At 58.1% G+C, this 45,017-nt stretch carries 37 protein-coding genes; 16 read left to right on the top strand and 21 right to left on the bottom strand.

Features of this window, described 5'->3' with window-relative positions; translation table 11 throughout:
- Positions 1 to 35: 35 nt before the first annotated feature.
- Positions 36 to 1,529 (bottom strand): cardiolipin synthase, encoded by a 1,494-nt coding sequence (gene cls, locus HMPREF2681_RS10855; RefSeq protein ID WP_070547124.1) that lies wholly within the window; start codon positions 1,527 to 1,529, stop codon positions 36 to 38.
- Between the two features lie 186 nt (positions 1,530 to 1,715).
- Here cls and HMPREF2681_RS10850 point away from each other — a divergent pair, with 186 nt between their 5' ends.
- The gene (locus HMPREF2681_RS10850) at positions 1,716 to 2,048 is read left to right on the top strand and encodes an ArsR/SmtB family transcription factor (RefSeq protein ID WP_048734120.1); all 333 of its coding nucleotides are present in this window, start codon (positions 1,716 to 1,718) and stop codon (positions 2,046 to 2,048) included.
- Positions 2,049 to 2,099: 51 nt separating this feature from the next.
- On the opposite strand, the gene meaB is transcribed toward HMPREF2681_RS10850, so the two are convergent.
- The 3 genes from meaB to HMPREF2681_RS10835 form a co-directional block, all read right to left on the bottom strand.
- The gene (gene meaB, locus HMPREF2681_RS10845; RefSeq protein ID WP_070547122.1) at positions 2,100 to 3,212 is read right to left on the bottom strand and encodes a methylmalonyl Co-A mutase-associated GTPase MeaB; all 1,113 of its coding nucleotides are present in this window, start codon (positions 3,210 to 3,212) and stop codon (positions 2,100 to 2,102) included.
- 66 nt (positions 3,213 to 3,278) lie between these two features.
- Positions 3,279 to 5,498: a methylmalonyl-CoA mutase gene (scpA, locus tag HMPREF2681_RS10840; protein ID WP_005510731.1), complete on the bottom strand. Its 2,220-nt coding sequence runs from the start codon at positions 5,496 to 5,498 to the stop codon at positions 3,279 to 3,281.
- Positions 5,499 to 5,506: 8 nt separating this feature from the next.
- Positions 5,507 to 7,399, bottom strand: a complete 1,893-nt coding sequence (locus HMPREF2681_RS10835) for a methylmalonyl-CoA mutase family protein (RefSeq protein WP_070547120.1) — start codon at positions 7,397 to 7,399, stop codon at positions 5,507 to 5,509.
- Between the two features lie 385 nt (positions 7,400 to 7,784).
- Here HMPREF2681_RS10835 and HMPREF2681_RS10830 point away from each other — a divergent pair, with 385 nt between their 5' ends.
- On the top strand, positions 7,785 to 8,456 hold the full coding sequence (locus HMPREF2681_RS10830) for a TVP38/TMEM64 family protein (protein WP_052317814.1): 672 nt from the start codon (positions 7,785 to 7,787) through the stop codon (positions 8,454 to 8,456).
- A 129-nt stretch (positions 8,457 to 8,585) separates the two neighbouring features.
- The gene (locus HMPREF2681_RS10825) at positions 8,586 to 9,158 is read left to right on the top strand and encodes a DNA-binding protein (RefSeq protein ID WP_070547119.1); all 573 of its coding nucleotides are present in this window, start codon (positions 8,586 to 8,588) and stop codon (positions 9,156 to 9,158) included.
- Positions 9,159 to 9,162: 4 nt separating this feature from the next.
- Here the strand turns inward: HMPREF2681_RS10825 and HMPREF2681_RS10820 are convergent, their stop codons facing one another.
- The 3 genes from HMPREF2681_RS10820 to HMPREF2681_RS10810 all read right to left on the bottom strand — a co-directional run bounded on the left by HMPREF2681_RS10820 (position 9,163) and on the right by HMPREF2681_RS10810 (position 12,007).
- Positions 9,163 to 10,563, bottom strand: a complete 1,401-nt coding sequence (locus HMPREF2681_RS10820; protein ID WP_070547117.1) for an SPFH domain-containing protein — start codon at positions 10,561 to 10,563, stop codon at positions 9,163 to 9,165.
- Between the two features lie 91 nt (positions 10,564 to 10,654).
- A complete protein-coding gene (locus tag HMPREF2681_RS10815) occupies positions 10,655 to 11,092 on the bottom strand; it encodes an NfeD family protein (RefSeq protein WP_042388696.1) in 438 nt (145 codons plus the stop codon).
- A 60-nt stretch (positions 11,093 to 11,152) separates the two neighbouring features.
- Entirely contained in the window at positions 11,153 to 12,007 is an 855-nt protein-coding gene (locus HMPREF2681_RS10810; RefSeq protein WP_048734135.1) for a DUF3097 domain-containing protein, read from the bottom strand.
- Between the two features lie 65 nt (positions 12,008 to 12,072).
- On the opposite strand from HMPREF2681_RS10810, the gene HMPREF2681_RS10805 reads away from it, so the two are divergent.
- The gene (locus tag HMPREF2681_RS10805; RefSeq protein WP_016422771.1) at positions 12,073 to 12,930 is read left to right on the top strand and encodes a hypothetical protein; all 858 of its coding nucleotides are present in this window, start codon (positions 12,073 to 12,075) and stop codon (positions 12,928 to 12,930) included.
- Positions 12,931 to 12,970: 40 nt separating this feature from the next.
- On the opposite strand, the gene HMPREF2681_RS10800 is transcribed toward HMPREF2681_RS10805, so the two are convergent.
- The 6 genes from HMPREF2681_RS10800 to HMPREF2681_RS10775 all read right to left on the bottom strand — a co-directional run bounded on the left by HMPREF2681_RS10800 (position 12,971) and on the right by HMPREF2681_RS10775 (position 19,921).
- The gene (locus HMPREF2681_RS10800) at positions 12,971 to 14,029 is read right to left on the bottom strand and encodes a ferrochelatase (protein WP_069359553.1); all 1,059 of its coding nucleotides are present in this window, start codon (positions 14,027 to 14,029) and stop codon (positions 12,971 to 12,973) included.
- Between the two features lie 120 nt (positions 14,030 to 14,149).
- Positions 14,150 to 15,142, bottom strand: coding sequence for a VWA domain-containing protein (locus HMPREF2681_RS10795; RefSeq protein WP_070547115.1), 993 nt, complete (start codon positions 15,140 to 15,142; stop codon positions 14,150 to 14,152).
- A gap of 112 nt (positions 15,143 to 15,254) precedes the next feature.
- Positions 15,255 to 16,103 carry a DUF58 domain-containing protein gene (locus HMPREF2681_RS10790; protein ID WP_016422768.1) on the bottom strand — a complete coding sequence of 283 codons (849 nt, stop codon included), beginning with the start codon at positions 16,101 to 16,103 and terminating at the stop codon, positions 15,255 to 15,257.
- Positions 16,103 to 17,107, bottom strand: a complete 1,005-nt coding sequence (locus tag HMPREF2681_RS10785; protein WP_016422767.1) for an AAA family ATPase — start codon at positions 17,105 to 17,107, stop codon at positions 16,103 to 16,105. The genes HMPREF2681_RS10790 and HMPREF2681_RS10785 overlap by 1 nt, the downstream gene beginning before the upstream one ends.
- A gap of 54 nt (positions 17,108 to 17,161) precedes the next feature.
- Positions 17,162 to 18,781: a DIP1281 family NlpC/P60 protein gene (locus HMPREF2681_RS10780; RefSeq protein WP_070547113.1), complete on the bottom strand. Its 1,620-nt coding sequence runs from the start codon at positions 18,779 to 18,781 to the stop codon at positions 17,162 to 17,164.
- Between the two features lie 630 nt (positions 18,782 to 19,411).
- Positions 19,412 to 19,921 carry an Rv1476 family membrane protein gene (locus tag HMPREF2681_RS10775; protein WP_049193487.1) on the bottom strand — a complete coding sequence of 170 codons (510 nt, stop codon included), beginning with the start codon at positions 19,919 to 19,921 and terminating at the stop codon, positions 19,412 to 19,414.
- A 367-nt stretch (positions 19,922 to 20,288) separates the two neighbouring features.
- Between HMPREF2681_RS10775 and acnA the strand changes: the two genes are divergently transcribed.
- From acnA to HMPREF2681_RS10745, 6 genes are all read left to right on the top strand, one after another.
- Complete coding sequence (gene acnA / locus HMPREF2681_RS10770) at positions 20,289 to 23,075, top strand: aconitate hydratase AcnA (RefSeq protein ID WP_080971469.1); 2,787 nt, start codon at positions 20,289 to 20,291, stop codon at positions 23,073 to 23,075.
- Positions 23,076 to 23,297: 222 nt separating this feature from the next.
- Positions 23,298 to 23,864 (top strand): TetR/AcrR family transcriptional regulator, encoded by a 567-nt coding sequence (locus tag HMPREF2681_RS10765; RefSeq protein ID WP_016422763.1) that lies wholly within the window; start codon positions 23,298 to 23,300, stop codon positions 23,862 to 23,864.
- Positions 23,865 to 24,006: 142 nt separating this feature from the next.
- Positions 24,007 to 24,756 carry a glutamine amidotransferase-related protein gene (locus HMPREF2681_RS10760; RefSeq protein ID WP_016422762.1) on the top strand — a complete coding sequence of 250 codons (750 nt, stop codon included), beginning with the start codon at positions 24,007 to 24,009 and terminating at the stop codon, positions 24,754 to 24,756.
- A 47-nt stretch (positions 24,757 to 24,803) separates the two neighbouring features.
- Positions 24,804 to 25,550: a glutamine amidotransferase gene (locus HMPREF2681_RS10755; RefSeq protein WP_080969614.1), complete on the top strand. Its 747-nt coding sequence runs from the start codon at positions 24,804 to 24,806 to the stop codon at positions 25,548 to 25,550.
- 45 nt (positions 25,551 to 25,595) lie between these two features.
- Positions 25,596 to 27,872: a sensor histidine kinase gene (locus HMPREF2681_RS10750; RefSeq protein WP_070547111.1), complete on the top strand. Its 2,277-nt coding sequence runs from the start codon at positions 25,596 to 25,598 to the stop codon at positions 27,870 to 27,872.
- Positions 27,865 to 28,623: a response regulator transcription factor gene (locus HMPREF2681_RS10745; protein WP_224433497.1), complete on the top strand. Its 759-nt coding sequence runs from the start codon at positions 27,865 to 27,867 to the stop codon at positions 28,621 to 28,623. Before HMPREF2681_RS10750 ends, HMPREF2681_RS10745 begins: the two co-directional genes overlap by 8 nt.
- On the opposite strand, the gene HMPREF2681_RS10740 is transcribed toward HMPREF2681_RS10745, so the two are convergent.
- A complete protein-coding gene (locus HMPREF2681_RS10740; protein ID WP_038625400.1) occupies positions 28,620 to 30,251 on the bottom strand; it encodes an ABC-F family ATP-binding cassette domain-containing protein in 1,632 nt (543 codons plus the stop codon). The two genes, HMPREF2681_RS10745 and HMPREF2681_RS10740, sit on opposite strands and share 4 nt — an antisense overlap.
- A 20-nt stretch (positions 30,252 to 30,271) precedes the next feature.
- On the opposite strand from HMPREF2681_RS10740, the gene HMPREF2681_RS10735 reads away from it, so the two are divergent.
- Together HMPREF2681_RS10735 and HMPREF2681_RS10730 are read left to right on the top strand one after the other, a co-directional pair.
- Positions 30,272 to 31,480: a lycopene cyclase family protein gene (locus HMPREF2681_RS10735; RefSeq protein ID WP_049190721.1), complete on the top strand. Its 1,209-nt coding sequence runs from the start codon at positions 30,272 to 30,274 to the stop codon at positions 31,478 to 31,480.
- 98 nt (positions 31,481 to 31,578) lie between these two features.
- On the top strand, positions 31,579 to 33,042 hold the full coding sequence (locus HMPREF2681_RS10730) for an amino acid permease (protein WP_070547109.1): 1,464 nt from the start codon (positions 31,579 to 31,581) through the stop codon (positions 33,040 to 33,042).
- Between the two features lie 404 nt (positions 33,043 to 33,446).
- On the opposite strand, the gene HMPREF2681_RS10725 is transcribed toward HMPREF2681_RS10730, so the two are convergent.
- The 7 genes from HMPREF2681_RS10725 to HMPREF2681_RS10695 form a co-directional block, all read right to left on the bottom strand.
- Positions 33,447 to 33,911 carry a metal-sulfur cluster assembly factor gene (locus HMPREF2681_RS10725; protein ID WP_016422755.1) on the bottom strand — a complete coding sequence of 155 codons (465 nt, stop codon included), beginning with the start codon at positions 33,909 to 33,911 and terminating at the stop codon, positions 33,447 to 33,449.
- Positions 33,904 to 34,419, bottom strand: coding sequence for a Fe-S cluster assembly sulfur transfer protein SufU (gene sufU / locus HMPREF2681_RS10720; protein WP_016422754.1), 516 nt, complete (start codon positions 34,417 to 34,419; stop codon positions 33,904 to 33,906). Before sufU ends, HMPREF2681_RS10725 begins: the two co-directional genes overlap by 8 nt.
- 20 nt (positions 34,420 to 34,439) lie before the next feature.
- The gene (locus tag HMPREF2681_RS10715) at positions 34,440 to 35,693 is read right to left on the bottom strand and encodes a cysteine desulfurase (RefSeq protein ID WP_016422753.1); all 1,254 of its coding nucleotides are present in this window, start codon (positions 35,691 to 35,693) and stop codon (positions 34,440 to 34,442) included.
- Complete coding sequence (gene sufC / locus HMPREF2681_RS10710) at positions 35,686 to 36,447, bottom strand: Fe-S cluster assembly ATPase SufC (protein WP_016422752.1); 762 nt, start codon at positions 36,445 to 36,447, stop codon at positions 35,686 to 35,688. Before sufC ends, HMPREF2681_RS10715 begins: the two co-directional genes overlap by 8 nt.
- 92 nt (positions 36,448 to 36,539) lie before the next feature.
- Positions 36,540 to 37,730 (bottom strand): Fe-S cluster assembly protein SufD, encoded by a 1,191-nt coding sequence (sufD, locus tag HMPREF2681_RS10705; protein ID WP_070438417.1) that lies wholly within the window; start codon positions 37,728 to 37,730, stop codon positions 36,540 to 36,542.
- A 5-nt stretch (positions 37,731 to 37,735) separates the two neighbouring features.
- Complete coding sequence (gene sufB / locus HMPREF2681_RS10700) at positions 37,736 to 39,202, bottom strand: Fe-S cluster assembly protein SufB (protein ID WP_016422750.1); 1,467 nt, start codon at positions 39,200 to 39,202, stop codon at positions 37,736 to 37,738.
- Positions 39,199 to 39,897: a helix-turn-helix transcriptional regulator gene (locus tag HMPREF2681_RS10695; RefSeq protein ID WP_048734176.1), complete on the bottom strand. Its 699-nt coding sequence runs from the start codon at positions 39,895 to 39,897 to the stop codon at positions 39,199 to 39,201. Before HMPREF2681_RS10695 ends, sufB begins: the two co-directional genes overlap by 4 nt.
- Positions 39,898 to 40,082: 185 nt before the next feature.
- Here HMPREF2681_RS10695 and mptB point away from each other — a divergent pair, with 185 nt between their 5' ends.
- The 4 genes from mptB (at position 40,083) to HMPREF2681_RS10675 (ending at position 44,726) form a co-directional block, all read left to right on the top strand.
- Positions 40,083 to 41,822: a polyprenol phosphomannose-dependent alpha 1,6 mannosyltransferase MptB gene (gene mptB, locus HMPREF2681_RS10690; RefSeq protein WP_049193480.1), complete on the top strand. Its 1,740-nt coding sequence runs from the start codon at positions 40,083 to 40,085 to the stop codon at positions 41,820 to 41,822.
- Positions 41,823 to 41,847: 25 nt separating this feature from the next.
- A complete protein-coding gene (locus tag HMPREF2681_RS10685) occupies positions 41,848 to 42,816 on the top strand; it encodes an ABC transporter ATP-binding protein (protein WP_070547106.1) in 969 nt (322 codons plus the stop codon).
- Positions 42,816 to 43,619: an ABC transporter permease gene (locus HMPREF2681_RS10680; protein ID WP_070547104.1), complete on the top strand. Its 804-nt coding sequence runs from the start codon at positions 42,816 to 42,818 to the stop codon at positions 43,617 to 43,619. Before HMPREF2681_RS10685 ends, HMPREF2681_RS10680 begins: the two co-directional genes overlap by 1 nt.
- Positions 43,620 to 43,712: 93 nt before the next feature.
- Positions 43,713 to 44,726, top strand: coding sequence for a COX15/CtaA family protein (locus tag HMPREF2681_RS10675; protein WP_070547102.1), 1,014 nt, complete (start codon positions 43,713 to 43,715; stop codon positions 44,724 to 44,726).
- Positions 44,727 to 45,017 lie beyond the last annotated feature (291 nt).

The raw sequence follows: 45,017 nt of genomic DNA, 5'->3' as shown, positions 1-45,017 counted from the left end.
GTGGCATGCGGACACACTTTTCTTTACTTAACCCCCTATTGCAGCGCCGAGGTCAAGCGGAAAACAGAGTCCAGGTAGCGCTGACGAAGGGGCCGGTCATTCCATTCCTCCTGGGTGAGCAGGAAAGATTTGTCGCGGTACTCGTCGGCAAGCATGATCAGTTTGTCCACGATGGAACCGGCGGCGGAAAGAAGCGTGATCTCGTAGTTGAGGCCGAACGAGCGCATATCCAGATTGGAGGAGCCGAACATGGCCATGCGGTCGTCGATAACCATGAACTTGGAGTGCAGGACCGCAGGCGCCGGATAGCGGTAGATCTTCACGCCAGCGGTTAGCAGTGCCTGGTAGTAGGACTGCTGCGCGTGGCCGACCATGAACTGATCGGACTCTTCGTTGACGTAGAGCTGGACGTCGATGCCTCCATATGCGGCAGAGGTCAGCGCCATGAGCATGGATTCGTCGGGGACGAAGTACGGGCTGACGGCGATAATCCGCTCGTGTGCCTGGTAGATCATGTTATTGAAGACGCGCAGGTTCGGCTCCGTGCTGAAGCCCGGACCCGACGGCAGCACCTGGACAACGTTGTAGTTGTCGTTGACTTCGGTGTTGTGGAGTGAATAGTCCCTGGTGGCGTCTGGGGTCTTGTATAGCTCGCTGGTCCAATCAACCGCGAAAATTGCGTCGAAGGCCAGCGCAATATCGCCCTCGAGCTCAATCCACGTGTCCACCCAGCGACGGCCGATCTTATGGTTCTTTTTCTTCTGATATTCGGGCTCAATCAAATTCTGCGAGCCCATGAATACAATGTCGCCGTCAACAACTACGAGCTTGCGGTGATTACGCAGATCCAGGCGGCGCCAGGTGAGCTTCAGCAAGCTCACGGGCAGCATCGGGTGCCAGGAGATTTTAGCCTGGTCCAGGCGCTTTTTCAGCTTGTAGTAGCCGGGGTACTTCCACGAACCAATTGGATCGACCAGTACCTTGACCTCTAGTCCCCTGTCGTGCGCGCGTTCAAGAGCCTGTATGAAAGGCTCCGTGCTGGAATCCAGTGCAAAGATGTAGGACTGCACGTGGATTGATTTCTGGGCCGCATCGATGGTCTCAATCATGCGGTCAATGGAGGCGTCGAATTCGGTGAAAAGTCCCTTTTCTGCGCTGGCAATTGCCGGCATTCCCGTGAGCTGGCGCGAGAGCTTGAATACGTTGACAACGTCATCTTCTATCTCGGCATCGTCCGGTACGTCGGGCAGATGCTCGGTACGTTCCGCAATGAGCTCCTGTGCCAGTGCCTGTACCTCATGCCGACGGCCCGTAATCTGCTGCGAGCCCAGGAAGAGGAACAGAGGTAGGCCGATAAATGGAATCAGCAGAATCAGCAGCAGCCACGCCGTCGAAGCCGATGGGCTTCGGTTTTCCGGCACCCATCCAATCGCGATGAACTTAATCGTGTAGTCGAGTGCGAAAAAAAGTACTTGCCACCACGTTAAGTCCTCCACCAGCCACGGGAAGGTACCCATCAACCAATCCATGCAGATGATATTACTGAAGGAATTTTCAGTACCTTTGGTCGCGGCCCCTTAGGTGCACTCTCCCCTTTTCGTGACAGCCTATTGTGACATCTGAAATTGAATACTGGTATCAATACGTAGTAAGGTTCAACTCATTGAACATCGCAAGCGTTTGGCATGTCGACTTCGAAAGGACTACCCCTCCAAATGACTGAGAAGGCTCCTACGAGCACCGAGTTCGACGTTGCCACTAACGTACTGAAGTTGATGGCCGACAAGACGCGTCTCTCGATCCTGTCGCTCCTCCGTGACGGGGAGATGACCGTCACCGCCATCGCTAGCGCGCTCGATCGCCCCGTCCCCGCGATTTCTCAGCACCTGGCGAAGTTGCGCATGGCCAATATGGTGCAGACCCGCAAGGAGGGCACGTCTAGCTTCTACTCTCAGCCCGACGAGCACCTCACCAACCTGGTGGTCAACGCTCTCCACTTCGCCGAACACACGCTCTACAGCGATCCGCCCCATCACCGCGGTCAGTAGGCGCACACGGATACGCTCGCTTTACGACGAAAATCCCGCACCCTTCGGAACCTAGTTGGCGAGCCCGGCGTTCGATGCCCTTCCCTGGTCAAATGCCTCCATGATGCGCTGGGCGGCGAGCGTCGGTGTCAGCTGCCCCGAGCGGAGTTGTTTTTCCACCAGGGTGCTCTCTGTCTGCACAGCCTCGTTGGTGTTGAGTCGCTGCAAAAGCGTCTCGTGCACCATGGACCACATCCACTTAATCTGCTGGTTAGCGCGGTTTTCATCAAAGAGATGATTCTCATGCATAGCCTCGACATGGTCTTCGATGGCCTGCCAGAACTTGTCGATGCCGTCGTCTTCCAGTGCCGACATAGTCAGTACCGGTGGCGTCCAGACTTGGTCTGAGGAGCGAACCATCTTCATGGCCGTCATCAGATCACGCGCAGCGCGCTTTGCCGGGCGCAAGTTCTTACCATCCGCCTTGTTGATAGAAATCACGTCGGCCATCTCCAGCACACCCTTCTTGATGCCCTGGAGTTGGTCACCAGCGCCGGCGAGTGCCAGAAACGCAAACGTATCCACCATCTGGGCCACCGCGACCTCGGACTGACCGACGCCGACAGTTTCGACGATGACAATGTCGTAGCCTGCGGCCTCGAGCACCACCATGGCCTCACGCGTTGCCTTGGCGACACCACCGAGCGTGCCCGCAGAGGGCGACGGACGGATGAAGGCCTCATCCGCGGCCGAGAGCCGGGACATACGGGTCTTGTCGCCCAGAATCGAGCCACCGGACTTCGTCGACGACGGGTCGATGGCCAGCACCGCAACGCGGTGGCCTTCCTCGATCAGCTTTAGCCCGAGGGTTTCAATCGTGGTTGATTTACCGACGCCGGGGACGCCGGTAAGTCCGACGCGCATGGCCTTGCCGGAAAATGGCAGCAACTTCACCAGTAGCTCTTGAGCCAGCACCTTATGCGCCGGAGCAGTCGACTCCAGCAGCGTGATTGCCCGAGCCAACTTAGTGCGGTTTCCAGCCCGCACGCCCTCAAAGAGGTCGTCGACATCTATCCGTCGTCGCGCACGACGGACGACTTCGGGGGCTACAGCGGTCTTTCCCTCAACGACCGTGCCAGCGGTAGTGACGAGGGTGCCCAGGTTTTCTTCAAGATACTCGTTCATCGCTAGTTCTCAATTCCGACAACGCGCTGAGCTGAACAGTCAGCCCAGCGCGGATGCGGTAGTTATTTAGGACTCTTCGTCAACGGCAAGGTCGAGGCCCAGCTCGTTAGAGAGCTTGGTCATCATGTCGATTGCCGAATCAGCGATGACAGTGCCCGGCGGGTAAATAGCCGCGGCGCCGGCATCGTAGAGCTCCTGGAAGTCGCCCGGTGGGATAACACCACCGACAACAATCATGATGTCCTCGCGCCCCAGCTTTGCCAGCTCATCGCGCAGGGCAGGAACGAGCGTCAGGTGTCCGGCGGCTAGTGAAGAAACACCGACGACGTGGACATCCGAGTCGACTGCCGATTTGGCGGCCTCCTCCGGAGTCTGGAACAGCGGTCCCACGTCAACGTCCATGCCGAGGTCCGCGTAGGCGGACGCGATGACCTTCTGGCCACGGTCGTGACCATCCTGGCCCATCTTGGCCAGGAAGATACGGGGACGGCGACCTTCCTGCTCTTCGAACTTATCGGCCATGGCGATGGCCTTGGAGACGTTGGACACGGCTCCCTCCTTGCCAACTTCGTCCTTGTAGACGCCGGAGAGAGTACGGATCTCGGCCTGGTGGCGGCCAAAGACCTCTTCCATGGCGTCGGAGATTTCACCGATGGAGGCCATGGCGCGAGCACAGTCGACAGCGAGCTTCAACAGGTTCTTGTCCAGGTCCCCCGGTTCACCCGGGTTACGGCAAGCGTCGGTCAGAGCGGCCAGTGCCTTCTGAACCTCTTCCTCGTCGCGCTCGGCGCGCAGGCGAGCCAGCTTGTCAATCTGCTCTTGGCGTACGCGGGAGTTCTCAACCTTGAGAACCTCGATGGCCTCGTCCTCTTCGACCTGGTACTTATTCACGCCGATGAGAGCCTGACGACCCGAGTCAATACGGGCCTGCGTACGAGCTGCGGCCTCTTCAATACGCAGCTTCGGAATGCCTTCGATGGTGGCCTGTGCCATACCGCCGGCCTCTTCGACCTCGTCGATGTGCTGGCGTGCACGCTTGACCAGCTCATTAGTCAGCCACTCGATGTAGTAGGAACCAGCCCACGGATCAACCGGACGCGTGGTGTTGGACTCCTGCTGAAGCAGCAGCTGAGTGTTACGAGCAATACGGGCTGAGAAGTCAGTCGGCAGTGCCAGGGCCTCGTCCAGTGCGTTGGTGTGCAGCGACTGGGTGTGGCCCTGTGTTGCGGCCATAGCCTCAACAGCAGTACGCGCGACGTTGTTGTAGACATCCTGAGCGGTCAGCGACCAACCGGAGGTCTGCGAGTGAGTACGCAGGGACTGCGACTTCGGGTTCTTCGGGCCAAACTTGCCAACTAGCTCAGACCAGAGGATACGGCCTGCACGCAGCTTGGCGATCTCGGTGAAGGTGTTCATCGAGATGCCCCAGAAGAAGGACAGACGCGGAGCGAACTTATCAACTTCAAGGCCAGCGTCAATACCGGCCCGCAGGTACTCGATGCCGTCGGCAAGCGTGTAAGCGAGCTCAAGGTCGGCCGTCGCGCCGGCTTCCTGAATGTGGTAGCCGGAAATCGAAATCGAGTTGAACTTCGGCATCTTTGCCGAGGTGTACTCGAAGATTGAGGAGATGATTCGCATCGAAGGCTTCGGCGGGTAGATGTACGTGTTACGAACCATGAACTCCTTGAGAATGTCGTTCTGGATCGTACCGCGCAGCTGCTCGGTCGAAACGCCCTGCTCTTCAGCGGTGACAATGTAGAAGGCCAGAATCGGCAGCACAGCGCCGTTCATGGTCATAGACACCGAGACGCCGCCCAGGTCAATGCCCTGGAAGAGCTCACGCATGTCGTAAATCGAGTCAATTGCCACGCCGGCCATACCGACGTCGCCGGACACACGCGGGTTGTCCGAGTCGTAGCCACGGTGGGTAGCCAGGTCGAAAGCGACCGAAAGGCCCTTCTGGCCGGCCGCGAGGTTGCGGCGGTAGAAGGCATTGGACTCAGCTGCGGTGGAGAAGCCAGCGTACTGGCGAATAGTCCACGGCTGGTTGGTGTACATGGTCGGGTACGGCCCGCGCATGAATGGGGCGATACCCGGGAAAGAATCTACCGGGTGGCCCTCGGCAGCAGCGGCGTCGCGGTCAGCGCGATCGTAGACGCGCTTGACATCGATGCCCTCTGGAATGGTCCACACTTCACCAGCTTCCGCGGCAGCTGCCTTGTTAGTGGCAGCGGCTGCGTCGTCGGTGTTGCGGGAGATGTCAGCGAAATTTGGGATGGTGGTCATTACTTCCTTCACGCTCCCAGTTCGTTCAGCAGTCGGGACAGCTCCGCGACAGCATCGATGGTCATGTTCAGGTATCCGTCGGGGCGAGCGTCCTCAGCGGCATTGGCGAAGCTCTTCTCGGAGCCGGCCACCAAGACCTCCTTAGCGCCGGCGGTGCGGGCGGCCTTGACAGCGTCCTGGCCCGAGGCCTCGTACTCGCTGTCGGCTGCGCACAGCACGACAATCGGAGAGGCCTTCACTGCCTCTTCGAAACCGGCCTCGCCCGGCACAACCTGGCCGGGGTTCGCGACGGCGATACCGCCGGAAGCCAGCAGGTTGGAGGTAAAACCAGTGCGGATGTTGTGCTTGGCCAGCGGACCCAGCGGCAGCATGGCAATCAGCGGACGGTTGCCCTTTTCAGCCAGGAAGTCATCGGAGCGGTTGCGCAGCGCCTCGAAGTCGCTGGCCCAACGGCGAATCGGGTCGCCCTCCGGGCGGGCCTCAGGAGCCAGTGGGGCCTCAGCCAGGTTCGGGAACTCGTTGATAGCGGTGACCTTGGTGCGGCGGTGTGCGATGTCGGCGCGGCGCTTTTCCCAGGTAGCGTCCAGGGCGGCGCGAATATCGGCCTCCGCGGAGGCGAAACCGCCGCCGGCCTCAGTGGCAGTGAAGATCTCCCACGCCTTGTCGGCCATTTCCTCGGTCAGGTCTTCGACGAAGTAGGAGCCACCTGCTGGGTCGGCGACGTAACCAAGGTGAGACTCTTCCAGCAGCAACAGGTTGGTGTTGCGAGCGATGCGAGCCTTGAAAGCCTTGGAGACGTTCGGCATGCCGCCGACAACTGCGTAATCAAACGGCAGAACCTCAACTGAGGAGGCACCGCCGACGCCTGCGGCGAAGGACGCGACAGTTACACGCAGCATGTTGACCCACGGGTCGCGCTGGCTGAACATGACCGGGGCGGTCACGGCGTGCATCGGAGCGCGGCCAGCTTCAGGGGCGCCGATAACCTCAGCAACGCGGGCCCACAGAACGCGAGCGGCGCGGAACTTCGCAATGGTGTCGAATTGGTCGTCGGTAGCGGCAAAGCGGAAAGCGATCTGGCCGAGGGCTTCTTCAGCGCTCAAGCCCGCGTCGGTCAGCGCACGCAAGTAGGCGACACCAACGGCGAGACTGTAGCCAATCTCCTGGATGTTGTTTGCACCCAGGTTGGAGAAAACAACACCGTCGACAAGCAGGGCGCGGACGTCGCCCGGCTGCTTAGCCGCCTTGACGGCCAGCTGAGTGGCCTCGTCGAGAGAAATATCGTCAATACCGGCAAAAGCAGAGGTCAGCGGAGCTGCGGAAAGCTCGACTGCGACGTTGTCCGGATTAGTCGGGTTTGCCTGCTCGATGTAGGACGTCAGTGCTTCCGCAACCTGCGCAGTCTTCTTACCGGCATGCACGGCAATCGGAGCAAGGTCGACGTAGACGTTGTTGAGCAGAGCCGGCACATCAGCGGCTTCGAGGGAGCCGGTGAAGTCCAGGCAGATGTCCGTGGTGCCGTTTTCCAGGGCAGTCAGCAGAGTCTCGTTGACCGCCTTTGGGTCAAGGGCATCCTCACCTGGGTACTGGCGACCGAAGGTTTCCCGAACGCCCCAACCGTTGGTGTTGTCCGAAGTGACCTTTGCGCCACGGACGAATGGGAACTGGCCCGGAGCTGGGCTTTCCGCGAGCTCGTCCGCGCGGGTGTAGAGCGGGCGGACATCGACACCGTCATAGGTGGTCTGGATCAGTCGTTTCCAAATATCGAGCGGTACATTTGCAACGTCTTGCTTGTGCACCCGCGCGAATACCTTGGCCACGCCCTGATACCAGGAATTCTGCAATTCCTCGAAGTTTGGTGGCAGCGTGGAAGGTGATTCGGGGGTCGTTCGGTCAGTCACGACAGACCTTCTCCCTTACATGTTCTAAGCAACGCCCCCATCAATCCACGGCCGAGGAAATTGGGCTGCGACAATTTCCGAATTCTCCGCGACGGAAAGGGATCTAAAGGCGTTGGCTTCCTCCAATAGTCAATAAGAGCCACTAGTCAGACGCTAAGACTCACCCGAGTGTCCGTGCACTGAACTTTTCAGCTACTTGTGCAATACCCTTACGTTCGGTTTGTGCTGACGGGCACGTCAAGTGCTCGAGCCAAGGCATAGTGACCTTGATTCCCATCCTAGTGAAATAATGGGCAAACGCCTTTAGCCGCTGACTACCCCTCCTTGCAGAGCCTCCAACGCGCAGGTCACACGCTTCCCCGCAATCCCCGGTAACCTCAAATGGGTGAACGTATCCGATGTGCGAATTACCCCTACACTCAAAAAGGTTCTGCTGGTGCTAGCCGTAGGTGTGGGGGTCGTCGTCACGCTGTACGTCGATGTTCCCACCGTCGCTACCATCCGGCAGTGGTCCATCGATGCCGGTGACTGGTTCCCGCTCCTCTACTTCCTCGCATACGTTGCACTGACTCAGTTCCCAATCCCCCGCACCGTATTCACTTTGGCTTCCGGAATCCTCTTCGGGCCAGTGCTCGGTTTCCTGCTCGCAATTACTGCGACGACGGTTTCTGCCCTTCTCTCCCTATGCATTGTGCGGTTTTTGGGACGCGATTGGTTTCGCACGCACCTGACCAACCGCCGTCTTCTCAGTCTCGACCATCGGTTGGAGCAACGCGGCTGGCTCACAGTGCTCAGCTTGCGCATGATTGCTGGCGTGCCATTTTCGTTTCTCAACTACGCCTGTGGGTTGTCGTCGATACGCATCGTGCCGTATATCATCGCCACCGCCCTAGGTTCGGCGCCGAACACACTCGCCGTCGTTCTGCTTGGCGACGCGCTGTTGGTCGGCTTCGACGTGCGCTTTGCGGTGGCCACGGGAATTCTGCTCGTGCTTGGCTTGCTGGGACTTCTTGCGGACGCCAAGTTCCCTGTCGTAACCGGTTCTTCGAAACGTTAAAACACCGCTTGGCGCTCTTGAGCTAGACGTGAGTTTTCGGCGAGTTGGTGTGGGGGGCGCCCGTGAGTGTGCGGAGGGAAGGAAAGTGTCTTAGCCCAACTGTCAAGGGGTGGGGCTAGACTAGAGCGTATGTACTCAGTCTTTGCCAGGTATCGCGGTCGATCTACTCGCAGGGCAGATCACGTTCAGGCCTCTGCGCAGGCACTTTCCGGCCTGGAAGGAGTAGGAACTGTCGAGGTTGCAGGTATCGAAGAGCTTCGCGCAGCTCCTGAAAATGCTGTGGGAGTCACCACGCTTGTGCTGGCGCTATTGGCCGCAGGTGACTGGGCGATAGGTATCGGTGTTTGTCCTCAGGACGACATTGAGCAAGCGCATCTGGCATCGAGCTCAGTCATTGGTAAGGGAGGCAGGGCCGGCACGGTAAAAACCCGCATTCGGACTAACAATCCGCGTGGTAAGGATTACTCGGAGGATATTGGTGCAGCATTCACATTGTTGCACCACGTTATCTCTCGCAGGTCCCCCGAAGGGCGCGAGGCAACTGGTTTGGTTCGCGCTGGTTTTTCACAGGTAGAGGCCGCGGAAGAATTGGGAGTTTCTAAGCAGGCCGTCAATCAGCGCCTCGCTGCAGCTGGTTGGCAGGCGGAGCTGGCCGGATGGAACCTGGCCGTCCACCTGCTTCAGCGAGCTGATGAGTTATAAAAACTTACTGCCCATTTTCCGGGGCGTAAGGGTCACGTGACCATCCAGAAAAATCTGGACGATCGGTGGAGTGCGCACCGCTGCCTGCATTGGTATTACTGGTGCCAGGAGCCGAGGGCAGGTCACGTTTGCCGGAAGGAACCGACGGCGCAGCCGGTGTGGCCGGCGCAGCGGGCGCAGCCGGTGTCGCAGGTTCAACCGCTGCCGGGCCGTTCTGGCCACCCAACTGTTCAGGCTGAGCGGGCTGAGCCGAATCAGCGCGGCGATTCTTCTTCCTCTCAGGGGTATTACCAGCTGCTGCAGCCACCGGATCATCAACCGGGCGGTTAGCGACCTCGTTCGCCGCGGCAACTGCACGAGCCAACTCCGGGTTAGTCGACATGTCGAACCAGTTCTCGTCGCGGCCCTGCTCAGCCTCTTCCTTGGTCTCTCGGCTCACGGCCGGAGGCTCGTAGCGGAAGACACCGTCGGCATCCTTCTTGCCGAAAGCCCTAGCGAAGCTCTCGAGACTGTCGCCGAACTGCGACGGAATCATCCAAACAGTATTGCCGTCCTTATTTGCCAGCTCAGGCAACTTCTCCAGGTACTGCCAGGCAAGAATCTCAGGTGTCAACTGTGAAGCCTTAACAGCTGCGTTGACCTTCTGGATAGCGCGAGCATTACCCTGTGCCTCAAGGTAGGTAGCGGCGCGAGTACCCTCAGCGCGCAGAATGGTTGCCTGACGCTCAGCTTCAGCAGCCAGAATTGCTGCGTGCTTGTTACCTTCGGCGGCCAGAATCTGTGCCTGCTTACGGCCCTCAGCAGTTTTAATATCGGCTTCGCGGGTACCTTCCGCAGTCAGAATCATGGCGCGCTTCTCGCGATCGGCCTTCATCTGCTTTTCCATCGACTGCTGAATCGACGGTGGCGGCTCAATGGCCTTCAGCTCCACACGAGCGATACGAAGACCCCACTTGGCAGTGGCCTCGTCCAGCTCGCCGCGCAGACGGCGGTTGATGTAGTCACGGGAAGTCAGTGTCTCTTCCAGTGTCAGGCCACCCACGACGTCGCGAAGCGTTGCGGTGGTGATCTGTTCGACGCCGAAGATGTAGTCATCGATACCGTAAATTGCCCGATCCGGTTCATTGACCTGGAAGGTCACGACGGTATCGATAGCCACAGTCAGGTTGTCTTCGGTGATCACTGCCTGTGGCGGGAAGGTAACCATACGCTCACGGGTATCGACCTTCTCGCGCACTCGGTCAATGATCGGGATGATGAAGTTCAGGCCGCTGTTCAGTGTCTGCGTGTATCGTCCCAGTCGCTCTACGATTGCCGCTTCACCCTGAGGAACCAGGACAATCGCTTTGAGAACCAAGGTAACAACCACGAGAATGAAAACGACGAGGATGATAAAGCCTTCCATGGGATTCCCTCGTAGCTAGAAACTGTGTGGTCAGTTATTTAATGGTCAGTAACTAAGAGTGCTCCGAGCGCCCTTTAAGTGAGTCGGCTGCTCAGAGCAGCTTGTCCACTACTGCGGTATTGCCCGAAATCTCTACAATCGTGACTCTTTCCTTCGCATCGAAGGTCTGCGCAGTCAGAAGACTGCGCGCGCTCCACAACTCGCCATTGACCTTAATCAGACCCGCTGACGAGGAAACTGGCTCGATGACCTCAGCATGACGGCCCGCTAGCAGTTCCGGACGCGACTCCAGTTCGGCGGACTTGTCCGGTTTTGCCATCTTTTTGCGCAACACAGGGCGAACTGTCAGCACAAGTGCGGCGGACACAACGGCGAAGATAACCACTGACAGCCAAAGCGGCGCTCCAAGCTGGCTCGCACCGGACGCTGCCAGTGCACCACCTCCGAGCATTAACAGTGCTAAATCTCCGACTGCGAGTTCACCGAGAACCAGTAGGAGGCTTGCTCCGAGCCAAAGGAGAGGAATCACGCCCTCACCCTACCTACTTTGCAGAACAAATGTGGGGCGAGTGGAGCCAGTATTCCGGGGTCAGTACTGCATATGTGGCTCAGTGACGAAGTCGACCAGGCGCTCAACTGCGCCAATCAAATCTGACTCCAGATCACGGTAGGTGTGTACACCTGCGTAGACACGTCGCCAGCCCTCCTTGGGGTCGTCTCCCCAGCCCAAGCGACGGCAGATTCCTGTCTTCCAGTCCTCCCCGTAGGGAACTTCCGGCCATGCCTCGATGCCTACCGACGAGGGTTTGACCGCTTGCCAGACATCGATAAACGGGTGGCCTGTGACCATCACGTGCGGGCCGAGCTGCTGAGTCATGCGGCTTTCCTTACTGCCCTCCACCAAGTGGTCTGCCAGGACTCCGACGCGGCGCTTCGGACCCGGACCAAATTCGGCCAAGCGTTCTGGAAGGTTGTCCAAGCCCTCCAGATACTCCACGACTACGCCTTCGACACGCAAATCGTGGCCCCATACCTTCTCGACAATTGCCGCGTCATGAATACCCTCGACCCAAATACGGCTGGGGAGAGCAACTTTCGCCTTGACGTTGTGAACCTTGCGCGAGCCCGATGCCGATAGATCCTGTGAGGGCTTTTTGGGTTGTGCCTTCGGACGCACCAGAGTCACAGGTTTGCCGTCGATGAGAAATCCGCGCTCGTGCATGGGAAATAGCCGCGACTTGCCGTGGCGGTCCTCCAGCCGGACGCACCAGCCGTCGAAAGTTTTCTCCAACCCGATAATCGCACCGACGAATCCGTCATAGGACGCCTCGACGACAACACCATTTTCTGCTGTCACCTCGCGTGCCGGCTGTGGGATACGACGGCGGTGGCCACGTGCGCCAGCGAACACGTCCTGATTGCGGTACGGGTCTTGAAAGCTCATGGGTACTGAGATTAACAGCATCGGTTACGGGACCAACGACACGCTGCACTAGGATGAGCTGCACTATGCAGCGCAGTGTTCTCGACCAGGTCTGGAGTCCAACTCAGCACATCGCCCTTTGGCTGGGCGCGTGGTTGTCGGGTTTGGAAAACTACGATCATCTCCTCGACGCGCTAGACTCGCTCGGCGGACCCACGTCAGTTCCGGGGACGTTCGTGCTTGCCGACGCCACGGTTCCGAATGTCATCGATTGCGACGCTGATCTCGATCGAAGCGACATGCTCCGCCTTCTTCGAGCGGTTACTGAAGCGGGAGATTGGCACAGTGACCACCGTCCCCTCGTCCGCCTCATTCTCTCTGGGCCCGGTGATGCACCTGCACTGCCTGCGGGAACCGACGCCGCTGAAGCTGCACGCGCAGCAGGCTCGGCCATTGTGATTGCGGATGCGGAGCCGGGCTGGAACCATGTGCTCATACCAGTGACAACGCCGGTGCCAGGCCTACCGCAGTGGCATTGGTACACACTGGAAGGCCACATTCCCGAGCCGGCCTATCTCTCCCCTGGCGAGGCGGATTTACAGCTGGCAGATGCGGCGCGGGTTGCGGCTGCCACGATTGCGGCGATGCCGCGTTCACCGCTGACGTCGTCAAGCAGTGGTGCCCCGAAAGTGGATCCCCGGCTGATGGTCGGCATGCTCGATGACCACCTGGACATGGCCTTTGTGCCGGATGATGTGCCGCGCCGTGCACTGGGAGTGCTCGCCAGAGCTGATCGGGTGTCGTCGATTCTGGCGGTGGCACAGGGCAGCGAGTCCGGGCACGGCAGCGCCGCGTTTGACGCGCAGCTCATCCCGCTGTGGCGAAAGATCCGGCAGGCGCGGATGAGCGCGGTGGAATACGCGATTCAGGAGTGGACCCGCTAGAGATTTGCCCTGCCCCGAGGCCCGATTGAAACCAAAGGAATCAGTGTGGGCGGCGCTTTGCCGGGGTACAACAGGATGCGGCGCAGGGGGCGCCGTTGCAGGCCGAGCCGAGTAGCGGTTCACTTCCCAGATGGCGGGGCTTGACATCTGCGATGCGCTCTTCGATGAGCTCCACGAGCATGTCAGTGAAAGTAGCCGTCGGACCAGGCGTTGCGACCCGCTCGATGACGATGTCGTGATGAGCCATTTCATCCTGAAGCTCAGCATCCAAATCCCAGGCGACCTCAACATGATCCGAGATGAAGCCAATCGGGCACACTATTGCGGATCGGAGGCCGTTGGCGACCTTCGCTTCAACGTGGTCGACGATGTCAGGCTCCAACCACGGCACGTGCTCCGGGCCAGAGCGGGACTGCCAGACGACGTCAAAGTCGGTGATACCCACTGCGTCGGCGACGAGCCGTGCTGCTTCGTTGACCTGGCGGGAGTAAAGATTTCCGCCGAGCTCTACCGGCCCGGATGCCTTGTCCGCCGAGACCGGAATAGAGTGAGCGGTGAAAATAAGCCGGGCGTCCTCACGGCGGTCATCCGGTAGCTTGGCAAACGCCTCACGCACTGCGTCTGCATAGGCTTTTATAAAGAGCGGATGATCGTAGAAGCTCCGGATTTTCTCCATGTCAAAAGCACGGTCGCCCAGAGATTCGCGCATCCGAGCAATGTCTTCGTGATACTGGCGGCAGCCGGAGTAGCCGCCCCAGGCGCTAGTGGCGAAAACGAGCGCTCGCTTAACACCGTCATCAGCCATCTTTGCCGCGGTGTCTTCAGCCATCGGATGCCAATTGCGATTGCCGAAATAAACAGGCAAGTCATAGCCACGGCGAGTGAGCTCAGCCTTAAGGTTGGAGACAATTTCGCGGTTTAAATCGTTGAGCGGGGACTTACCGCCAAAGTGCGCGTAGTGAGCACCGACTTCGTCCAACCTCTCCGGCGGAATTCCGCGGCCGCGGGTGACATTCTCCAGGAAGGGACGCACATCGGCCATCTTTTCGGGACCGCCGAAAGACAACAGCAAAATAGCGTCAAAATTATCAGAAGACATAGCTAATCATGTTAGTAGCGCAGTCTGAGGACTCCATAAGACGACTGCTCAATGCCCCCGGCGTCTCTTGCCGATTGGGGTTCCATACCAATCGCTTGACGACGGCACCCTAACCCCGCCCTACTGCGGAATTCGACGATTGGTTACAAGCAGTGAGCCCACGGTCACTAGCAGCATCGTGAAGGCTGCGATCAGATAGGGCCTCGGATTCTCGGCCCGCTTGAGTTCGTAACCGATGTCATCTTCCAGTGAGCCATAGGCATCGCGGAGCTGCTCGAGGGAACCAGCGCTGAAGAACTCACCTTTTGTTCGACGGGCGATCTCTCGCAGCGAATCGTCGTCGTTAGGCACTGGAATCAATTCGCCCTGAACCGTGATTGCGCCTTGCGCGGTACCGAACGAAATCGTGTTGACAGGCACCCCGGTCTTGGCGGCTTCGGCGGCCGCGGTATACGCGCCGCGGGGATCGTCGAGCTTTTGTGGGACGGTCTGTTTGCCGTCGGAAAGCAGCACAATTGTAGCTGGTGGGGCGCCTTCTCCCCCGCCCTGAACTGAGTCGCTGAACTGATTGATGGCATCGAGCGCGGCTGCGATGGCATCACCGGTCGCAGTCGCCTGATCTAACTCAGCAGCCTGGAGCGCTCGATTCACGGTGTCATGGTTGGTAGTCGGGCTAACAGCAGTGCGAGCGCGACCAGAGAACGTCACCAGGCCGATATTGAGGTCGTCGGGAAGGTTCTCCACGAACTCTTGGCCGGCTTCTTTAGCGGCAGTGATGCGGTCTGGCGCAACATCTGTCGCCGACATAGACAGCGAAACGTCGACCACCAGCATGACCGTCGCTCGGTTGCGGGCGACTTTGGTCTCCGAGATCGGACCAGCCAATGAAATGATGACCAGGACTAGCGACAACAGCGCACTGATAGCTACGACATGGCGCAGGCGTGCCGACGACTTATTCCCCAGTGACCCAACGATGGTGAAGTTGCCAAAGGCAATGGCACGTTGCTTTCGCTGCTTAGTGCTGATCCAATAGGCCACGGCTGCCACGAGAGGCAGAGCGAGTGCGAGCAGCCAACTTGGGTGCGCAAAAGTTGAGTTTAGGAACGTCATCGCGGTATCAGTTTCCTCACATCCAGTCGCCTAAACAGTCGCGTATAAACCAGTGGCTATAGCCGGTTAGTCGGTGGCCTAAAAATAGCACTAAGAAGCGGTTACTCAGACGCTAATGTTGGCCAATTTGTCGAGCAAAATCCAGTACCCAATCGGAATCCGTACGCAAGGTAATAACGCGAGCACGGCATTTGCGCAGTTCATTGATTACACGCTCGTGGTGGGCACGAGCCTGAGCTGCATACTCGGCGCGGGTCTTGTCGTTGATGTTGAGTTCAATGGTCTCGCCGGTTGCGGAATCCGCCATGACCACCGGGCCTTCGCCGGGTAAGGCTTCATCGGCTGGATCTACCAGGCGAATCGCCATAATCTCTGTCGAGGCCGAGGCAACGCGCAGCGGGCGCGCCCAATCGAGTGATCCAAGGAAATCCGAGATGACAACCAACAGCCCAGCGCGCGGAGCCTGAGTCATTACTGTGTCAATATCCGCTGCGAGGTTATGCTCAGCAGTCGCGTCAGCCAACTGCTTGAGCAGCATCAAGCTGTGGGCACGGCCCTGGCCCGCGGGCACTGGAGTGCCACCGGCGATTAATCCAGTTCGGGACCCCGGGGCGTCGTTAAGCATCGTCACAGCGCCGGCAGCGGCGGTGAGCAGATGTCGTTTGGTGGTATCGGCCAATCCCGTGGACAGACGTGCGGCGGGTTCGGCGACGATCCAGCACTCCAGCTCACGCTCGGCCTCGGAGGTGCGAACGTGCGGCACTCCAGTGCGGGCTGTCACTGCCCAGTTCATCTGGCGAACATCATCGCCGATGACATATTCGCGGGAGCCAACCGGCTCAGAGCCATCTCCAGTAGCGGTGGAGAGAAAGCTGCCGCGCAAAAGTCCGTTGAGCTTACGCGTAACAGTTAGCTCTAAGTACGCCAGGACGCGTGCAAGATCGTCTTCACGAGCTGACATTAGGAGGCAGTGCCCTCATCGGAGCCAGTGCTCGCGCCTTGGGGAAGGCGCACGTGAGACAACACGATGTCAATAATCCGTTCGGGAGTAACGCCATCGGCCAGGCCCTCATAGGAAAGGACCAAGCGATGACGCAGCACGTCGGGAAGCACGGAGACCACATCGTCCGGCACGACATAGTCGCGACCGGAAAACAGCGCGTGGGCGCGGGCAGCCGCGACAGCACCAAGAGTTGCACGCGGTGATGCGCCATAGGAAAGCCAGCGGTCGACATCCTTCAACTCCGCCCGCATCGGATTGCGGGTGAGTTCGATGACGGCCACGATGTAGTCAATCAGTGTGTGGTGGACAAAGACTTCGCGGGTAGCGCGCTGCAGTTCCCGAACACTCTCTGGGGTGAGAATCTGCTGCGCGACTGGAGGGGTGGCTCCCATGCGGTAGACAATCTCCCGCTCTTCCGCCGGAGTGGGGTAACCCACGAGGACCTTAAATAGGAAACGGTCCCGCTGGGCCTCCGGCAGTGGGTAGACACCCTGGTTTTCGATTGGGTTTTGCGTGGCCAGAACCAAAAACGGCTCCGGTACTGGCGTGGACTCCCCTGCGATGGACACCTGGTGCTCTGCCATGACTTCCAGCAGTGCCGACTGCACCTTCGCCGGTGCGCGGTTGATTTCATCAGCGAGCACGATATTTGACATGACCGGGCCGGGCTCGACAATGAACTCCGAGGTGTCCTGGCGGAAAATCCGGGTGCCGACAATATCTGATGGCACCAAATCCGGAGTGAACTGGATGCGGGAGTAGGACCCACCCATCACTGTGGCAAAAGTAGACACTGCCAGAGTTTTCGCAACACCCGGAACACCTTCGAGCAGGACATGACCTCCTGCGAGCATCGCGATGAAGAGCTGCTTAATCAGGTGCTCCTGGCCAACCACAACCTTCCCCAGCTCCGCGTATGCGCGCTCGAGGTCCGTGTGGTCAGTGGGCGTTGGGTAGGTCACAGAGAAACCCTTCTTTAGGTCGGTCGCCCGACCTGTAGAACACGTCGTTAGAAACTAGACGAGGCGGACAACGTTCGGTGTCATTCCGTTATAACGGACTGGCGAGATCTTAACCACAGAACCGGACTGCGGTGCCTCAATCATCTTGCCATCGCCCAGGTAGATAGCGACGTGGCCATGACCATTCGGGCCCCAGAACAGCAGGTCACCACGCTTCATCTGAGATGCCGGGTAGTGCTTTCCGCGCTGGTACTGGTAGCCGGTGTAGTGAGGCAGGTCAATGCCGACAGCGGCGTAGGCGTACAGAGTCAGGCCCGAGCAGTCGAAACCAATCTTGTTGTAGTCGCCGTGGGAGTCAGCTACTCCGCCGTCACGGATGCCCTTGGTCGGGCCGTTGGCGTTGCCGCCGCCCCATGCGTATGGGACACCGAGCTGCCCCATCGCGCGTGCGATGACAGTCTCGACCTTCTGGCTGGAAGAACCCGAGGTGCTCTGACCGGTCTCTGGATTCGTCGGCGCCACAGTCTGCGCCGGGGTGCCGCTTGACGACGAGCTGTCGGTGCTAGAAGATTCCGAGGTCTCGGTGGACTCAGAGGAGTCCGAAGATTCGGTCGTCTCAGAGGAACTGGTGGAGCCAGTGGAGCTGTTAGAACCAGTCGAGCGAGTCGAGCCGGTAGTATCCGTGGAGCTGCTCGAACCAGTCGAGTCGGTGGAGCTAGTGGAACCAGTCGAGCTCGTAGAACCAGTGGTGCTAGAGCTTTCATTTGTGGACTCAGAAGAGGAATCCTCATCAGTCTGGTTCGACTGCGCCTCGGCGCGAGTCTTAGCTGCGGCTTCCTCAGCGGCCTTCTTGGCAGCGGCGTCTTCCGCTTCCTTGCGGGCCTGCTCGTTCTCATAATTCTGGCGCTGGGAGTTCAGCTCGTTGACCGCGTTTCGGGCTGCATCCAAAGATGCCTTTGCGGCATCGCGATCGACCTGAGCCTGCTGGTAATCAGTTTGCTCCTTTTGAAGCTCCTCGTTTGCCTCGGAGTACGCGTTCTGAGCATCGGTGTTTCGCTGGTTTGCGGTGGCTTCCGCCTGCTGAGCTTCGTCACTCTTCTTGCGAAGCGTGGACTCCTGGTTAGCAGCCTCGGTTCGATTCTTATCCAGAGAGTCAACGGTCTGCTCTTGACGATCCGCTTCGCGACGCAAAGCGGACAGACGGTTAATAGCCTCGGATGCATCTCGCGCACCCTCGAGAATCGAGCCACTGGAACGTCCCTGGCGCATGATGGTGCGTGCTAGCTCGTCGAACTGCTTCTGGGCACTAGCGAGCTCAGCGCGGGAACGGTCGAGTTGGGTTCGCGCCTCGTCGACCGCCTCGCGCGCACGGTTAGCGGCATCTCGAGCGTTCTCAAGGTCCACCATGGCCTTGTTGACATCCTCGCGGAGAGTGCCCATGCGTAGCTCGAGGTCAGATACCCGGCGCTCGCTGGAAGTTACCTCGGCGACCAGGGACTGCAAGTACGACTCGGCGTTAGAGGCCGCCTCACGCGCTTGACGGATCTGGGCGTCGCTCGGATTCAGTGGTTGTGCAGCTGCGACCTGAGTGTTCGTCGCCAGAAGACCCGCCGTGATAATACCGGCAATTGGACGAGTCCAATATGATGCACGGACTTTGCGATTACTCGGCACCGCGTTACTCCTACATTTCTCCTATGGGTGCGTTCACGCCTCAGAATCGACACCAGCGACTTCCCCATCGTTGGATATCTTCCCGTTGTTGCCTCCAGGTCTTGAGTGGAACTTCGAAAAACGTCGAACCGAAACCAGAACCAAAAGCAACAGCGGCGCTCCCGCGAGTTTTCATTGGTCAATACTGGACCCTTGAGTCCACTATTGGCATCACGAAGCACTTTACGGGTCAAAAAGCTCTAAAAAAACATAAGTAACAAAATTACCAACTGTCCCCCACTTTGTAACCGTTTCGTTATATGCCGTGGCCTGCGGTTATGATGAACCCCAGTTTTCTGTGTGAATTATGTCACTATGTGATGACTTATCGGCGTGCCGGACTGCCGCGGACCTTTACCTGGGGTACCGGGCATAAGAAAAGGTCAAGCGCTCATGCTTGACCTTGGCGAAAATCGTTGACACGGTTACGGCGACTGCAACAGTGTTATCCAATTGAGATAGTGACTGAGTTCTCCACTGCTACCAGTTTTTGGGGCATTTACCCTGTCCCTTGCCGTGGGGTGGAAAACCGGGGACGGTGAATGTATTCAGTGGGGCCGTTAACTCCAGCGTCCGTCGTAAAGCGAACTCTTAGGCGGTTGGGCGTGTGTGTAGCCAGTAGAACGTCAGCCCGACGAAGAGTGCGACGATAACGACGCCTGCGATGAGGCTGTAAAGAGTCCACGGAACGACGTAGTTAGTGAGCTCGTGCAAATAGGCATCGAGACCCGCCGGATAGTCTCGCGGAGTCTCCATCATTGCGTGGTCGGCGCGTTCAATGGCTGCGCGGGGGAAATCGGCAGATGCGGTGGCCACATTGCCCGGTGTGCGCACGACAGTCGTTCCGCCGACTTGGTCCGCTACTTGGCGGGCAAAGGAAAAGATGTCGGTGTTCTTTTGTTCGGCGACGGGGTAAATCTTCTCGCTATCTAGGTAGATGATATTGAAATTGGGCACCCCCCGATTTGCTGCATCGTCGACAATTGGCTGGACCGCTTCTCGGAGCTGTGGGTTATTTGTCACGATGTTGTCGGTGCGTAGCTGAGCGACCACCTTCTCGACGGTTTCTTTCGCTGCCTGTGAATCTGCTGGCGTATGCATTAATTGCCTTCCGTATCGTGCTCCTGTTTTGCGTGAGAATGGTTTCCACGCGCCCCAATTTGGCGGAGATGCTGCTTCGTTTGTCCTATCTATAATGGCCTGCTCTGGATGTGAACGGGGGTAGCGTGACTCGGCGCGCCGCGAGCAATCTACATACAGAACGTTCGTACTGTTATTGTTGATGCAAGGACGGTAACGCTTCCTTAAAAACGTGTGTGTGGGCTCGTGTGCCCCGCGTCGTGATTATTGCTTTAATTGGTTGATAAGGGGCGGCGTGATCGCACCTATGCCTTATGGAGAGCCGAAATTCGAGTGCCGGACTCTTCAGTTAAGGCGACAATTCACCCGAATAGAAATGGAGCTGACTGTGGCTGAAAGCAAGAACTCTTTCAACGCCCTGCGCAAGCTTGAGGTCGGAGACAAGTCTTATGACTACTTCGCTCTTGACGCCGTGCCGGGTATGGAGAAGCTGCCTTACTCGTTGAAGGTTCTCGGTGAGAACCTGCTGCGCAACGAAGATGGCGCCAACATCACTGAGGAGCACATCAAGGCTGTCGCCAACTGGGTTCCTTCGGCTGATCCGTCGATCGAGATTCAGTTCACCCCTGCTCGCGTTATTATGCAGGACTTCACCGGCGTCGCCTGTGTTGTCGACCTGGCTACCATGCGTGAGGCTGTTAAGACTCTCGGCGGCGACCCGGATCAGGTTAACCCGCTGAACCCGGCAGAGATGGTCATCGACCACTCGGTCATCATCGAGGCCTTCGGTAGCGAAGACGCTCTGGCTAAGAACGTCGAGATTGAGTACCAGCGCAATGATGAGCGCTACAAGTTCCTCCGTTGGGGTACTGGCGCATTCTCCAACTTCCGCGTTGTTCCTCCGGGAACCGGTATTGTCCACCAGGTCAACATCGAGTACCTGGCTCGCGTTGTCTTCGAGAACAACGGCCTGGCATACCCGGACACCTGTGTTGGTACTGACTCCCACACGACCATGCAGAACGGCCTGGGCATCCTGGGCTGGGGTGTCGGTGGTATCGAGGCTGAGGCCGCAATGCTTGGCCAGCCGATCTCCATGCTCATTCCGCGCGTCGTTGGCTTCAAGCTGACTGGTGACATTCAGCCGGGCGTTACCGCAACCGACGTTGTGCTCACCGTCACCGACATGCTGCGCCAGCACGGCGTCGTCGGCAAGTTCGTAGAGTTCTACGGCGCTGGCGTCTCCAAGCTGCCGCTGGCCAACCGTGCGACCATCGGTAACATGTCGCCGGAGTTCGGTTCCACCGCCGCAATCTTCCCGATCGACGATGAGACCGTCAAGTACCTGGCCCTGACTGGCCGTGACAAGGAGACCCTGGAGCGCGTCGAGGCTTACGCCAAGGCTCAGGGCATGTGGTTGGACGAGAACACTCCGGAGGCTGAGTACTCCGAGTACCTCGAGCTGGACCTGTCCACCGTCGTTCCGTCCATCGCTGGCCCGAAGCGCCCGCAGGACCGCATCGAGTTGGCTTCCGCCAAGGAGCAGTTCCGCAAGGACCTGCACAACTACTCCGACGGCGAGATTAAGGGCGCTGTCAAGGCTTCCGCACCGACCTCCGAGCTGGCCGCAGACTACAACGAGTCCCGCGAGGGCCACGGCGAGTCCGCCGCTAACGGCGCTGAAGGTCGCCCGAGCTCCCCGATTACCGTCACTTCCCCGAAGGGCGGCGAGTACACGCTCGACCACGGTATGGTCGCTATCGCTTCCATCACCTCTTGTACCAACACCTCCAACCCGTCGGTCATGATTGGTGCTGGTCTGTTGGCACGCAAGGCAGTCGAGAAGGGTCTGCAGGCTAAGCCGTGGGTCAAGACCATTTGTGCTCCGGGCTCCCAGGTTGTTAACGGCTACTTCAAGCGTGCTGACCTGTGGAAGGACCTCGAGGCTCTGGGCTTCTACCTGTCCGGCTTCGGTTGTGCAACCTGTATCGGTAACTCCGGTCCGCTGCCGGCTGAGATTTCCTCCGCCATCAACGAGGCCGACCTGGCTGCTACCGCGGTTCTGTCCGGTAACCGTAACTTCGAAGGCCGCATCTCCCCTGACGTGAAGATGAACTACCTGGCCTCCCCGATCCTGGTTATCGCCTACTCGATCGCCGGTACCATGGACTTCGACTTTGAAACCGACGCCCTGGGTCAGGACGCAGAGGGCAACGATGTCTTCCTGCGCGACATTTGGCCGTCCACCGAAGAGATCGAAGCAACCATCGAGGCCTCCATCTCTTCCGAGCTGTACGACGAGGACTACAAGGATGTCTTCGCTGGTGACGAGCGCTGGCAGAACCTGCCGACCCCGGAGGGCAAGACCTTCGCTTGGGACGACAAGTCCTCCTACATCCGCAAGGCACCGTACTTCGACGAGATGGAAATGGAGCCGGCACCGGTTTCCGACATCAAGGGCGCTCGCGTCCTTGCTGCCCTGGGTGACTCGGTGACCACCGACCACATCTCCCCGGCTTCCTCCATTAAGCCGGGCACCCCGGCTGCGCAGTACCTCGACTCCATGGGCGTTGAGCGCAAGGACTACAACTCCCTGGGTTCCCGTCGTGGTAACCACGAGGTCATGGTGCGCGGCACCTTCGCTAACATCCGCCTGCAGAACCAGCTGCTTGACGGTGTTACCGGTGGCTACACCCGCGACTTCACCCAGGAGGGTGGCCCGCAGGCCTTCATCTACGACGCTGCCATGAACTACAAGGAGGCTGGCACTCCGCTGGTCGTCGTTGGTGGTAAGGAATACGGCACCGGTTCCTCCCGTGACTGGGCAGCTAAGGGCACCCTGCTGCTGGGCGTCAAGGCTGTTATCGCTGAGTCCTTCGAGCGTATCCACCGCTCGAACCTCATCGGCATGGGCGTTGTTCCGCTGCAGTTCCCGGAGGGTGAGTCCTGGAAGTCCCTGGGCATCGATGGCACTGAGACCTTCGACATCGCTGGTCTGGAGGAGCTGAACAACGGCTCCATCCCGAAGACCGTCAAGGTTACGGTTACCAAGGAAAACGGCGAGTCCTTCGACTTCGACGCTGTGGTCCGCATCGATACCCCTGGTGAGGCTGACTACTACCGCCACGGCGGTATTCTGCAGTACGTCCTGCGCAACATGATCAAGGGCAACTAGTTTCCCTTTGACTCGTGCGCGCTAGGGCTTGTTACAAGCAGCGCTTCTAGAGGCCGGTAGGTAGCGCTAGCCCGCGGATTCATACCCCACGGGCTAGCGCCCTGCCGGCCTCGGGTTTCTCTACCCCAACCAAAATGAGGCTTGGGAAGTATAGGAATGGCGCTGCCACGTCATGCAGTGAAACATGTCCCTGGGCGTCGCCGGCAAGAAAAGAGTTTCCTTATGCCAAAAGTGAGTAACCAGGATTTAGCTCAACGGCGGCACGAAATTCTCGACGGCGCTCGGCAGTGCTTTGCAGAATTCGGCTACGACGGCGCAACGGTCTCTCGTCTGGAGTCCGCTACCGGTAAGTCTCGCGGTGCTATTTTCCATCACTTCGGATCCAAAGAAGGTCTGTTCTTAGCATTGGCCGAAGAAGATGCCGCAAATATGGCGGAAGTCGCGGAGGCTTCCGGCTTAGTGGAAGTAATGCGTGACATCGTGGCGAACCCAGACAAGCATGGCTGGCTGGGAACTCGCCTTGAGATTGCCCGTCGCCTTCGCAGCGATCCGGAGTTTAAGGGCCAATGGTTGGGCCATCAGGATCAATTGGATGACGCTGTTGCCCACCGATTGACCCAGACATCCTCATCCGGCTCCCTACGGTCGGATTATTCGGTTCGCACGATGCAGCTTTTTCTCGAGCTGATGCTCGATGGCATCATCGTTCGTCTGGCATCTGGTCGCACTGTCGACGAATTGGATTCCGTGCTTGATTTAGTTGAAGACAGCTTACGGCGCAAGGACTAGCCACTCAGGCTAGGCCTGATAGCGTGCCGTGCAACCCGCTCCCCTAATACGGGAGCGGGTTTCGGCTTTCTTCCGTACATTTACCCCGTTTGACCGGTGAAGATGCATAGATTTCACTCAATATGGACTAAGCTGTCTATTTATGAGTGTGGGTAAGTTTTTGTTGGTGGCGCTCCGCCCCGCAGATGGTGCGGGGCAAGCCGAGTACCAGGACTTTCTGGATTCCACCGGGCTTGAGCCCAGCCAGTTGGATCTGTTTACCATCGACGCTGTCGGCGCTAAGTTGCCCGACCTGACCTCCTATGACGGCGTATTTGTCGGAGGCAGCCCATTTAACATCACCGACCTTGAGCATTCGGGTTTGCAGAAGTATTCGCACGATGTGCTTTACGACGTACTTAGGAGTCCTGTCCCCGCACTGCTTATCTGCTACGGCGCTAGCTACACAGCCTTTACTTCGGGTGGTTTGGTTAACCTGCGCCACGGCGAAGTAGCGGGTTCTACCCGGGTAGAGCTCACCGAAGCCGCCACTCAAGATCCAATAGCTTCGGTGTTGCCTCCGGTTTTTTATGCGTTGACTGGCCACAAGGAATCCGTTGCGGAACTTCCAAATCACGCAACTTTGCTTGCCACAGGTCCAACCTGTCCGGTGCAGATGTACTCGATCGGATCGAATAACTGGGTTACCCAATTTCATCCGGAGATGAATGCTAACGGACTGCTCCGCAGAATGTCTTTCTACACCGACGTCGGTTACTTTGACCCGTTGGAAGTCGACGCGATTCGACTAAAGGTATCTGATGTGGACCTCCAGGCCGTCTCGTCAATCATCCCCCGATTTATGCACGTATGTACGCATGCAGCCAATCCGAGCCTGCTAGTGGTGCAGTAGTCTCCGTCCCCCTCTAGCTCCCTTTTTCACGAAATTTGTTCCCGCAAATGTCTACCTCCGCCAAGCCCTTCCTCTTGCTTTCCACACGCGGCGAAGATGCCGCAGCTCACGCTGAACATCTCTCATTTGCCAGGAGGTGTGCATTGGCGCCGGCAAAGTTGCATCAAATTCGCCTGGAACAGTCTCGTCCGGGGAATCTGAATCTAGATAACTACTCGGGCGTAATCGTTGGCGGAGGACCCTTTAACGCCTCTGATGACGATAAGAGCTATCTACAGAAGGAAGTCGAGACCTGGTTCGAGGATTTGTTGGCAGAAGTGCTCGAACGAGACTTCCCCTTCTTCGGAGCTTGTTATGGCGTCGGCCTGCTCGGTACTGCTGGCCATGGCCGTGTCTCCCGCAAGCACGGGGAGCAGGCAGCTGTAATCGAAGTAGCTGCAACTCCAGATGGCGAATCAGATCCAATTCTTGATGGTTTACCGGCCCACTTTCACGCCATCGTCGGCCACAAGGAGGCCATCGAAGAACTGCCTGGCGACGCTACGTTGTTGGCAACTGGTAAGGACTGCCCCGTACAGATGTTTCGGTTGGGCCGCAATGCATATGCGACGCAGTTTCACCCGGAATTAGATGCCAACACATTTGCCCAGCGTCTCCAGATTTACGCAAATGAGGGCTACTATTTACCAGGAACAGATCTTAAAGCGGTGTCGGCCGCGCGACAGTTGGATGTTGCTCGAAGTGGGCGTATTCTTCAGAATTTCGCTCGGCTCCATACCGCATGTAGAGACTAATTAGTTTTATCTAGTGGCAATAAGCAAAAGGAATCTGATTGTCGCATGGAGAGGTGGAATCCCGATTCGGCACTTGCCGGACAGTCACCATCAATTGAAATGTCTGTGCTGCGATCCGGCGCGATTATTATTGCCGTCACCGGCTTTTTGTGGCAGGTTGAATCGGCTGTTCGTTCTGTCCCCTTTGAAAACTTTCTGAGCCACTGGTTCCCTTTTGCATCACTGCTCATATTCATTCTCAGCGATATGTTGCTGATTTGGGCTGTGATTAATAATACGCGGCGAGGCCTTATTACCGCACTGCGTGTGCCGATGTACATCATGTTGGTTTTCCTGATGTTGGTTTCAACCTATTGGGATCTCCCTCATAACCTCGTTGGAAATGCGCTCTGGTATAGCCCATTTTCAGGTTTAGCCCTCGCTGCATTTGCTCTGACAGTGCCACTCCACATCAGTTTGTCCGTGATGGTATTTGTTCCCGGACTTATTGCGGTCATTAATTCGTGGTTGCTGGGACACACTTTTTGGCTCGACATGTTGTCGGATGTTGGTTTCAATCTCATCAACACTTTTCCATTTGTGATTATTGCAGGCTCTGCACAACCCGTCGCAAGGCTTATTGACTTCACCTACGAGAACTCTCGGAAGGTCAATGAGAGAGCGGAGCGTATGCGTGTCCGCGGCGAGGCGATGAGCAGCTTCAACGCCTATGTCCATGACTATGTATTGGCCGCACTGTCTGCAATCGGTAAGGGCTCTAAGATTGACTTCTCGCTAGACGAGCAGACTGGGCTGTTTTTCTCGCCTCGGCAAACAGTAAGCGGTAGAACTTTTGCTGAGGCTGTACGGGCGCAATTGATGTCGGTGAGCCCCGACATTTCGGTAACGCTAGACACCAGCGAAGAAGGCGGTCCAGTTCGGCTGCCAGGAGAAGTTGCTAACACGTTCCTATTAGCCGCAACCGAGGTGGCAAATAATGCCAAGCGTCACGCAGGTGCCGCAGCGGAAAAGAAATGCCACATTCGTGTTGCCTCGGGAGAGGTGTCCATTGATTTTCGTGACGATGGCACCGGGTTCGACCCCGAGGGAATTGACCCGCATCGTGCAGGTATCCGGTTGAGCGTTAAAGGGCGAATGGAGGCCCTTCGCGGTGGAGATGCTCTCGTTAATTCAAAGCCTGGGAAAGGTACTCAGGTTATTCTCAAATGGCACGGTAATACCTCTCCTGTGGAAGAGGAAGATGTAGTCGATTCCTCCGCTCACACGACATCGCTGTATGACCTCATGGGAATGTCAATTGTTTTTTCCTGGCAGTTCTACGGCGCGATCGTCGGCGTGTTGTTCATGGTTCTAGCCAGTAATGGACAATTATTTACCGCGGCCGGGCAAATCAGTCTGGCATTAGCGATCGGCCTTCTCGGGCTGATTATGTATGGCCGCCATTCACAATTGCCGTTAGCCCGTGCAATCGTAACTGGTGTCGCGATCGTTGTATTAGCTGTGGTGGGGCTCTACCAGCCCATTCCAAATAATTTGGAATGGTCGTATTTCTGGCACTTTAGCTTAATTTCTTTTGCATCTGCATTGCTCGCCATCCGCGGCCGCCCCTGGGTTGCGCTGAATTCAGTGCTCGGTGGCGCGATCATGGTGGAGCTTCTCAAGTTCTTCCCCTTTGCCCCCTCGGATACGACCCACATCAGTATCTCTGGAGTTGACCTGTTAGTTCGCTCCGTGATGTTGGTCGCGGGAATTTTGACGTCCATCATGGTCCGCTTTTTTATGCGCACCGTTCCGCAGTCTATTCAGGATTATAATCGTGCGCTGTACGCTGCCGGGGCCGCAAAAGAGTACGAAATTAGCAGCCAGAGTAACTACGAATGGCTGCAGCGCCGGGTCGGCCCCATTTTTAGCGCCGCTGCAGTTTTGGAAGAACCGACCCCGCGACTGCAGTTGCGTGCGCGGCTTACAGAGCAGCTTCTCCGAGACGTCCTACGTTCGCCGCATCTAAATGTTGGGTCCCTTCACCAAGCTGTTTGGGATGCCCGCGCAAGAGGTGTTCATGTCCGGCTCCTCGATGACCGCAATCACACGCAGGCCGTTTCCGATAGCACCGATGTGCGCCGTATTCCGCTTGTCGACGACGATTCCGCGGTGGCCAAGTTGATGCCGAACTTCCTCGAAGCAATCGATAACGCCGAAGAAGGATCGGTAACAATTCGCCTATTGCCCCCGGGCAGACGTGCATTTGCATCTATTTCTGATGACAATGGAGTGCAAAGGTTTGATGAAGCCGGTGAGAGGATAGTGATGTCACGTGACTAGGGAGAATATTGCGGGAATGAGCAATGCTTCCATCGACGTCTCGGCTGCAATTGACTCCGACAACATCGGAGATTACAGCGTGCAGTCGGATCGTTTGCTTCGCGTTGCTGCGATTGATGATCATGCCTTGACTCTGCAGGGGCTCGAAACCCTGCTTTCTGCAGAGCCAGACTTTGAGCTCGTCGGCTGTTATCAAACTGTGCCGGAGCTACTGGCCGATGTGGGCACCGATGACCGCCTGGATGTGGTCGTGCTGGATCTACGGCTGGCGGATAATTCAGATCCAGCGCAGAACGTTCTGTCGCTGGAATTGGTTACCGATCACGTGCTCATCCTCTCGTCAGCTGAAAGCCCATACCTTGTCCGAAAGGCAGTGCGTACCGGAGTGATGGGGGTTGTGCAAAAATCGGAAACCCCGGAGACAATCGTGTCTGCAGTACGGCTGGCGGCACTTGGCAAGGGTGCGCTGACTACAGAATGGGCATCGGTAGTTGACTCTGATCCCCTGCTCGACTCTGTCGATTTGTCAGAACGCCAGCGTGAGGTACTGGAGCTTTACGCCTCCGGTGAGTCGACGAAGCGAGTCGCGTCGATGACAGGGCTGACACCGAACACCGTGTTGGACTACTTGGGCCGTATTCGAGCCAAGTATGCGGCAGCTGGCCGGGCCGAGAACAGCCTTAACAAGTCGGAGATGTATAGGCTCGCGCAGCAGGACGGTTACCTGCCAGGGCCAATGGATCCGTCTTAAGCCAGCTCGACGATTTCCATGTAGTCGTCGCTCCAGAGGTCTTCGGTGCCGTCGGGAAGCACGATGACGCGCTCGGGCTCTAGCGCCTTGACCGCACCTGGATCGTGGGTAACCAGAACGACGGCCCCGGTGTAAGTGCGAAGTGCATCGAGAACCTGTTCGCGGGACTGCGGGTCGAGGTTGTTAGTGGGCTCGTCGAGAAGCAGGACGTTTGCGCGGGAGCTAACCAGCGTCGCCAGCGCCAGACGTGTCTTCTCACCACCGGAGAGGGTTCCCGCTGGCTGCTGCAGCTTGTCGCCGGAGAACATAAAGGCACCGAGCAGGCTCCGCAGTTCCGGCTCGTTGACGTCAGGGCAGGCGTAGACCGTGTTTTCCCAGACAGTCTTGTCCGGGTCAATCGTGTCATGCTCCTGGGCGAAGTAGCCGATGCGCAGGCCGTGGCCGGAGACAATGCCGCCTTCGCCATCGGTGCGCTCCACACCGGCGAGTAGCTTCAGCAGCGTCGTCTTACCAGCGCCATTGAAGCCGAGGACAACCACGCGGGACCCCTTGTCAATCGCAAGATCCACACCGGCGAAGACTTCCAACGAACCATACATCTTGGTCAGTCCCGTGGCGTTGAGCGGAGTCTTGCCACAGGGCGCCGGTTCTGGGAAGGAAATATGAGCGACCTTATCCTCGACACGGACCTCGTCGAGACTGTCCATCATGCGCTCAGCACGAGCCACCATCTGCTTGGCCGCACGGGCCTTCGTCGCCTTCGCGCCTAGCTTCTCGGCCTGCTTGCGCAGTGCGCTGGCCTTCTTCTCCGCGTTGGCGAACTCACGGCGACGTCGAGCCTCATCGGTCGCGCGTGCCGACAGGTAGTTCTTCCAGCCCATGTTGTACACATCAGCTTCGGCGCGCACCGCATCGAGGAACCAGACTTTGTTACACACGGCCTCGAGCAGCTCGACATCGTGCGAAATCATAATCAAGCCGCCCTCATGCTTACTGAGGAATTCGCGCAGCCAGGTAATCGAATCCGCATCGAGGTGGTTCGTCGGCTCGTCGAGAAGCAGCGTCGTGGCGGACTTGCCCGAGCCTTCGGTAGCGGCGAAGAGAATCTGCGCAAGCTCGACGCGGCGGCGCTGACCACCCGAAAGCGTCTTCAGCGGCTGGTCGAGTACGCGCTCCGGCAACCCCAGCGCGTCGCAAATGCGGGCTGCCTCGGCGTTCGCCTCGTAGCCGCCGAGGTCGTGGTAGCGCTCCTCGAGACGCGAAAACTTCCGAATCGCCGCATCGCGTTTCGTGTCAGTGGTCGCGGTCTCCATGATCTCCTGTTGGCGATCCATGCTGCGGCGGATTTGGTCAAGACCTCGCGCCGACAGCACACGGTCGCGGGCGGAGATGTCGATGTTGCCCTCGCGCGAGTCCTGTGGCAGGTAACCAATCGAGCCAGAGCGCACTACTGAACCGCCGTAGGGTTCAGTTTCACCGGAGAGAATACGCATAGTCGTCGTTTTGCCAGCACCATTTCGCCCGACGAGTCCAATCCGGTCTCCCGGCTGGACGCGCAGCTGCTCACCCGGCGCAGTGAGCAGGGTACGGGCGCCGACTCGGACTTCAAGGTCATGGGTCACAATCACGAACGAGTAGCCTACCAGTTATGACTTCATTTCCCGTGACCGCCTCCGTCGTCGGCCTCGGGCCCGCCGGAAGAATCGCCGCCCACCGTGCATCCGCTCGCGGCTGGGATGTCACCGCTTATGACCCAGCCGGTGGCACACTGCCCTCGACGATTGGTCTCTGGTGCGACCAACTCCCCGACTGGTTGCCCAGCGACTTCCTCGCCGCCACCTTTCAACCCAGCGTCATTCTTGCCGACGGCACCGAACGTCAGCTCGCCCGCAACTACGGCGTTGTTAACAAGGACTGCCTGCAAGAACTTGGCGGTTTCCACATCGAACGCCGCGCACTCACCGATTCCGAAACCACGGGTACTGACATCACAATTGTCACCACCGGGCGCACGCACGCCGCAGTCGGGCGAGGTGGGCAGGTACGGCAGCTCGCCATCGGGCACATCTTTTCGCTTGACGACGTCCCCAGCGCCCACCGCCGCGCAGTCCTCATGGACTTCACTCCGGCTGAACCGGTTGACCCAGCGGCAGAGCCGGCTAGTTTCTCCTATCGCATTTTCTTGGATGACAGGACCTTCCTCATTGAAGAGACCATTCTCGCTACTCCGACTCCTATGGTTGACGGGTATCGTGGCGAAGCCGGTGCTGCAGTCCGGATCGGCGGTGAGGCCGATGACTCCGCACTTTTAGCGCTGTTGCGTAGACGCCAAAGTGCACGGTTGAAGTCCCTGGGGCTTTCGGAAGATCTGGCCATCGATGAAGAAGTGGTGTCCTTTCCCCTACTGGCAAACTTTCCCTCTCGCCGCGGTAACTTCACGCACAGTGGACCATCCATGGGCACTCTCTTCGGCTTTGCTGGTGGTTGGATGCATCCTGCCACTGGTTACTCGGTGGGTTCGGTTATCGAAGATGTCGACCGCTTCTTGGCCGATATGGAAAAGAAGGGAAGCCGGACGCTGGGGACGTCGTTAAGCATGCGATTGCAGCGATGGCTACGCGAACGTGGACTCGCGGCGCTGCTGGGGTTCGATGCACGACAGACGGGTGCGTTTTTTCGGGCGTTCTTTTCGTTGCCGGAAAAGGACGTGTTTGCCTATTTGATAGGGACATCCCCACTGACGACGCTTCGCGCTATGGCGAAAGTGGCCGTGCCTTTGCTGAAAATGAGTCCGCGTACGTGCGGAAAGCTCATCGCAGGGTTTGTGCGGGGACCTGGGAGATGGAGAACTCGTTGACCGGGAGCATATACATCAGCCGATTTGTGGGGTGATACCAACAATTAAAGCCGTGTGGTTTTTGCATTCACCGGAGTACAAACGCTTATGATAAATGAATGACTTCGACGCAATCTGAGGAGACTTCCTCACAAAACCATAAGCTTCAGCGCAGGCTGAGAGCTCGCCACCTGAACATGATTGCCATTGGTGGTGCCATTGGTACGGGCCTGTTTGTTGCCTCCGGTGCGACCATTTCGCAGGCCGGTCCAGGCGGTGCGCTTATCGCTTACGCTCTTATCGGCATCATGGTGTGGCTGGTTATGCAGTCTCTCGGCGAGATGGCCGCTTACCTGCCGGTGCCCGGTTCCTTCCAGGAGTACGGTCGCCGATACGTCTCAGAATCCTTCGGCTTTGCCATGGGCTGGAACTACTGGTTTAACTGGGCGATTACTGTGGCCGCAGAGCTCGTCGCTGCTGCGCTGGTGATGCGCTATTGGTTCCCGGATGTGCCTTCAATCATCTGGTCCGCGCTCTTCCTCGCGATTCTATTCGGGCTGAATGCCCTGTCCGCACGTGCATTCGGCGAGGGTGAGTTCTGGTTTGCGACCATCAAAGTCATTACCGTCATCGTCTTCCTCGTTCTTGGTGTCGGCATGGTTTTCGGCATCTTGGGTGGGTCCTCTCCCGGCTTCGAAAACTGGACCACGGGCGACGCCCCATTCGTCAATGGCGGAATGGGACTGTTGGCTGTCTTCGTCGTAGCCGGATACTCCTTCCAGGGCACCGAGATGGTTGGTGTAGCAGCAGGTGAGGCTGAAGATCCTGAGCGTACGATTCCCCGCGCGATTCGCACTATCTTCTGGCGTATCCTGCTGTTCTACATCGGTGCCATCGCGGTTATTGGTTTCCTTATTGCGTACACGGACCCGAATCTTCTGAACGCCGCCGAGGACAACATTTCCATTTCACCGTTCACCCTGGTCTTTGAACGCGCAGGTATCGCGATTGCCGCTGGCCTGATGAACGCCGTTATTCTGACTTCGGTGTTGTCCGCGGGTAACTCCGGTATGTATGTGTCCACTCGTATGCTGTTTTCCCTGGCCCGTCAGGGACACGCTCCGCGTTACTTTGGCAAGCTTTCTGGGCATGGCGTTCCGCTGCGCGCTCTGATTGCCACCGCTGTCATCGGTATGGCTGGCTTCATTACCTCATTGGTAGGCGATGGTGTGGCGTACACCTTCTTGCTGACGCTGTCTGCGCTCGCGGGCTTTATCACCTGGTTTGGTATCTCTTTCAGCCACTACCGCTTCCGCAAGTGTCTGAAGGCCCAGAATATCCCGTTGGATTCGCTTCCCTACAAGGCGAACTTTTTCCCCGCCGGTGCTGTGCTGGCACTGATTATGTGCTTCTTTGTGGTGGCCGGACAGGCACTTGATCCGATTCGCACTGGCGAGAATATCTTCGCTATCCTCACTCCGTACCTGGGTATCCCGGTCTTCGTCCTGCTGTGGTTTATCCATAAGAAGGTCACGGGCTCCAAGCTCGTTGACCCGGCCACCGCAGACATGACTCGCGAATAGCTGCGAAGAGCTGTGAATAGATGCGAGTAGCTATGCATCTCGCATCTAACTCTCACAACTTGGATTAGCAGTCGAAGACAATAGCGACCCCGCTTGGCACTTTTCAGTGCCAGGTGGGGTCGTTTTTAACTCCGAGTCGGACAGCTTGAAAAAATTGCGGGGATGCTCGTGTGAATACGGGCTGCAGATGTGAAACTGTGCAAGTTTATGACGCTTTCAGGCCATTTTTTGAGCCATTTTTGACATAAATGCAGTCAGTAACTCGCATCGCCCTACCGATCCCGGCCATAAACGCAGTCAGCAACTCATAAACAAACGAAAAAGTGCCTAGCTGAACGAGCCAGGAGCTCGTCGCCAAGCACTTTTAACGTAGCGGTTCTCTAATCACCGCTGTCACTGATCATCTAGACCGAGAAACCGAGAGCGCGCATCTGCTCGCGGCCGTCCTCAGTGATCATGTGTGGGCCCCATGCCGGAGACCAGACCCAGTTGAGGCGGAAGTCGCGGATACCCTCGACCTTCATAACCTCGGAGGCAGTCTGGTCGGTGAGCATATCGGTCAGCGGGCAGGCCGGGGACGTGAGTGTCATGAAGATAGCGGCAATGTCGCCTTCTTCAATCCAGATGTCATATACCAGGCCCAGGTCCACGACGTTGACTCCGAGTTCCGGATCAACAACCTCGTACATTGCCTCTTCAACCTGGATGGCCAGCTTGTTATCGGCTTCGGTCTGCTCCGGTGCCGGCGGGACGGTGATGGACTCGTACGCATCCCCCTCATCAATGGGAGCACCAGTAGTCATGGTGTCCTCGTCGACAGCATCAGGCTGTGCGGGCGAGGTGGCGTCATTAGCGATTGGTTCAGTCATGGCGATGGCCTTCCTCGTCATTGGTAACGGTTACAGTCGCGGTACCAACGCCGTTGCCTTCAGCAGCGTTGGCCAGGGCCTCAGCGGTTGCGGCCTGGAAAGCTTTCCATCCGAGAAGTGCGCACTTCACGCGGGCGGGGTACTTAGAAACTCCAGCGAAGGCAATCCCATCGCCGATAATGTCCTCATCGCCCTCAATCTTGCCTCGGGAGGTGACCATCTTCTCGAACTCGGCAAGCTTGGCCATGGCCTCGTCGACAGTCTTGCCGACAATCTCCTCAGCCATAACTGAGGTAGAGGCTTGCGAGATAGAACAGCCCACGGCGTCATAGGAGACGTCATTGACGACGGTGAGGTCGTCGTTCAGAGTGACGCGAAGCGTGAGTTCATCGCCACACGACGGGTTGACGTGATGCACTTCCGTATTGAAAGGCTCCCGCAAACCCGCATGCTGCGGATGCTTGTAGTGATCCAGGATAACTTCCTGGTACATCTGCTCGAGCTTCATGTCCTTCTCCTTTCTTAAAGTTACGGGGTGACACCGAAGAACTTCTGTGCATGGCGCACTGCGTCGGCAAGCGCCTGAACGTCCTCTTCCGTGTTGTAGATGTAGAAGGATGCCCGGGCGGTCGACTGGGCGTTGAGGATTTGGTGAATTGGCCACGCGCAATGGTGACCGACGCGGATGCACACGCCCTGGTCGTCTAAAACCTGGCCAAGATCGTGCGGGTGAATGCCCTCGACCTTGAAGGAGACTGCAGAGCCACGCTGTTCTGGAGTAGTCGGACCGATGATGGTCACGCCATCAATTTCCTGCAGCTTCTCCAGTGCGAGCGCGGTCAGGTGGTGCTCATGAGCAGCTACCTTATCCATACCGATGGCATCCAGGTACTTCACCGCAGCCCCCAGGCCGACGACCTGGGAGGTCATCATGGTACCCGCCTCGAAGCGCTGCGGAGGCGCCGCGAAGGTGGTCTTCTCCATGGTGACGACCTCAATCATCGAGCCACCAGTGAGGAACGGCGGCAGTGCCTCGAGCAGTTCCCGGCGACCGTAGAGCGCGCCGACCCCGTTGGGGCCGAGCATCTTGTGGCCGGAGAACGCCAGGAAGTCCACATCGAGCTCCTTGACGTCGACAGGCATATGCGGCACCGACTGGCAGGCATCGAGGACTACCAGCGCTCCGACCTCGCGAGCACGGCGCACCATTTCCTTCACATCGGTTACTGCACCGGTGACGTTTGACTGATGGGTAAAGGCCACAACTTTGGTCTTCTCGCTGAGCTCCAGCGAGTCCATATCAATGCGGCCGTCTTCAGTCACGCCATACCAACGCAGTGTCGCACCAGTGCGGCGAGCCAGCTCCTGCCACGGCACCAAGTTCGCGTGATGCTCCAGCTCAGTGACGACAATCTCGTCACCCTCGCCGACCTGGTACTGACCTGCGCGGTCGTCGCCAAGCACGAATGCCACTGTGTTCAACGCTTCGGTGGCGTTCTTGGTGAAGACCAGCTCGTCATAGTCGGCGCCGATGAAGCCTGCAATGGCTTCGCGGGCATCTTCGTAGGCGTCCGTGGCCTCCTCAGCAATCTCGTAGGCACCGCGGTGCACCGGTGCATTGTGGTGGGTTAGGAACTCCACCTCAGCATCGATGACTTGCTTGGGGCGCTGCGAGGTCGCTCCGGAGTCCAGGTAGACCAGCCGCTTTCCGTCACGGACAGTGCGCGACAGAATCGGAAAGTCCTCGCGGAGTGATGGGCTGAGTAGTTCGGCGTTAGGCATTGATGTACTTCTCGTAGCCGTGCTCTTCCAGCTCGTCTGCAAGCTCCGGGCCACCGGAGGTGATGAAGCGACCATCGTGGAAGACGTGGACGAAGTCCGGCTTCACGTAGTTCAGGATGCGCTGGTAGTGAGTAATGATCAGAATGCCGCCGTCGTTTTCGTCCTGGTAGCGGTTAATGCCGTCAGAGACAACGCGCAGAGCGTCGACGTCCAGGCCGGAGTCGGTCTCGTCCAGGATGGCGAACTTCGGCTTCAGCAGGTCGAGCTGCAGAATCTCGTGACGCTTCTTCTCGCCACCGGAGAAGCCCTCGTTGACGGAGCGCTCGGAGAACGACGAATCGATCTCCAGGTCAGCCATTGCCTCACGGACCTCCTTGACCCAGTGGCGCAGCTTCGGAGCCTCGCCGCGGACAGCGGTTGCTGCAGAGCGCAGGAAGTTGGACATGGACACGCCGGTGACCTCGACCGGGTACTGCATTGCCAGGAAGAGGCCAGCGCGAGCGCGCTCGTCGACGCTCATCTCCAGCACGTTTTCGCCGTCGAGGAGAATCTCGCCCTCGGTGACTTCGTAACGCGGGTGACCTGCGATGGTGTAGCTCAGGGTGGATTTACCAGAGCCGTTCGGCCCCATCACAGCGTGGGTTTCGCCGGAGTTGATCGTCAGGTTGACGCCCTTCAAAATCTCCTTGGGCTCGGCGGACTCGTCGGTTGGCAGCACCTGCGCGTGGAGGTTACGGATTTCCAAAGTGCTCATAGTGAAATCTTTTCCTTTAATCGGTGTAAGTGGCCTGTCCCCCGGCACTTCCGGGGTGACAGGACGGAAAGGGTGAGAAAGAAGATAAGCGGTTAGAAGCCAGCGGTGTTGAGCTCTTCGTCAACGAGCTTTTCAAGCTTCTCGCGAACGGACTCGACCGGAATCAGGTTGATGACCTCGCTGAAGAAGCCGCGAACCACCAGACGGCGAGCGGCCAGCTCCGGAATACCACGCGAGAGCAGGTAGAAGAGCTGTTCCTCGTCGAAGCGGCCAACGGTGGCAGCGTGACCAGCACCGGCAATCTCACCGGTTTCAATTTCCAGGTTCGGAACTGCGTCGGCACGCGCGCCCTCGGTGAGCAGCAGGTTGCGGTTGAGCTCGTAGGTGTCGGTGCCCGTAGCTTCTGCACGAATGAGCACGTCTCCCACCCACGCGGTGCGGGCCTCACGATGAGCGACATTCGGCTCGCCCTGCAGCGCGCCCTTGTACATTACGTTGGAGCGGCAGTTCGGCACAGCGTGGTCGACCAGCATGCGGTTTTCAAAGTACTGACCGGCATCGGCGAAGTACACGCCCAGCAGATCGACGTCGCCGCCGGGTGCCGTGAAAGCAACGCGCGGAACGATACGGACAACCTCGCCGCCAAACGTTGCGACAGTGTGGCGCAGCGTAGCATCCCGGCCGACACGAACGTGGTGCGCAGAGCCATGAACGGCATCTTCGTTCCAGTTCACCATGGTCACGACACCCAGCTTGGCGCCGTCGCCGATTACGAACTCGATGTTGTCCGCGAACGTGCCACTGCCTCGGTAGTTAATGACGCAGACGGCCTCGGCGTGAGACTGCACGTCAATGACGATGTGGCCGTAGGACACGTTGTCCTCGCCCGGACCATCGATGTCGATGACGACAGGCTCCTTGGACACCGAGTTCTTCGCGAAGGTAACGATGTGCGCATCGTCGAAGTTGGAGTACGCCTGTGCTGCCACGCGGTCCGTTGGGGCGCCGGCGCGACCAAGGCGCTCGTCGTCACGCTTAACGACGTCCACAGCGACGCCATCCTGACCAGCAGTCTCGACCGAAATGGAGGCTGCAACCGGCTCTGCTGCGGTGCCGTTGTGGAGACCGCGGAGCTTACGCAGCGGCGTGAACTTCCACTCTTCATCCTTGCCATGTGGCACGGCGAAGTCCTCCACGTTGAAGGATGAGAAAACGTCGCCCTTGTTCGCCAGCACGCGGCGGCTATGAGCAGCCTGGTTTTCGTTGTTAATCGTCGTAGTCATTGGTATTAACCGACCGAACCTTCCATCTGCAGTTCAATGAGGCGGTTGAGCTCGAGGGCGTATTCCATCGGGAGCTCCTTGGCGATGGGCTCGACAAAGCCGCGCACGACCATGGCCATTGCATCTTCTTCCTCGATGCCGCGGCTCATCAGGTAGAAAAGCTGATCGTCAGAGACCTTGGAAACCGTTGCCTCGTGGCCGAGGGTGACGTCGTCCTCGCGGACATCCACGTATGGGTACGTGTCCGAACGTGAAATCGTGTCCACCAGGAGTGCGTCACACTCGACGTTGGAGTGCGAGTGCTTGGCACCCTTGTTGACCTGCACCAGCCCGCGGTAGGCAGCGCGGCCACCGTTGCGGGCCACGGACTTGGACACGATGTTGGAGCTCGTGTGCGGAGCCATGTGCACCATCTTGGCGCCGGTGTCCTGGAACTGGCCCTCGCCAGCCATAGCCACGGACAGCACCTCGCCCTTGGCATGCGGACCGGTCATCCACACTGCCGGGTACTTCATGGTGACCTTGGAACCGATGTTGCCGTCAATCCACTCCATGGTTGCGCCCTCTTCGCACTTGGTGCGCTTGGTAACCAGGTTGTAGACGTTGTTCGACCAGTTCTGGATCGTGGTGTAGCGGCAGCGGCCACCCTTCTTCACGATGATCTCCACAACAGCCGAGTGCAGCGAGTCGGACTTGTAAATCGGAGCGGTACAGCCCTCGACGTAGTGCACGTAGGCATCTTCGTCGACAATAATGAGCGTGCGCTCGAACTGTCCCATGTTTTCCGTGTTGATACGGAAGTATGCCTGCAGTGGGATGTCCACGTGGACGCCCTTCGGCACGTAAATGAAGGAGCCGCCGGACCAGACTGCGGTGTTAAGAGCGGAGAACTTGTTGTCACCGGACGGAATGACGGTGCCGAAGTACTCCTTAAACAGCTCCGGGTGCTCCTTGAGAGCGGTGTCGGTGTCCAGGAAGATAACGCCCTGGGCCTCCAGATCCTCGCGAATCTGGTGGTAGACAACCTCAGACTCGTACTGAGCGGCGACACCTGCGACCAGGCGCTGCTTCTCAGCCTCCGGAATGCCGAGCTTGTCGTAGGTGTTCTTAATATCCTCCGGCAGGTCTTCCCAGGTCTGGGCCTGCTTCTCGGTGGAGCGAACGAAGTACTTAATGTTGTCGAAGTCGATGCCCGACAAATCCGCGCCCCAGGTGGGCAGCGGCTTGCGGTCGAAGATTTCCAAAGCCTTCAAGCGACGTTCAAGCATCCACTCCGGCTCGTTCTTCTTAGCCGAAATATCGCGAACGACCGCTTCAGACAGGCCACGCTTCGCGGAAGCGCCAGCGGTATCCGGGTCGTGCCAACCGAACTGGTAGGCACCAATGGACTCGATAATCTCTTCGTCAGTCTGCGGAGTGGCAGCCTTCGTGGATTCAGCCACGTCGGTGGAGTTCTCATGGGCGAGGGTCATTCTCCGCTCCTTTCTTGTGGCGATTCAGTAAGTGTCTTTGTTACGGGAGTGAGTGGGATATTCGTAGTGCAGATACCGTTTCCATCAGCGATAGTCGCCAACGGTTGGGTGTGCTGACCTAATAATTTACTAACGGCTTCATGCTCCGCCGCGCAGAGCTCCGGAAACTCGGAGGCTACGTGGCTAATTGGGCAATGGTGCTGGCAAATTTGCACGCCGCCAGTGTTCTGGTTGATAGTTGCCGCGTACCCGGCCCGTCGGAAAGCATCGACGACGGCCTCTACGACCTCTTCCTTCTCTGCGTCCTGCCCCACTGGCGTGACGCCGAGCAGAATGTCATCAATGCGCTGACGGGCAAACTGGGCAACTGCCTGCTCACCACCGGCCTTGCGCAGTGCGGTCAGAGCTGCACTGGCAAGATCGTCGTAAGCGTGCCCGAATCTAGCGCGGCCCCGATCTGTCAGGCGATAGGACTTTGCTGGCCTGCCTCGGCCCCGGGGGCCGGTGCTGGGTGCCGGAGCGGTTTCGGCAAGACCTTCGTCCACCAGAATGTCAATATGACGGCGGACGCCTGCAGCGGATAGTCCCAGGGTGTCTGCGATAAAAGTCGCGGACGCCGGGTTGTGTTCCAGAAGCAATTGGAGAATGCGCTTGCGCGTATCACCATCATTGACTGTCGGCTTCCGATCTGCCATGACTGGTGAGTCACCTCCTGCGATTGGACTGCTGGATAATAATGGGTGTCTAGGTGGCTCAGCGAGGCAAGTATCCCACTTGCGCCGCTGGTGTATTAGACAACATAATTGTGTCGTAATTGGGTCACAATGTCCAACGCATTTAAATATCAATGCAACGTCGCTGATTAGAACGCCCTTTCGGCGTGTCGAATCGTCTACTATGTGACCTTGTGAAAACTAACCGACCTACCCCGCGCCGCTCGTCCACCTTCGACGACGCTCTCGGGGTGCGTGACGCCATTCCGAAGATTGGTCTGGCCGGTTCTAGGTCGGCAACCCTCCACCAGGGCTCAGAACAGCCGCTCCAACACCGCATCAATTACCGCGAACTCCGACGCTTCACCTGGCTGCGTTGGCTGGGTGCTCTCGGGGCGGTCTTTATTATGGTCGCCGGGATCGGCGCAGGCGCGACACCGGTGGTTGGAAATGAGTTTTGGGGTACACCACTTGGGCTAATCCTCGGTCGAATGTTGGTGGCAACGACAATCGTCACCTTCGTGGGCATTGGCATGTTAGTCACAGCCTGGTTGGGTGTCGGCGCTTTCGTTCTGGCCGGTGCGCGGACTCGCGTCACCGCAGTGACTACTCCGATGCTCATACGCACCTACGCGGCATGGGTATTGCCCTTGATGTTTACCGCTCCCCTGTTTACGCAGGATATCTATTCCTATTTGGCGCAGGCTGCAATTGTGGAGCGGGGTATGGATCCCTACCTCGCAGGGCCTGTTGACCTATTGGGAGCCAACGACCCACTTGCCCGATCGGTGCCATTGATTTGGTCGCACTCTCCGAGCCCATACGGCCCCACAGCCCTCGCAGTGGCATGGGGTATCGCCAAAATAACCAGCGACGGGGTAATCGCTTCCGTCTTTCTGCATCGACTCGTCGCCATTGTTTCGCTTCTCGTGGTGTCCTGGGCGCTGGTGCAGCTTGGTCGCCGCTGCGGCGTTAGCTCTCAGTTCACGCTCTGGCTGGGCACGCTCAATCCGCTGGTATTGCTGCACCTGGTGGGCGGTATCCACAATGAGGCCCTGCTGCTGGCTCTCCTGCTCGTTGGTCTCGAACTGTGTCTGCGAGCTATCCACGGCCCTGCGCAATCGATGGTGCCCGATGAGCTGCCAGAACCCGGACCGATCGGACACGAGAACCAAAGCCGAGGTAGATCGTGGGCGCTGTATGCAGGCGGTATCGTGCTCATCAGCCTCGCCGGAATGGTCAAAGTCACCGGTTTCGTGGCGCTCGGCTTTGCCGGCATGTGGCTGGCCCGAAAGTTTGGCAGCACCTGGAAGGCCGTTGCTCTTTCCGCGGTAGTGACGGGCGCAATAACCGTCGTCACGGCAGTCGTTGTTTCCTTAGCAACTGGTCTGGGCTTTGGTTGGATCACCGCGCAGGGTGGCGCCGCAACGGTGCGCAGTTGGATGTCGTTGACTACCCTGCTCGGGATTATCGCTGGTTTCTTCGGCAGGCTTCTGGGGCTCGGCGATATCAGCGACAGTGCTTTGCTGTTTACCCGCGGCATTGGCGTAGTGCTGGTGGCTGCCTGGCTCCTGCGCATGCTGTTAGCGACGTTCCGTGGGCGCATTCACCCGCTCGGCGGCTACGGCCTCGCGATGTTCGCTCTAGTAATCCTCTTCCCCGTCGTGCACCCCTGGTACCTGCTATGGGCCATCGTGCCCCTGTCCGCTTGGGCCAACCGGGTACAATTTCGCATTGCCGTGGTTCTGTACTCGGCAATTTTCAGTTTTGTAGTACTACCACGCGGCCTGGGGTTGCCTCCGGGCACCGTCGCTCAGATTTACCTACTGGCGTTGGTATTCTTCGTCGCAGTCATGTTCGTCATCTTGGCGTACTCGACGCGATCTAAGGTATTTCGCCTTCATTAAAACTGTGAGATTAGACTGACTAACCGTGAATAACGCTGCCAATTCTCCTGCTCTGCGCCTTGAGAACGTAACGAAGAAATTCGATGACGTTGAGGCTGTATCAGACCTTTCGCTTTCCCTGGATCGAGGTAGGGTTCTTGCGCTCCTCGGCCCCAACGGTGCTGGTAAGACCACAACCGTTGAAATGTGTGAGGGCTTCATCAAGCCGGATGAAGGGCGAATTCGCATTCTTGATCTCGACCCGGTCACTCAAACCACAGCACTGCGCAGTCGCATTGGCATCATGCTCCAGGGCGGAGGTGCCTACCCCGGTGTTCGCGTTGGCGAAATGCTGAACCTCGTTGCCAGTTACTCCGCAAACCCGCTGGACACTGATTGGCTCCTTGAAGTCGTTGGCCTAGAACGCCATCGTAAGACGAACTACCGCAGGCTCTCTGGCGGTCAGCAGCAGCGACTGTCGCTCGCATGTGCCCTGGTCGGACGCCCGGAGCTTGTGTTCCTCGACGAGCCGACAGCAGGCCTCGATGCTCAGTCCCGTCTAGCCGTCTGGGATCTCATCTCGTCGCTGCGCCGTGATGGGGTCACCGTGGTCCTGACAACGCACCTCATGGACGAGGCCGAATCGCTTGCCGACGACGTTGCGATTATCGACCGGGGCCATTTAGTTGTGGCCGGTACCACCGAGGAGATCACTAGCGCAGGCGCATCGGCTCTCCAGGGAACGTCGTCAAGCACTGCTATGAAGATCAGCGTTCGAGGCAGCCTTGACTTCGAAGAGGTCAACCGCAACTTCAGCGAGTCCGGTCTTCCACAGCGTCTGCAGCGTTCTGGCGGTGGAGAGTTTTCCCTGATTGGTGAGGCTTCACCGCGCGCCTTGACTGTCTTGGCGCAGAGTTGCGAGCAGCAAGAGGTGCTGATCACCTCGATGAATAGGGCGACGCAATCGCTTGAAGATGTCTTCTTGCAGATCACTGGAACGGAGATGAGGAGCTAATGACTACCGCACCGAGGTCTGATGCCTCCCGCTTTGCGAAGGGCACTTTCGCCCCAGCGCCACAGCGTTCGGACATGGCGAAGTTGGTCATGTCGCAGGCGTGGTTGGAGACGAAGCTCTTCTGGCGACACGGTGAGCAAATGCTCCTCACCATCATTATCCCGTTGGCGATGCTCATCGGCCTGGTGATGGTGCCGGTGTTGGAGCTCGATGATCCGCTCGAGCGTATCTTCCCCATGGTGCTGGCGATTTCCGTCATGTCTGCAGGGTTTACCGGGCAGGCAATTGCCGTGGGCTTTGACCGCCGTTACGGAGCCCTGAAGCGCATCGGTGCCTCAGGTGTGCCACCCTGGGGCATTATTGCAGGCAAGATTGTGTCGGTCTGCACTACTGTCACGTTGCAATACATACTGTTCAGCCTCGTGGGGCTCGCTCTTGGCGCAGAGCTCTCGATTGGCGGCTGGCTGTTGGCTTATGTGGGGATGCTTCTGGGAACGTTCGTTTTTACTTCATTGGGCTTGCTCATGGGCGGCACGTTGGGGGCCGAGCTAATCCTAGGTCTCGCCAACCTGATCTGGTTCCTCCTTATTGGTGCTACTACTTATGTGGCCGTCGCACCGTCGCTAGATGGCATCAGCTCTGTACTGCTGCACCTCTTGCCGTCCGTCGCGCTTACCGACGTGATCTCCGCGGCATTGGCCATGTCCGTCCATTGGTCAGCTGTCGGGGTGCTGATCGTGTGGGGTGTCCTTGGCGCTGCACTGGCGGTCCGCTGGTTCCGTTTTGATATGCCGAATGACTAGGAATCTATCGGGGAATCTGCATAGAAAAGCGCAGCCCAACGCAGGGGTTTCGCTTTTTACCATTTTCCGCCAGCATGGGTAGAATTTCTTAATGTGAATACTGCAGATCGAAGTTTGCCCCTATCGTTTTTGCCGCTGACACCGATCAGGCGCCAGAAGCTCTATGCCCTGCTCGTATTGATTGCACAGGCGGCAATTGCGGTAACCGGTTCTATCGTCCGAGTTACTGGTTCAGGTCTCGGTTGTGCTTCGTGGCCAGAATGTCACCCGGGTAGCTTCGTGCCTGTCGCGGGACAAGCAGAGATGCTCCATCAGGTTATTGAGTTCGGCAACCGGCTGCTCACCTTTGTGCTAGTTGCTCTGACACTTCTGCTCTTCCTTTCGGTTATGCGTGTTGGCCGCCGCAACGAAATCAAGTTGCTGGCCTTCCTCAACGGTCTCGGCGTTATCGTCCAGGCTGTTATCGGTGGCATTTCCGTTCTGGTTGACCTGAAGTGGTACGCCGTAGCCCTGCACTTCCTGCCTTCGATGATTCTGGTCTGGCTCGCGGGCATGCTTTTCATCAAGATCTCTGAGCCTGACGACGGCACTGCTACCCGTATGTACCCGCGCTATCTGCGCTATCTGGCCGCCGCCTCCGGTTTGGCCCTGACGATGACGCTGATTACCGGAACTATGGTCACCGGTGCGGGACCACACGCTGGAGATGCCTCGGTGCTCCCGGAGGACCGCCTCCAGCTTCCGATTGTTGACTTGGCGCATATCCACGCTGGTTTTATGTACCTCTACCTTGGCCTGGTTATCGGTCTGATTTTCGGGCTGCTGGCCTCGGAAGCCTTTGCACCTGTGCGTAAGGTTGCCATCGCACTCGTTGTGTTCATTTTGGCTCAGGGTGTTGTTGGAATGATTCAGTACTGGTCCGGTGTACCAGAGGCATTGGTGCCGGTTCACGTTGCCGGATCTGGTATCTGCACCGCTTTGACTGCAGTACTTTTCCAGCACGGTTACCGCACGATTGGCGGTAGCGCAGTAGTCACTGGCTCTCTTGAAGGCGATGCGGCTGCCGCCACTGTTGCTTCGGAGAAGAACGTTGAGGTTACCGCGTAGCTAGTTGCTGGTTAGCGGTTGTATTAACCACTGTGGTTACCGGCTGTTGATTACTGCTTGAACCGCCTAAACACGCGCAAATCAAAGTGCGTGTTTAGGCGGTTTTGCTGTCTGTTTGGCTTTGTGTGCTCGGATGTGTGTTTTCCCCGCGGCTAGCGGGCGTCGTGAGCGATGCTAGGAGCGGTGCGAGGGGCGGGCTGCCCACCTATTGATCCGAGTTACTGACTGCGGTTATGACAAAAATGTCCCGAAAAATGGCCGGTAGGTTCAGGCGGTGAATGCATCACCACT

Origin of the sequence: Corynebacterium sp. HMSC064H12 (genome assembly GCF_001809925.1) — a bacterium.
In the GTDB taxonomy this organism is placed as follows: domain Bacteria; phylum Actinomycetota; class Actinomycetes; order Mycobacteriales; family Mycobacteriaceae; genus Corynebacterium; species Corynebacterium jeikeium_D.
This window is presented reverse-complemented; position numbering and strand designations above follow the sequence as displayed.

Coding starts and splice junctions, on each gene's coding strand:
- HMPREF2681_RS10735 (WP_049190721.1), top strand. CDS start 30,272: ATGACTTCATTTCCCGTGACCGCCTCCGTCGTCGGCCTCGGGCCCGCC.
- HMPREF2681_RS10775 (WP_049193487.1), bottom strand. CDS start 19,921: ATGCATACGCCAGCAGATTCACAGGCAGCGAAAGAAACCGTCGAGAAG.
- HMPREF2681_RS10725 (WP_016422755.1), bottom strand. CDS start 33,911: ATGACTGAACCAATCGCTAATGACGCCACCTCGCCCGCACAGCCTGAT.
- sufD (WP_070438417.1), bottom strand. CDS start 37,730: ATGACTACGACGATTAACAACGAAAACCAGGCTGCTCATAGCCGCCGC.
- HMPREF2681_RS10810 (WP_048734135.1), bottom strand. CDS start 12,007: ATGAGCTTTCAAGACCCGTACCGCAATCAGGACGTGTTCGCTGGCGCA.
- meaB (WP_070547122.1), bottom strand. CDS start 3,212: ATGAACGAGTATCTTGAAGAAAACCTGGGCACCCTCGTCACTACCGCT.
- HMPREF2681_RS10825 (WP_070547119.1), top strand. CDS start 8,586: ATGTACTCAGTCTTTGCCAGGTATCGCGGTCGATCTACTCGCAGGGCA.
- HMPREF2681_RS10850 (WP_048734120.1), top strand. CDS start 1,716: ATGACTGAGAAGGCTCCTACGAGCACCGAGTTCGACGTTGCCACTAAC.
- HMPREF2681_RS10750 (WP_070547111.1), top strand. CDS start 25,596: ATGGAGAGGTGGAATCCCGATTCGGCACTTGCCGGACAGTCACCATCA.
- HMPREF2681_RS10730 (WP_070547109.1), top strand. CDS start 31,579: ATGACTTCGACGCAATCTGAGGAGACTTCCTCACAAAACCATAAGCTT.
- HMPREF2681_RS10795 (WP_070547115.1), bottom strand. CDS start 15,142: ATGACGTTCCTAAACTCAACTTTTGCGCACCCAAGTTGGCTGCTCGCA.
- HMPREF2681_RS10680 (WP_070547104.1), top strand. CDS start 42,816: ATGACTACCGCACCGAGGTCTGATGCCTCCCGCTTTGCGAAGGGCACT.
- HMPREF2681_RS10755 (WP_080969614.1), top strand. CDS start 24,804: ATGTCTACCTCCGCCAAGCCCTTCCTCTTGCTTTCCACACGCGGCGAA.
- HMPREF2681_RS10760 (WP_016422762.1), top strand. CDS start 24,007: ATGAGTGTGGGTAAGTTTTTGTTGGTGGCGCTCCGCCCCGCAGATGGT.
- HMPREF2681_RS10805 (WP_016422771.1), top strand. CDS start 12,073: ATGCAGCGCAGTGTTCTCGACCAGGTCTGGAGTCCAACTCAGCACATC.
- HMPREF2681_RS10695 (WP_048734176.1), bottom strand. CDS start 39,897: ATGGCAGATCGGAAGCCGACAGTCAATGATGGTGATACGCGCAAGCGC.
- sufU (WP_016422754.1), bottom strand. CDS start 34,419: ATGAAGCTCGAGCAGATGTACCAGGAAGTTATCCTGGATCACTACAAG.
- scpA (WP_005510731.1), bottom strand. CDS start 5,498: ATGACCACCATCCCAAATTTCGCTGACATCTCCCGCAACACCGACGAC.
- sufC (WP_016422752.1), bottom strand. CDS start 36,447: ATGAGCACTTTGGAAATCCGTAACCTCCACGCGCAGGTGCTGCCAACC.
- HMPREF2681_RS10715 (WP_016422753.1), bottom strand. CDS start 35,693: ATGCCTAACGCCGAACTACTCAGCCCATCACTCCGCGAGGACTTTCCG.
- sufB (WP_016422750.1), bottom strand. CDS start 39,202: ATGACCCTCGCCCATGAGAACTCCACCGACGTGGCTGAATCCACGAAG.
- HMPREF2681_RS10820 (WP_070547117.1), bottom strand. CDS start 10,563: ATGGAAGGCTTTATCATCCTCGTCGTTTTCATTCTCGTGGTTGTTACC.
- HMPREF2681_RS10790 (WP_016422768.1), bottom strand. CDS start 16,103: ATGTCAGCTCGTGAAGACGATCTTGCACGCGTCCTGGCGTACTTAGAG.
- cls (WP_070547124.1), bottom strand. CDS start 1,529: ATGGATTGGTTGATGGGTACCTTCCCGTGGCTGGTGGAGGACTTAACG.
- HMPREF2681_RS10765 (WP_016422763.1), top strand. CDS start 23,298: ATGCCAAAAGTGAGTAACCAGGATTTAGCTCAACGGCGGCACGAAATT.
- HMPREF2681_RS10800 (WP_069359553.1), bottom strand. CDS start 14,029: ATGTCTTCTGATAATTTTGACGCTATTTTGCTGTTGTCTTTCGGCGGT.